The 57,671-nt window shown below is 70.1% G+C and carries 48 protein-coding genes and 1 pseudogene (1 of these 49 running past the window's edge); 35 read left to right on the top strand and 14 right to left on the bottom strand.

Annotation, left to right across the window (positions count from 1 at the left end; genetic code table 11):
- A protein-coding gene (locus ACZ3H8_RS16975; RefSeq protein WP_467403226.1) for an iron-containing redox enzyme family protein crosses the window boundary here: on the top strand, positions 1-409 show its 3' end. The gene continues 581 nt to the left of window position 1, outside the view; only the last 409 of its 990 coding nucleotides appear in the window; its start codon lies beyond the left edge, outside the window; its stop codon occupies positions 407-409.
- A gap of 2 nt (positions 410-411) precedes the next feature.
- Here the strand turns inward: ACZ3H8_RS16975 and ACZ3H8_RS16970 are convergent, their stop codons facing one another.
- Both ACZ3H8_RS16970 and ACZ3H8_RS16965 read right to left on the bottom strand, forming a co-directional pair.
- Complete coding sequence (locus ACZ3H8_RS16970) at positions 412-579, bottom strand: hypothetical protein (protein ID WP_467402413.1); 168 nt, start codon at positions 577-579, stop codon at positions 412-414.
- A 338-nt stretch (positions 580-917) separates the two neighbouring features.
- Complete coding sequence (locus tag ACZ3H8_RS16965) at positions 918-1,085, bottom strand: hypothetical protein (protein WP_467402410.1); 168 nt, start codon at positions 1,083-1,085, stop codon at positions 918-920.
- Positions 1,086-1,156: 71 nt separating this feature from the next.
- Here ACZ3H8_RS16965 and ACZ3H8_RS16960 point away from each other — a divergent pair, with 71 nt between their 5' ends.
- Positions 1,157-2,821, top strand: coding sequence for a serine hydrolase (locus ACZ3H8_RS16960; protein WP_467402409.1), 1,665 nt, complete (start codon positions 1,157-1,159; stop codon positions 2,819-2,821).
- Here ACZ3H8_RS16960 and ACZ3H8_RS16955 read toward each other — a convergent pair.
- The gene (locus ACZ3H8_RS16955) at positions 2,816-3,763 is read right to left on the bottom strand and encodes a nucleoside hydrolase (protein WP_467402407.1); all 948 of its coding nucleotides are present in this window, start codon (positions 3,761-3,763) and stop codon (positions 2,816-2,818) included. The two genes, ACZ3H8_RS16960 and ACZ3H8_RS16955, sit on opposite strands and share 6 nt — an antisense overlap.
- Positions 3,764-4,132: 369 nt before the next feature.
- Here ACZ3H8_RS16955 and ACZ3H8_RS16950 point away from each other — a divergent pair, with 369 nt between their 5' ends.
- Both ACZ3H8_RS16950 and ACZ3H8_RS16945 read left to right on the top strand, forming a co-directional pair.
- Positions 4,133-5,068: an NADP-dependent oxidoreductase gene (locus ACZ3H8_RS16950; protein ID WP_467402404.1), complete on the top strand. Its 936-nt coding sequence runs from the start codon at positions 4,133-4,135 to the stop codon at positions 5,066-5,068.
- A 60-nt stretch (positions 5,069-5,128) separates the two neighbouring features.
- A complete protein-coding gene (locus tag ACZ3H8_RS16945) occupies positions 5,129-6,160 on the top strand; it encodes an aldo/keto reductase (protein ID WP_467402402.1) in 1,032 nt (343 codons plus the stop codon).
- Positions 6,161-6,176: 16 nt separating this feature from the next.
- Here ACZ3H8_RS16945 and ACZ3H8_RS16940 read toward each other — a convergent pair whose 3' ends face one another.
- On the bottom strand, positions 6,177-6,404 hold the full coding sequence (locus tag ACZ3H8_RS16940) for a hypothetical protein (protein WP_307665078.1): 228 nt from the start codon (positions 6,402-6,404) through the stop codon (positions 6,177-6,179).
- A gap of 143 nt (positions 6,405-6,547) precedes the next feature.
- Between ACZ3H8_RS16940 and ACZ3H8_RS16935 the strand changes: the two genes are divergently transcribed.
- The 12 genes from ACZ3H8_RS16935 to fxsT all read left to right on the top strand — a co-directional run bounded on the left by ACZ3H8_RS16935 (position 6,548) and on the right by fxsT (position 22,830).
- On the top strand, positions 6,548-7,102 hold the full coding sequence (locus tag ACZ3H8_RS16935; protein ID WP_467402400.1) for a (2Fe-2S)-binding protein: 555 nt from the start codon (positions 6,548-6,550) through the stop codon (positions 7,100-7,102).
- Positions 7,099-9,474: a xanthine dehydrogenase family protein molybdopterin-binding subunit gene (locus tag ACZ3H8_RS16930; protein WP_467402398.1), complete on the top strand. Its 2,376-nt coding sequence runs from the start codon at positions 7,099-7,101 to the stop codon at positions 9,472-9,474. Before ACZ3H8_RS16935 ends, ACZ3H8_RS16930 begins: the two co-directional genes overlap by 4 nt.
- On the top strand, positions 9,471-10,334 hold the full coding sequence (locus ACZ3H8_RS16925; protein WP_356226089.1) for an FAD binding domain-containing protein: 864 nt from the start codon (positions 9,471-9,473) through the stop codon (positions 10,332-10,334). Before ACZ3H8_RS16930 ends, ACZ3H8_RS16925 begins: the two co-directional genes overlap by 4 nt.
- A gap of 5 nt (positions 10,335-10,339) precedes the next feature.
- Entirely contained in the window at positions 10,340-11,218 is an 879-nt protein-coding gene (locus ACZ3H8_RS16920; RefSeq protein ID WP_467402394.1) for an AAA family ATPase, read from the top strand.
- Between the two features lie 4 nt (positions 11,219-11,222).
- Positions 11,223-12,377, top strand: coding sequence for a vWA domain-containing protein (locus tag ACZ3H8_RS16915; protein ID WP_467402391.1), 1,155 nt, complete (start codon positions 11,223-11,225; stop codon positions 12,375-12,377).
- Complete coding sequence (locus tag ACZ3H8_RS16910) at positions 12,370-13,482, top strand: XdhC family protein (protein ID WP_467402389.1); 1,113 nt, start codon at positions 12,370-12,372, stop codon at positions 13,480-13,482. Before ACZ3H8_RS16915 ends, ACZ3H8_RS16910 begins: the two co-directional genes overlap by 8 nt.
- Before the next feature lie 10 nt (positions 13,483-13,492).
- On the top strand, positions 13,493-14,170 hold the full coding sequence (locus ACZ3H8_RS16905; RefSeq protein WP_467402387.1) for an SRPBCC family protein: 678 nt from the start codon (positions 13,493-13,495) through the stop codon (positions 14,168-14,170).
- A gap of 154 nt (positions 14,171-14,324) precedes the next feature.
- On the top strand, positions 14,325-14,504 hold the full coding sequence (locus ACZ3H8_RS16900) for a hypothetical protein (RefSeq protein WP_467402385.1): 180 nt from the start codon (positions 14,325-14,327) through the stop codon (positions 14,502-14,504).
- A gap of 57 nt (positions 14,505-14,561) precedes the next feature.
- Positions 14,562-16,823 (top strand): FxsB family cyclophane-forming radical SAM/SPASM peptide maturase, encoded by a 2,262-nt coding sequence (locus ACZ3H8_RS16895; protein WP_467402382.1) that lies wholly within the window; start codon positions 14,562-14,564, stop codon positions 16,821-16,823.
- A 127-nt stretch (positions 16,824-16,950) separates the two neighbouring features.
- Positions 16,951-17,622, top strand: coding sequence for a TIR-like protein FxsC (locus ACZ3H8_RS16890; protein WP_467402380.1), 672 nt, complete (start codon positions 16,951-16,953; stop codon positions 17,620-17,622).
- Position 17,623: 1 nt separating this feature from the next.
- Positions 17,624-18,850: an FxsC protein gene (gene fsxC / locus ACZ3H8_RS16885; RefSeq protein WP_467402377.1), complete on the top strand. Its 1,227-nt coding sequence runs from the start codon at positions 17,624-17,626 to the stop codon at positions 18,848-18,850.
- Positions 18,847-22,830 carry an FxSxx-COOH system tetratricopeptide repeat protein gene (gene fxsT, locus ACZ3H8_RS16880; RefSeq protein ID WP_467402376.1) on the top strand — a complete coding sequence of 1,328 codons (3,984 nt, stop codon included), beginning with the start codon at positions 18,847-18,849 and terminating at the stop codon, positions 22,828-22,830. Before fsxC ends, fxsT begins: the two co-directional genes overlap by 4 nt.
- Here fxsT and ACZ3H8_RS16875 read toward each other — a convergent pair.
- From ACZ3H8_RS16875 to ACZ3H8_RS16855, 5 genes are all read right to left on the bottom strand, one after another.
- A complete protein-coding gene (locus ACZ3H8_RS16875; RefSeq protein ID WP_467402374.1) occupies positions 22,742-23,755 on the bottom strand; it encodes an alpha/beta fold hydrolase in 1,014 nt (337 codons plus the stop codon). The two genes, fxsT and ACZ3H8_RS16875, sit on opposite strands and share 89 nt — an antisense overlap.
- A 279-nt stretch (positions 23,756-24,034) precedes the next feature.
- Entirely contained in the window at positions 24,035-24,430 is a 396-nt protein-coding gene (locus tag ACZ3H8_RS16870) for a hypothetical protein (protein ID WP_356226079.1), read from the bottom strand.
- A gap of 340 nt (positions 24,431-24,770) precedes the next feature.
- On the bottom strand, positions 24,771-25,694 hold the full coding sequence (locus tag ACZ3H8_RS16865; protein ID WP_467402371.1) for a MurR/RpiR family transcriptional regulator: 924 nt from the start codon (positions 25,692-25,694) through the stop codon (positions 24,771-24,773).
- Positions 25,695-25,743: 49 nt separating this feature from the next.
- On the bottom strand, positions 25,744-27,579 hold the full coding sequence (locus ACZ3H8_RS16860) for a glycoside hydrolase family 15 protein (RefSeq protein ID WP_467402370.1): 1,836 nt from the start codon (positions 27,577-27,579) through the stop codon (positions 25,744-25,746).
- Between the two features lie 236 nt (positions 27,580-27,815).
- Positions 27,816-28,853, bottom strand: a complete 1,038-nt coding sequence (locus ACZ3H8_RS16855) for an SDR family oxidoreductase (RefSeq protein WP_467402368.1) — start codon at positions 28,851-28,853, stop codon at positions 27,816-27,818.
- Between the two features lie 165 nt (positions 28,854-29,018).
- Between ACZ3H8_RS16855 and ACZ3H8_RS16850 the strand changes: the two genes are divergently transcribed.
- The 5 genes from ACZ3H8_RS16850 (at position 29,019) to ACZ3H8_RS16830 (ending at position 32,819) form a co-directional block, all read left to right on the top strand.
- Entirely contained in the window at positions 29,019-30,203 is a 1,185-nt protein-coding gene (locus tag ACZ3H8_RS16850) for a zinc-dependent alcohol dehydrogenase (RefSeq protein WP_467402365.1), read from the top strand.
- 23 nt (positions 30,204-30,226) lie between these two features.
- Complete coding sequence (locus ACZ3H8_RS16845) at positions 30,227-30,898, top strand: HAD family hydrolase (RefSeq protein ID WP_467402364.1); 672 nt, start codon at positions 30,227-30,229, stop codon at positions 30,896-30,898.
- A gap of 63 nt (positions 30,899-30,961) precedes the next feature.
- A complete protein-coding gene (locus tag ACZ3H8_RS16840; RefSeq protein ID WP_467402361.1) occupies positions 30,962-31,774 on the top strand; it encodes an SDR family NAD(P)-dependent oxidoreductase in 813 nt (270 codons plus the stop codon).
- A gap of 10 nt (positions 31,775-31,784) precedes the next feature.
- On the top strand, positions 31,785-32,438 hold the full coding sequence (locus ACZ3H8_RS16835; RefSeq protein ID WP_467402359.1) for a phosphoribosyltransferase: 654 nt from the start codon (positions 31,785-31,787) through the stop codon (positions 32,436-32,438).
- 42 nt (positions 32,439-32,480) lie between these two features.
- Complete coding sequence (locus ACZ3H8_RS16830) at positions 32,481-32,819, top strand: DUF3140 domain-containing protein (RefSeq protein WP_467402357.1); 339 nt, start codon at positions 32,481-32,483, stop codon at positions 32,817-32,819.
- An 11-nt stretch (positions 32,820-32,830) separates the two neighbouring features.
- Here ACZ3H8_RS16830 and ACZ3H8_RS16825 read toward each other — a convergent pair whose 3' ends face one another.
- Positions 32,831-33,268 carry a DoxX family protein gene (locus tag ACZ3H8_RS16825; protein WP_467402354.1) on the bottom strand — a complete coding sequence of 146 codons (438 nt, stop codon included), beginning with the start codon at positions 33,266-33,268 and terminating at the stop codon, positions 32,831-32,833.
- Between the two features lie 243 nt (positions 33,269-33,511).
- On the opposite strand from ACZ3H8_RS16825, the gene ACZ3H8_RS16820 reads away from it, so the two are divergent.
- Positions 33,512-35,959 (top strand): SpoIIE family protein phosphatase, encoded by a 2,448-nt coding sequence (locus ACZ3H8_RS16820; RefSeq protein ID WP_467403225.1) that lies wholly within the window; start codon positions 33,512-33,514, stop codon positions 35,957-35,959.
- Positions 35,956-38,376, top strand: a complete 2,421-nt coding sequence (locus ACZ3H8_RS16815) for a SpoIIE family protein phosphatase (protein ID WP_467402353.1) — start codon at positions 35,956-35,958, stop codon at positions 38,374-38,376. Before ACZ3H8_RS16820 ends, ACZ3H8_RS16815 begins: the two co-directional genes overlap by 4 nt.
- A 4-nt stretch (positions 38,377-38,380) precedes the next feature.
- On the opposite strand, the gene ACZ3H8_RS16810 is transcribed toward ACZ3H8_RS16815, so the two are convergent.
- The gene (locus ACZ3H8_RS16810) at positions 38,381-39,496 is read right to left on the bottom strand and encodes a sulfite oxidase (RefSeq protein WP_467402350.1); all 1,116 of its coding nucleotides are present in this window, start codon (positions 39,494-39,496) and stop codon (positions 38,381-38,383) included.
- 161 nt (positions 39,497-39,657) lie between these two features.
- Here ACZ3H8_RS16810 and ACZ3H8_RS16805 point away from each other — a divergent pair, with 161 nt between their 5' ends.
- From ACZ3H8_RS16805 to ACZ3H8_RS16785, 5 genes and pseudogenes are all read left to right on the top strand, one after another.
- Positions 39,658-40,134: an SPW repeat protein gene (locus ACZ3H8_RS16805; protein ID WP_467402348.1), complete on the top strand. Its 477-nt coding sequence runs from the start codon at positions 39,658-39,660 to the stop codon at positions 40,132-40,134.
- An 89-nt stretch (positions 40,135-40,223) separates the two neighbouring features.
- Positions 40,224-40,376 (top strand): annotated as a pseudogene (locus ACZ3H8_RS16800) (RNA polymerase subunit sigma-70); the annotation flags it as partial.
- A gap of 34 nt (positions 40,377-40,410) precedes the next feature.
- Positions 40,411-40,746 carry a dihydrofolate reductase family protein gene (locus ACZ3H8_RS16795; protein ID WP_467403222.1) on the top strand — a complete coding sequence of 112 codons (336 nt, stop codon included), beginning with the start codon at positions 40,411-40,413 and terminating at the stop codon, positions 40,744-40,746.
- A 95-nt stretch (positions 40,747-40,841) separates the two neighbouring features.
- Entirely contained in the window at positions 40,842-42,284 is a 1,443-nt protein-coding gene (locus ACZ3H8_RS16790; RefSeq protein ID WP_467403220.1) for an acyl-CoA synthetase, read from the top strand.
- On the top strand, positions 42,277-43,722 hold the full coding sequence (locus ACZ3H8_RS16785) for a carboxyl transferase domain-containing protein (RefSeq protein ID WP_467402346.1): 1,446 nt from the start codon (positions 42,277-42,279) through the stop codon (positions 43,720-43,722). Before ACZ3H8_RS16790 ends, ACZ3H8_RS16785 begins: the two co-directional genes overlap by 8 nt.
- On the opposite strand, the gene ACZ3H8_RS16780 is transcribed toward ACZ3H8_RS16785, so the two are convergent.
- The gene (locus tag ACZ3H8_RS16780) at positions 43,719-44,726 is read right to left on the bottom strand and encodes a LacI family DNA-binding transcriptional regulator (RefSeq protein ID WP_467403217.1); all 1,008 of its coding nucleotides are present in this window, start codon (positions 44,724-44,726) and stop codon (positions 43,719-43,721) included. The genes ACZ3H8_RS16785 and ACZ3H8_RS16780 overlap by 4 nt on opposite strands.
- Before the next feature lie 275 nt (positions 44,727-45,001).
- Here ACZ3H8_RS16780 and ACZ3H8_RS16775 point away from each other — a divergent pair, with 275 nt between their 5' ends.
- The 6 genes from ACZ3H8_RS16775 to ACZ3H8_RS16750 all read left to right on the top strand — a co-directional run bounded on the left by ACZ3H8_RS16775 (position 45,002) and on the right by ACZ3H8_RS16750 (position 54,751).
- Positions 45,002-46,288, top strand: coding sequence for an ABC transporter substrate-binding protein (locus ACZ3H8_RS16775; protein WP_467402344.1), 1,287 nt, complete (start codon positions 45,002-45,004; stop codon positions 46,286-46,288).
- A 12-nt stretch (positions 46,289-46,300) separates the two neighbouring features.
- A complete protein-coding gene (locus ACZ3H8_RS16770; RefSeq protein WP_467402343.1) occupies positions 46,301-47,281 on the top strand; it encodes a carbohydrate ABC transporter permease in 981 nt (326 codons plus the stop codon).
- A complete protein-coding gene (locus ACZ3H8_RS16765; protein ID WP_467402340.1) occupies positions 47,278-48,138 on the top strand; it encodes a carbohydrate ABC transporter permease in 861 nt (286 codons plus the stop codon). Before ACZ3H8_RS16770 ends, ACZ3H8_RS16765 begins: the two co-directional genes overlap by 4 nt.
- Before the next feature lie 65 nt (positions 48,139-48,203).
- Positions 48,204-49,460, top strand: coding sequence for a glycoside hydrolase 5 family protein (locus ACZ3H8_RS16760; protein WP_467402337.1), 1,257 nt, complete (start codon positions 48,204-48,206; stop codon positions 49,458-49,460).
- Positions 49,461-49,669: 209 nt separating this feature from the next.
- The gene (locus tag ACZ3H8_RS16755) at positions 49,670-51,691 is read left to right on the top strand and encodes an endo-beta-N-acetylglucosaminidase (RefSeq protein ID WP_467402335.1); all 2,022 of its coding nucleotides are present in this window, start codon (positions 49,670-49,672) and stop codon (positions 51,689-51,691) included.
- Positions 51,692-51,721: 30 nt separating this feature from the next.
- Complete coding sequence (locus ACZ3H8_RS16750) at positions 51,722-54,751, top strand: alpha-mannosidase (protein WP_467402334.1); 3,030 nt, start codon at positions 51,722-51,724, stop codon at positions 54,749-54,751.
- A 127-nt stretch (positions 54,752-54,878) separates the two neighbouring features.
- Here ACZ3H8_RS16750 and ACZ3H8_RS16745 read toward each other — a convergent pair whose 3' ends face one another.
- Together ACZ3H8_RS16745 and ACZ3H8_RS16740 are read right to left on the bottom strand one after the other, a co-directional pair.
- On the bottom strand, positions 54,879-55,658 hold the full coding sequence (locus ACZ3H8_RS16745) for a TIGR03943 family putative permease subunit (RefSeq protein ID WP_467402331.1): 780 nt from the start codon (positions 55,656-55,658) through the stop codon (positions 54,879-54,881).
- Positions 55,655-56,695 carry a permease gene (locus tag ACZ3H8_RS16740; RefSeq protein ID WP_467402329.1) on the bottom strand — a complete coding sequence of 347 codons (1,041 nt, stop codon included), beginning with the start codon at positions 56,693-56,695 and terminating at the stop codon, positions 55,655-55,657. Before ACZ3H8_RS16740 ends, ACZ3H8_RS16745 begins: the two co-directional genes overlap by 4 nt.
- A gap of 197 nt (positions 56,696-56,892) precedes the next feature.
- Between ACZ3H8_RS16740 and ACZ3H8_RS16735 the strand changes: the two genes are divergently transcribed.
- Positions 56,893-57,189, top strand: a complete 297-nt coding sequence (locus ACZ3H8_RS16735; RefSeq protein ID WP_467402326.1) for a hypothetical protein — start codon at positions 56,893-56,895, stop codon at positions 57,187-57,189.
- The last annotated feature ends 482 nt before the right edge of the window (positions 57,190-57,671 follow it).

Below are 57,671 nucleotides of genomic sequence, written 5' to 3'. Positions count from 1 at the left end.
CACGGCATACGGCCACTACCTGAATTCCGGTTCAGCACAGGCGCTTGCCACCGTGAACCTCATGTCGCTGTTCGGTCTGCACCGGGCCCTGCGCGGATCCCTGGTGGGACACTTCGCCGCCGTTGAAATCACCTCCTCTCCCGGATCGAGGCGACTGGCCGCGGCGATGAACCGCACCGGGGCCGGGCCCGCCGCGGAGTTCTTCTACAACGAACACGTCGAAGCCGACGCGGTGCACGAGCAGGTCGTGCGGCGCGAGGTCATTGCAGGCCTCCTGAAAGAGGAGCCCCAACTGGAGGCCGACATCGCATTCGGCATCGACGCGACGGAGCACCTCGAGAGCCGCCTCGCCGACTGTCTCCTCGCCGCCTGGCGCAGCGACACGTCGTCGCTGCACACCGACTCGTAGCGCTACCTGTACTCGTCGTCGTGCAGCTCGACGACACGGGCCTGCTCCGCGCGGTCGGCTTCATTCGCCGAGTCCGGGTCGGAATCGAAGAGGCGATCGTTGTGGTGAGGGGCGATGTCGGCGTCCGGCTCTGCTTCGAACGTCTCAGGGTCGGTGGGGTCGATGTGCATCGGTGTCTCCGCGAAGTGATGTCTCCAGGCGGTGGTTTGTGGCGACGGTATCGGTGCGTCGCAGGCGCACGCCGCAGGCGCGCGAGGAGCGCGCCGATGCCACCCTTCTTCCCCTGCCGAACCCGGCTTCACTGGATGCCCGATCAGCCGTGCGGTGGGGTGGAGATGTGGAACAGACGCGGCGTGTTGGCCGCCGGGGCGGCTGCGGGCGTTGCGGCGCTCACCGGGGCCCGCGCTGCCGAAGCGGACCGGCCGTCATCCGGGCGTCCCGGGAACTGATGGCCACCGCTGAGCAGTTCGGCGGCGCCGCGCCCCACCCGGCACGGACTCCACGTTCACTAGTCCGAACCCTTCGACTTCGCGGGACAGCTCGGCACTCCGCCGCTCTCGTCGGGCCGGGAGGTGACGCCGCGGATGCCGATGCGGTCGGGGCGGTACGCGATTGTCAGCCGGGTGCGCAGCCTGGCCGACGCCCAGCCCCTCACCGCGCACGGCCGGCTGCTCATCGTCCGCGTGCCCTGAAGCACCCGAACGCCTGCGGGCGACAACGTCCCACGGTGGGCGTTCAATGGAATGTATGCATGCTGCGAAGGGCGTACGACTACGCAGAAGCCGTTCGCTCGCCGTATCGGGCCTGGCCATGCTGCTGACCGCGGCGACGGCCCTGACATCCGGCGCCGCCGCGCCGAGCCCGTCACCCGCACCCTCTCCCTCGCCGTCCGCTCCGCAGGCACCCCCGCCCCAGCCCCCACCCCAGCTCACCAAGGCCGATGTGGACGGCGCCATCGGCAAGCTCGACGGTGTCGTAGAGAACGCGATGAAGCGAACCGGCGTGCCCGGCGCGGCCGTCGGCGTCGTCTATGGGGACCGGGTGGTCTACCTCAAGGGCTTCGGCGAGCGAAGGATCGGCCAGTCCGCGCAGGTTGGGCCCGACACCGTGTTCCAGCTGGCGTCGCTGTCGAAGCCGCTCGCATCCACCGTCGTCGCCGGGGCCGTCGGGCAAAAGGTCGTCAGCTGGGACGAACCGGTGGCCGGGCACCTCCCCGGCTTCGCCCTGAAGGACCCCTGGGTGACCAGCCATGTCACCATCGCGGATCTGTTCTCGCACCGCAGCGGCCTGCCCGACCACGCCGGCGATCTGCTGGAGGACCTCGGCTACGACCGTACGTACATCTTGAGCCATCTGAAGTACGAGCCGCTCGACCCGTTCCGCGCGAGCTACGCGTACACCAACTTCGGCCTCACCGCGGCCGCGGAGGCCGTCGCCCGCGCCAAGGGTGTCAGCTGGGAGAAACTCAGCGAGGACACCCTGTTCAAGCCGGCCGGAATGGACTCCACCAGCGCCCTCTTCGCCGACTACGAGAAGGCGTCGGACAAGGCCGTCACCCATGTGAAGACCGAAGACGGCAGCTGGCAGGCGAAGTTCGTACGGGACGCGGACGCGCAGTCGCCGGCCGGCGGCGTCAGCTCCACCGCCGGCGACATGACCCGGTGGCTGCGGCTCCAGTTGACGAACGGGAAGCTCGACGGCCGGCAGATCATCGATGCCGAAAGCCTGGAACACACCCACCTGCCCGAGACGCTGTCCCAGCCGCCGGCGGCCCCGGCCGGCCGCACCGGCTTCTACGGCCTGGGCTGGAACGTCAGTTACGACGACCACGGCAGGCTCCGCCTCAGCCACTCCGGCGCCTTCGCGCTCGGCGCCAACACCAATGTGACGATGCTGCCCGGCGAGAAGCTCGGCATCGTCGTCCTCACCAACGGCCAACCGGTCGGCATGGCCGACGCCGTCGCCCTCGACTTCTTCGACATCGCCCAGAACGGCAAGCCCACCGCCGACTGGCTGCCCTTGGTCGCCGGGATCTACGAGCAGCAGGAGCAGGCCGCCAAGTCCCCCACCAACTACGCCGATCCGCCCGCGAACCCCAAGGCAGCCCGCGCCGACAGCGCATACACCGGTACGTACGAGAGCGCCTACTACGGAAAGCTTGTGGTCACGGCGGACCAGGCGGGCCAGGACGGGCTCACCCTCCAACTCGGGCCGAAACCGATGCGGTTCCACCTCACCCACTACGACGGCGACACGTTCAGCTTTGCCACCACGGGGGAGAACGCGGTCGGTCTCACCGGTGTCACCTTCACCGTCGGCGACCGCGACACCGCGTCCAAGGTGCGCGTCGAATACCTCGATCAGAACGGCCTGGGCACCTTCACCCGCGCCGAGCCCGCTGCCCGATCATGAACGACCGTGGCCGCCCAGGGTGCGTACCGCGTCGACGATCAGGTCCCAGAAGGCGGGGACGTTCACGTCCATCCCCACATGCGCGTTCGCCGGGCGGCCGGTGACGTCGTCCAGGTCGACCACGGTGGCACCGCGGGTGTGGGTGCCGGTCAGTTCGACCGCGACCGACGCGGAGACCAGGCTGACCAGCTGTGGATCGATGATGTGCGCCACGGTCAGGGGGTCGTGCAGCGGCGGCGCCTCGAAGTCGAAGACCTCCCGGTACCTGGCGGCGAAGAAGGTCAGCAGCTCGGTGCAGAGCCGGCTGAGCGGGGTGCCGAGCGCGTCGATCCGCGCGATCACATCGGCCGTGGCCAGCACCTGGTGACTGGCGTTCAGCCCCATCATGGTGACCGGCAGACCGCTGGAGAACACGATGTCGGCGGCCTCCGGATCACAGACGATGTTGAACTCGGCGGCGGGCGTGGTGTTGCCCCGGCCGGTCGAACCGCCCATCAGCACGATGCGCTCGATGCGCTCGGCCAGCCGGGGATGGCCGAGCAGCAGCGCCGCCACGTTGGTCAGCGGTCCGGTCGGCACGAGCGTCACCGGCACCGGATGCGCGAGCAGGGTGTCCCGGATCAGGGTGACCCCGTCCCGCGGATCCAGTGGCACGGTGGGTTCCCCGAACCCCGGCCCGTCCAGGCCCGACTCCCCATGGATGCCTGCGGCCACCGACGCCCTCCCGTGCAGCGGCCGGTCCCGTCCGGCCCCGATCGGCACCCCCTCGACACCGGCGACGGTGCACACCCGCCGGGCGTTCAGCGTGGTCTTCTCCAGCGTCTGGTTGCCGGCGACCGTGGTGATCGCGAGCAGCTCGATCGCCGGATGTGCGGCGGCCAGCATGATGTTGAACGCGTCGTCATGCCCGGGGTCGCAGTCGAGGATCACAGGGACGGCCATGGGTCTCCTCCTGGTAGCCGGCAACCGTGAAGCAGTATGGACGAGCAGCAGCTGCCGTCGGCAACGAAGCACCGTAGCGCTCGCGCTCCCAGGAAGAACACGGCCGGCTTCCGCCGGCACCGGCCACACCGGGCCTCCACTTCCAGCTGGCCCACCGTGCCGATGACGAGGGGGCGGTGCTCCGTAACTTCCGGCGCACCGTGATCCACGCCCATCGATGACCTCAGAAGACCGTTCAGGCCCGGTCCCCGTTCGGCGGCTCGTACGGTCGGGCTCCTCGCTTGGGCAGGTCCGACCGCGTAGAAGAGAGGCGTGGGCTCACGCCGGGTGCCCTCGAGCCCCTACTCAGGTCACGTCAGGGAGTCCGCCGTGAAAGCCCTCGTCGCCACCGACTACGTGCCGCTGGACCAGATCACGGTCACCGACCACCCCACACCCACCCCGGAACCGGGCCAGGTGCTGATCGAGGTCGAGGCCGCGGCGCTCAACCCGCTCGACCTGGCGCTGATCACGGGCGCCATGAAGGACATCTACCCGGTCGACCATCCGCTGGTGATCGGCATGGACGCGGCAGGCACCGTGGCCGAGGTGGGGGAGGGCGTTTCCGGCTACGCGCCGGGTGATCCTGTGCTCGCCTTCGCCGGATTCGTGGGTGCCGTTGCCCAGTACACGGTGGCGTCGCCCGGCCCCCTGCTGGCCCGGCGGCCTCCGGGCCTGGACAGCCTGCACGCGGCGTGCATTCCCGAATCGGGCCTGACCGCGGTCTGCCTGCTGCGCGCCGTCCGGCTCGCGGCGGGCGAGAGCGTGCTCGTGATCGGAGCCACCGGGGGGATCGGGCTGTACGCCGTGCAGCTGGCCCACGCGCTCGGGTCCCGGGTGATCGCCACGGCGACCCCGGATGACGAGGAGTACCTGCGCGGCCTCGGCGCCGCAGACACCGTCGACTACAAGACCGCCGACGTGGTCGAGGAGACCCTGCGCCTGGTGCCCGGCGGCGTCGATGTCGTCGTCGACCTGGTCAACTCGGGCGACGGGCTCACGGGCACGGCGCGTGCGGCCCGGCCGGGCGGCCGGCTGGTGTCCCCGCTCTACGGGCCCGACGACCTGGGCGGCGACGTCTCCCCGGTCTACATCGGCTCGTTCCAGGCCGAGCCCGGTGATCTGGAAGACCTGGCAGCCCGGGCGGCGGACGGGCGCCTGCGGGTCGAGATCGGCGCACGCTACTCCTTGGAAGACGCCGGACAGGCCGGCGTCGACTTCGCCGGGAAGCACATCCGGGGCAAGGTCGTCATCGAGATCGCATAGCGGATGTGACGTGACGTCACGAATGCGCACCACACCCGACCTACGAAAGGCACAGCCCTCATGAAGCGCAGGACCCTCGGTGGCACCGGCATCTCGGTCAGCGAATACGCGCTCGGCGCGATGATGTTCGGCGCCTGGGGCAACGGCGACCACGACGAGTCGGTCCGTATGATCCACCGGGCTCTGGACGCGGGCATCAACTTCGTGGACACCGCTGACATCTACAGCCAGGGCGAATCGGAGGAGATCGTCGGCAAGGCGCTCAAGGGCCGCCGGGATGGCGTCGTGCTCGCCACAAAGGGCAGCAGCCCGATGGGCGAGGATCCCAACGAAAGGGGAAACTCACGGCGCTGGCTCACCCGCGCCGTCGAGAACAGCCTGCGGCGCCTGGGCACCGACCACATCGACCTCTACCAGGTCCACCGCCCCGACCGAGCCACCGACATCGACGAGACCCTGTCCGCCCTCTCCGACCTCGTACGCGCAGGCAAGGTGCGCGCCGTCGGCCACTCCACCTTCCCGGCGGAACAGATCGTCGAGGCCCAGTGGGCGGCCGAGCGGCGCGGCCACATCCGCTTCAGGACCGAGCAGCCGCCGTACTCGATCCTGGCCCGGGGCGTGGAGACCGCGGTGCTGCCGGCCGCCCAGCGCTACGGCATGGGCGTGCTGACCTGGGGCCCGCTCAGCGCGGGCTGGCTCTCCGGCAAGTACAGGAAGCCGTCGGACGTCGACCTGACGGCGGGCAGCGGGCGAGCCGTGCTCGAGCAGCACAAGTTCGACCCGTCGGTGCCGGGCAACGCCCGCAAGCTGGAGGCCGTCGGCGAGCTGAGGAATCTCGCCGACGAGGCGGGCCTGAGGCTCGCGCACCTGGCGATCGCGTTCGTACGGGCCCATCCGGCCGTCACTTCGGTGATCATCGGCCCGCGGACGCCCGCCCACCTCGAGGACCTGCTGGAAGGCGTGGGCGTCGAGCTGAGTGAGGACGTGCTGGACCGGATCGACGAGATCGTGCCTCCGGGCACGGACCTGAACCGGGGCGACTCCTACTACACACCGCCTGCGCTGGCCGACAAGTCCCTGCGCCGCCGCTGAAGGGGAACGGCGCTCGTCACGGCATGATCTCCAGCGGGTCGTACTGATGCGGCCGGTCGCCGACCCACTCGGTCCAGGTGGGGTCGTCGAGAAGGTCTGCGGCGTCCGGAAGTCCGGCCTGGCGGAGGAACTCCAGCAAATGCGCATCGGAGTGGGCGAGGCCCATGATCTGGTCCCGGACCGTGACCCGGCGGCCACCGGAGGCGGAGATCCGGTGCACGACGATCGGCGGGCGTCCCGACATGCCTCCAGCGTCCATCCAGATGGGCCCGGAGGCACCCGCGCCAGGCCCGACCGAGCGCTAGCGCGTCCCAGGGCCGCCACTTACAGTTGCACATATCAGACCAGAACGCCGTATTGATCTCGTTCGTGCATCTGGGAGGGCATATGACCCGCATCTCGCTCAAGGTGGACGGCACGGCGTACGAGGACGAGGTGGAACCCCGCCTGCTGCTCGTCCACTATCTGCGCGACCGGCTGGGCCTCACCGGCACCCCCGTCGGGTGCGACACGTCCAACTGCGGAACCTGCACCGTCGATCTGGACGGTGAGAGCGTCAAGAGCTGCACGGTGCTGGCCGTCCAGGCCGACGGGGGCGAGGTGACGACCATCCAGGGCCTGGCCTCCGACAGCGATTGGCATCCGTTGCAGACGGCGTTCCATCAGCAGCACGCCCTTCAGTGCGGCTACTGCACGCCGGGCATGATCATGGCCGCCCGGGACCTGCTCAAGGAGAACCCCGACCCCACGCCCGATGAGATCCGCCACGGCCTCGAAGGCAACCTCTGCCGGTGCACCGGCTACGAGAACATCGTGCGCGCCGTCCTCGCGGCCGCCGCAGAGGAGCGGCGCCGTCGCGCCCCCTCGCCCGGAGCCGTCACGACGACCGCGCCGGACCCGCTCAAGGCTCCGGCCACGGCCGGGCAGGAGGCGTCGACATGACCGAGCAGCTCGCCGAACGCGAGGTCGGCCGTTCCCGTACGCGCAAGGAGGACGCCCGGCTCGTCACCGGCCGGACCACCTGGACGGACAACATCGCCCTCCCGGGTCTGCTGCACATGGCGATCCTTCGCAGCCCCATGGCACACGCCACAATCGGCCACGTCGACGTGACACCCGCGCTGGAGCGGCCAGGGGTGATCGCCGCCTTCAGCGGCCGCGACCTGGCCGGCGAGATGGGCTCCATGCCCTGCGTATGGCCGGTGACCGAGGACATCGTCATGCCCGACCACCCGGCGGTGGCGGTCGACGAGGTGCGGTACGTCGGCGACCCGGTGGCCGTCGTGATCGCCCGCGACCGGTACGCCGCGGCCGACGCGCTGGAGGCCGTGGACGTCGACTACACGCCGCTGCCGCCCGTGCTCGACCTGGAGGACGCGCTGGCCGACGGCGCTCCTCTGGTGCACGCTGACAAGGGCACCAACCGCTGCTACACCTGGCCGCTCGCCGCGGGTGACTACGAAGCGGAGAAGGCCCGGGCCGACGTCGTGGTTCACCGCCGCTACACCCAGCAGCGCCTCATCCCGAACGCGATGGAGCCGAGGGCCGTGGTCGCCACGCCGCCCACAGCGTCCAACGAATACACCCTGTACTCATCGACGCAGGTCCCGCACGTCGCACGGGTGACGCTGTCGATGGTGACCAAAATCCCTGAGCACCAGCTGCGGGTAATAGCCCCGGACGTCGGCGGTGGCTTCGGCTCCAAGCTCCAGGTGTACGGCGAGGAAGCCCTCGCCCTCGTTCTGGCCAAGCGGCTCGGCCGGCCGGTCAAGTGGACCGAGTCCCGGTCGGAGGGCTATCAGGCCACTCACCACGGCCGCGGCCAGCTCCAGGACATCGAGCTCGCGGCGACCCGGGACGGCAAGCTGCTCGGCCTGCGCGTCGACCTGCTCGCCGACATGGGCGCCTACCTGATGCTGATCACACCCGGCATCCCGATCCTGGGCGCGTTCATGTACCCGGGGATCTACAAGATGAACGCGTACACGTTCAACTGCACCGGCGTCTTCACCACCAAGACCCCCACCGACGCCTACCGGGGCGCGGGCCGTCCGGAGGCGACGTTCGCGATCGAGCGGACCATGGACGAGCTGGCCGCGGAGCTCGGCCTCGACCCGATGGAGCTGCGCCGGCGCAACTGGATCGGCCACGACGAGTTCCCGTACACCTCGATCTCCGGTCTCACCTACGACAGCGGCAACTACGAAGCTGCCACCGACCGGGCGCTCGCCCTCTTCGGCTACCACGATCTGCGGGCCGAGCAGCGCGTGCGGAACGAGCGGAACGACCCGGTGCGGCTCGGCATCGGCATCTCCACCTACACCGAGATGTGCGGCATAGCGCCGAGCCGGATTCTGCGCGACCTCCGCTATGCCGCCGGTGGCTGGGAGGCGGCCACTATCCGCATGCTGCCAACCGGCAAGGTCGAAGTGGTCACCGGCACCAGCCCGCACGGGCAGGGGCACGCCACCTGCTGGAGCCAGATCGCGGCCGACGAGCTCGGCGTGCCGTTCGACGATGTCGAGGTGGTGCACGGCGACACCAGGGCGGTTCCGCAGGGCATGGACACATACGGCTCCCGTTCGCTCGTGGTCGGCGGGGTCGCCGTCCACCAGGCCGCGCAGAAGGTGGTCGCCAAGGCCCGCAAGGTCGCCGCGCACCTGCTGGAGGCGAACGAGGCCGACCTGGAATTCTCCGGCGGCACCTTCTCGGTGAAGGGTTCGCCCGAGGCGACGAAGACCATCCAGGAAGTGGCCTTCGAGACGTTCTCGTCGCACGACCTGCCCGACGGCATGGAACCGACGATCAACGCCGAGCACCTGGTCGACCCGGACAACTTCTCGTATCCGCACGGCACCCATCTGTGCGCCATCGAGGTCGACACCGAGACAGGCCGGGCCCGCATTCGCAGTTACGTCTGCGTCGACGACGTCGGCAAGGTGATCAACCCGATGATCGTCCAGGGCCAGATCCACGGCGGCCTGGCCCAGGGCATCGCCCAGGCGCTCTTCGAGGAGGCTGTGTACGACACCGAGGGCAACCTGGTCTCCGGCACCATGGCGGACTACCTGGTGCCCTCCGCACCCGACCTGCCCAGCTTTGTCACCGACCGCACCGAGACCCCGGCGACGTCCAACCCCCTGGGTGTCAAAGGCGTCGGCGAGGCCGGGACCATCGCGTCAACCCCGGCTGTGGTCAACGCGGTCGTGGACGCACTGCGGCCGCTCGGCGTGAGCGACGTGGCGATGCCGTGCACGCCGGAGCGGATCTGGCAGGCCGTCAAACAGGCCAGGGCCGAGGAGGCGACGTCGTGATTCCCGCTGCATTCGACTACGCGCGGCCGCAGACGGTCGACGAAGCGGTACGCGCGCTGGCGGACGGCGGCGACGAGGCGAAGGTCCTGGCCGGCGGTCAGAGCCTGATCCCCATCCTGCGTCTGCGGCTCGCCTTCCCCGAACTGCTGGTCGACGTCGGCCGGATCCCCGAACTGCGCGGGGTGCGCGAGGACGCCGCCGCCGGTTCGCTCGTGATCGGGGCCATGACCACACACCACGACGTCATCCACGACCCGTTGGTGCGCCGCCACGCAGGGCTGCTGGCCGCGGCTGCCGAGACGGTCGCCGACCCCGCCGTACGGCACCGCGGCACGCTCGGCGGCTCCCTCTCGCACGCCGACCCGGCGGGTGATCTGCCGGCGGTGCTGCTCGCCCTCGACGGCGAGCTGGTGGCCGCCGGGCCGCAGGGCCGGCGCACCATCCCGGCCGCTGAGTTCTTCACCGACTACCTCCAGACCGCGCTGCGGCCGGACGAACTGCTGGTCGAGGTCCGCGTACCGAAGACGGAGAACTGGGGATTCCATTACGAGAAGTTCAACCTGTCCGCCCAGGCCTGGGCGGTCGTCGGCGTGGCGGCGCTGGTGCGGCGCGACGACGGCCATCTCGCCGAGTCCCGTATCGGGCTGACCAACATGGGCACGACCCCCCTGCGGGCGAGCGCCACCGAAGAGGCGCTCGCCGGGGCGGACGCCGACCCGGCGGCGGTGGCACGGGCCGCCGAAGCGGCAGCGGAAGGCACCCGTCCGGCGTCCGACCTGTCGGCGTCGCGCGAGTACCGCGAACACCTCGCTCGGGTGCTCACCCGGCGAGCGGTACTGGCCGCGGCCGGGATGGAGTGACAGGTGTGACGGACGGGCCGGACGAGTTGCGAGCAGGACTGGAGAAGACCGGCTATCTCGTCGACGACGGTCTCGCCATCGCCTGCTTCCTGGCCCTGAAACTGCACCGGCCGATCTTCTGCGAGGGCGATGCGGGCGTGGGCAAGACGGCGCTCGCCTCCGCTCTCGCGCAGGTTCTCGACGCACCCCTGATCCGCCTCCAGTGCTACGAGGGCATCGACGCCTCCCAGGCCCTGTACGACTGGGACTTCCCGCGCCAGCTGCTGCATCTGCGTGCTGCCGAAGCGGCCGGGATCACCGACGCCGACCGGCTGGAGAGCGAGCTGTACAGCAGACGGTTCCTCATCGCGCGGCCGCTGCTGCAGGCGCTGGAGACCCAGCCGTCGGTGCTGCTCGTCGACGAAGTCGACCGCGCCGACGACGAGTTCGAGGCCTTTCTGCTCGAGCTGCTCTCCGAGTACACCGTCACCGTCCCCGAACTGGGCACCCTGCGGGCCCAGTCGCCGCCCGTCGTCGTACTCACCTCCAACCGCACCCGCGAGGTCCACGACGCGCTGAAGCGGCGCTGCCTGTACCACTGGTTCGACCACCCGGGCTTCGAACGCGAACTCGCGATCGTCCGAAGGCGCCAGCCCCAGGTGACCGAACGGCTCGCCGCACAGGTGACCGCCGTCGTGCAGACACTGCGCACGCAGGACCTGCTCAAGCCGCCCGGTGTGGCCGAGACCATCGACTGGGCCGAGGCCCTGGACGCGCTCGGCGCGACAGAACTCGACGCGGAGCTGGCCGTCGCGACGCTCGGCTCGGTGCTCAAATACCGCGAGGACGCGGAACGGGCCAGGTCTCTCGACCTGACCGCGGTCCTCGCCGCCCGGGGAGCGTGACGTCATGCCCGCGGCACCAGCGGTGGACGCGACGGCGGTCCTCGTCGGATTCGCCCGGGCACTGCGCGAGGCAGGCCTCCCCACGGGCCCCGACCGCGTGCAGACCTTCCTGCGCGCGCTCGACATCCTCGGGGCCGAGCGCCGCTCCGACGTCTACTGGACGGGCCGGCTCACCCTGTGCGGCAGTCAGGACGACCTGGAGCGGTACGAGCGCGTGTTCGCGGCGTACTTCGCGCAGCAACAGCGGCCCCCCGACCGGGTGCGCCGCGTCCCGGCTCCGGGGCCCGTGCTCCGCGTGGTGGCCGCCGAGTCCCGCGCGCCTCTCGACGCAGGGGAAGAAGGGGCCGGGGGGCCGCCCGCGGCCGCCCTTGCGAGCTCCGCGGAAGTGCTGCGCCACCGCGACATGGCCGAGTTGTCCGCGGCCGAGCGCGCGCATCTGCGCCGGCTGCTCGCGGCGTTCTCGCTGAGCGGCGAGCCGCGCCGCACTCCCCGGCTGCGACCGGCCCGGCGCGGCGGTGTCGATCCGCGGCGCACCGTAAGGGAGTTGCTGCGCCGCGGCGGAGAGCCGGCGCGGCTGCGCCACCGCGCCCCCGCGACCAAGCCGCGCCGCGTTGTGCTGCTGCTGGACGTGAGCGGTTCGATGGACCCGTACGCGGACGCCCTGCTGCGCTTCGCGCATGCAGCGGCGCACGGCTCGCCGTCCGGTACCTCTGCCCGTACGCGCACCGAGGTGTTCACCATCGGCACCCGGCTGACCTGCGTGACCCGCGAAATGGCGCACCGCGATCCGGACACCGCTCTGGCCGCTGTCGCGTCGGCGGTGCCCGACTGGAGCGGAGGCACCCGGCTCGGCGAGACGCTCCGCGGCTTCCTCGACCGGTGGGGGCAGCGGGGCACCGCCCGTGGAGCGGTGGTCGTCGTGCTGTCCGACGGGTGGGAGCGCTCGGACCCGGCGCTGCTCGCGGCCCAGATGCGGCGGCTGCACCGACTGGCCCACCGGGTGGTGTGGGCCAACCCGCGCAAGGCGCGCCCGGGATACGAGCCGCTGGCGGCCGGAATGGCCGCGGCGCTGCCCCACGTGGACGCGTTCGTCGAGGGGCACAGCCTGGGCGCCCTGGAGCGCCTGGCGGCAGTGGTGAGAGGTGCGGCCGGTGCGTGAGATCCTCCCGGCGCTGAGCCGCTGGTACGCCTCCGGAAGCCCGTTCGGGCTTGCCACCGTCGTCGCGGTCAGCCGCAGTGCGCCGCGCGGCCCCGGGGCGGCGATGGCGGTGGGCCCGGACGACCAGGTCGTGGGCAGCGTCTCCGGCGGCTGCGTGGAGGGCGCGGTGTTCGACCTCGCCAAGGACGTCGTCGAGACCGGTCGGGCGCAGCTGCAGACCTTCGGCTACAGCGACGAGGACGCCTTCGCCGTCGGGCTCACCTGCGGCGGCGAGATCACCCTCCTCGTACGCTCCGTCTCGGCCGTGTCCGACGGCTCGTTCGGCGAGGTCGCCGCGTCGGTCGCCGAGCACCGCCCGGTCGTGGTGGCGACCGTGATCGACGGCCCCGCCCCGCGCGGCGCCGTACTGGCCGTCTGGCCGGACGCGGTTTCCGGCTCGCTCGGATCGGCCGGCCTCGACGCCGCGGTCACCGCCGACGCGCGCGGCGAGCTGGCGCAGGGGGCGACGGGCCGACGTCACTACGGCCCGCACGGCGAACGGCGCGAGGACGACGTCACCGTGTTCCTCCAGTCCTTCGCCCCGCCGCCGCGGATGCTTGTGTTCGGCGCGATCGACTTCGCCGCCGCGGTGGCCCGGATCGGCGCGTTCCTCGGCTACCGGGTCACCGTGTGCGACGCGCGCCCGGTCTTCGCCGACCCCCGCCGCTTCCCGGACGGGATCGAGGTGGTGGTCGACTGGCCGCACCGGTATCTGGGGGGCACCGAAGTCGACGACAAGACCGCGATCTGCGTGCTCACCCACGACCCGAAGTTCGACGTGCCGCTGCTCGAAGTGGCCCTGAGCACCCCGGCCGCCTACATCGGTGTGATGGGCAGCCGCCGTACGCACGAGGACCGGTTGGCGCGCCTGCGGGCCAACGGAGTCGACGCAGCCGAGCTGGAGCGGCTGCGCTCGCCCATCGGCCTCGACCTCGGCGCCCGTACTCCCGAGGAGGTGGCGGTCTCGATCGCGGCGGAGATCGTCGCGTTGCGCTGGGGCGGCAGTGGCAGCCCGCTGGCACAAACAGCCGGAGCGATCCACCGTGCCCGTCTGAAGCCGGTGTGAGGAGAAGACCATGGAGCTGCAACACCAGTTCACAGTCCCTGTCCCGGTCGGCGAGGCGTGGCGGGTGCTGCTCGACATCGAGCGGATCGCCCCCTGCATGCCGGGCGCCACCGTGGAGGGCTTCGACGGCGAGCACATCATGGGCAGGGTGAAGGTGAAGGTCGGCCCGATCACCGTGACCTACTTCGGCACCGCCACCTTCGAGGAGATGAACGAGTCGGCGCACCGGATCGTCCTGACCGCGCACGGCAAGGAAGTTCGCGGGCAAGGCACCGCGCGAGCCACCGTCACCGGAACACTGGCCGAAGGGGACGGTGGTACTTCGGTCACGGTCGTCACCGATCTGACGATCACCGGACGGCCCGCCCAGTTCGGCCGCGGCGTCATGGCCGATGTGGGCGACAAGCTCGTCGGCCAGTTCGCCGACTGTGTGTCACGGCAGTTGGCGAGCGGGGAGCCGTCTGTGAGCGCGCCCGCCGGCGCCGGGGAGGGCGCAGCCACCAGCCCCGACCGCGCCGAGGCCGGCAGCGCCGAGCCTGCCGCGTTCGGCCGCACCGGCTGGTACGAGGCCGAACCGATCGACCTCCTGCGCACTGCGGGTGTCCCGGTCGCCAAGCGCGCGGCGGTAGTCCTTGTGGTGGCCGCACTCGCCGCGCTGACGGTCATCCTCATCCGCAGAAAACGGTGACAGGCTCGGCGAGGGGATCGTCGAGTTCCTGGATGCGGACGAGACGCGGCGCAGGCGCTCCGCCCGAGTTGGCCGGTGGGTGTCTTGTCGTTACGTAATCACGGCGTGACGATAAGGAGGCCGCCCGGAGCCGCACACCCGAGGAGACCCCCCTATGGCCAGCGACGAGCAGCCGCCCGCGATCATCTTCGGCGCCATCGAGGACCACAGCGGCACCCCGCTGGGACAGGTGTCGGAGGCGGCTCAGAACGCCGTGCTGGCGCGGGTGGGCTCGGCGCACGGAGAGACGGTGTCCGCATTCCAGTCCTCCGGGTCCGCCCAGACCTCGCCTTGATCGACGGACGGGGGGAACGCTCAGGTGACGGCGGGGACGAGGCCATTCCGTCAGTTTGTGGTCAAAGTGCACAGCAGGTGCGACCTGGCCTGCGACCACTGCTACGTCTACCGGCACGCGGACCAGAGTTGGCGCGGCCGCCCGGTCACCATGCCGGATGAGATCTTCCGGCTCACCGTCGGCCGGATCGCCGAACACGCTGCCGTGCACGGCCTGTCCCGCGTGCATGTGGTGCTCCACGGCGGTGAGCCGCTGCTGGCCGGCCGTGAGCGGCTGCGCGGCTTCGCCCGCGAACTGCGAGGCGCGCTGCGCGGGGTGAGCGGTCTCGACCTGCGCATGCAGACCAACGGGCTGCGGCTGAACGACGAGTTCTGCGCCATGCTGGCCGACGAGGGCATCGTCACCGGCATTTCGCTCGACGGCGACCGCATCTCCAACGACCGGCACCGGATCAGGGCCGATGGATCCGGCAGTTACGACGACGTGGTGCGAGCTGTCCGGAGACTTGGAGCGCCCGCCCACCGGCGTGCCTTCGGCGGCCTGCTGTGCACGGTCGATGTGGAGAACGATCCGGTTGCGGTGTACCGGACCCTGGTCGAACTCGACCCGCCGGGCATCGACTTCCTGCTGCCGCACGCCACTTGGGACCGGCCACCGCCGCGCCCGCGGGGAGAGACGGACTACGCGGACTGGCTGATCGCTGTCCATGAGAGGTGGACGGCCGACGGGAAGCCCGTACGGATCCGGATGTTCGAGTCGATCACCAGGCTCGCCAAGGGCGGCCTCAGCCTTACCGAGGCGCTGGGTCTGGGCAGTTCGGACCTGCTCGTCGTAGAGACCGACGGCGCCATCGAACAGGCGGACTGGCTGAAGACCGTCGCCCACGGCGCTCCGGAAACAGGCTTCCATGTTGCGCGCGACCGCTTCGACGAAGCCGCCGACCACCCCGGCATCCGGGCCCAGCGACAGGGCCTGGGCGGACTGTCGGCCCAGTGCCGCGCGTGCCCGGTGGCGGAAGTGTGCGGCGGCGGACTGTACGGCCACCGCTTCCGGACCCCGGCCTCGACAACGGCCGACGCTTTCGACAACCCCTCGGTGTACTGCGCCGATCTGCTGAAACTGATCCAGTACGTGGAACGCGCCGATGACACCGTCCCCTCGCACGGCCTGCGCCGGACGCACTTCGACGAGCTGGCCGGCGGCCATGGCTCAGCGGCTGCCGTCCGTGAGTTGGCCCAGGCGCAGAGCAGCCTGCGGCTGGCGCTTCTCGCGGCCGCTCACCGGGCGGCTCCGCACCCGTCGGCGGCCTGGGAGTCGATTTCCGCACTGTCTCCCGCCGCCCTGGACGCGGTGCTGGCCGACCCCTATCTGCGGGTCTGGGCGCTGGAGATCTGTGAGGGGGCGGATCCCGACCCGGGGCGGCCCGCCGAGATCGCCCTGGCCGCCGCTGTCCGGACGGGGGAGCGGCTGAGTCTGACGGTGCCGCTGCGCGAAGGGGGCTTACAACTGCCGGGACTGGGGCGGCTCTTGGTGAACGGTGGTGCTCATGAGCTGACGGTCTGCGCAGAGGACGGCGAGATCACGGTCGAGGGCCGTCCGCTGACCGCCCTGCCGGACACCCTTGTCTGGGAGCCGCTGCGATTCCTGGAGGCGGACGGGGTGCGCGTGGCGCTGGAGGACACCGATCCCTACCGGACCCGCTACCAGTCCGCGGTCCTGCCCCGGCTCGGCGCCGCCGAATTCCACAGCTGGCAGGAGGCGTTCGGCAGCGCCTGGCAGATCATCCTGGCCGAATACCCCCACTACGCCGACGGGCTCGCCGCCGGACTGCGCGCGGTGACCCCGCTCGCATCCCCGGCGGTGAGCGAGACGTCCCGGCATGCGTTCGGCGCGGTCGGCATCGTACTGCCGCCCTCCGCCGATGACCTGGCCCTCCTGCTGATCCACGAGTTCCAGCACGTCAAGCTCGGTGCGCTGCAGGACATGTACGACCTGGTCGACGTGGAGCGCGGCCTGCACCGGGTCGCCTGGCGCGCGGACCTTCGGCCGCCCGACGCCGTGCTGCAGGGTGTCTACGCCCATCTCGCGGTGGCCGACGTCTGGCGGATCCGCGCCCGGCGCACGGCGCCCGGATCAGAGCCCGGATCAGCGCCTGGATCAGGCACCGACGACGCCGCCCGGTGGACGTCGTACTGGCGTGACGCGGTGCTGGCCGCGCTGGACACGCTGGACGACGCCGGTGCGGCCACCGGTGTGGGCGAGCGTCTGCTGGCGGGCATTCGCGCGACGGCACAGGCACTCGACCGGACGGCGCAATGATCCGTTGCCTTCAACCCCTAGTACCGGCAGGGGACTTCGCGCTCCAATGGATGCTCGGGCACCGGCCGCGCCGCCGGGGGCACCCTGTCGGCGGGCGGCCGGCAGTGATCACGGGGGAGGCGAGGCCATGAGCCATCCGTTCTCCTCCTCACCGCCGTCCGCGAGCCCCACGAGCCCCATGGATCAGGACCCGTACTTCTTTCTCAGCTACGCGCGTGTCCCCTCGACGGAGGAAGAACGGCGTGGAGAGCACCCGGACCAGGATCTGGTCGACTTCCACCGGGAGTTGTGCCGCCACGTCATGCAACTGACCGACCACGACGGCACCCAGCCGCCCGGCTTCCTGGACCGGCGGATGGGCATCGGCGCCGACTGGGAGAGAAACCTCAAGCAGGCGCTGGCGACCTGTCAGGTCTTTGTACCCGTCTACACCAAGAGGTACTTCTCCCGGGAATGGTGCGGCAAGGAGTGGGACGCCTTCGCACGGCGGCAGGCGGAGCAGCACCGGACCCGGCCCTACACGGTCAATGCGATCGTCCCTGTTCTCTGGCTGAGTCCCGCACACCTGGATCTGCCGCCGGTCGCCGAGGCGGTCCAGTACACGCACCCGGACCTCGGACCGCCCTACCTGAAGATGGGCCTCTACGGACTGCGCGAGGCGGGGTACTCGCTGCAGTACCGCAGGGCCGTCTGGGGAATCGCCCAGACGATCGTCAAAGTCGCCCAGCAGGCGCGCCTCGAGCCGTGCGACATAGGGCTGTTCGACGACCTCCGGAACGTATTCGAGGAGGGACCGTAGGATGCCGCTCTTCTTCTTGAGTTACGCACGGATCCCGGGCGACCGGCGCACCGGGCACAACCCCGACAGGCTCGTCTTCGACTTCTACGAGAAGCTGCGGGACAGGGTCGCGACGCACGCCGGAGTGCCGAAGGCGAAGGCCGGTTTCGTCGAGCAGCCGGGCACCCCGGGAGATGAGTCCGTACGGGCGCTGACCGGCTGTCGGGTGTTCGTCCCGCTGTATTCGAAGCGGTACTTCACCGACTCGCTGTGCGGCCGTCAGTGGACCGCCGTCACGAACCGGACCGCGCCGGGGACCGCTCCCCGGATCGTGCCCGTGCTGTGGACGCCCTATCCGGCCGCCTCGGTGCCTACGGCGGTCCAGGACACCCCTGCGGTTCCGGAAGGAACGGGCGACGCGGAGGAGGCCTACGCGGCCATGGGGCTGCACCAGCTGCTGGACCTGGAGGAGGGCCAGGCCCTCCAGGTCACCGAATGGCTCGCGCAGCGCATCGCCACCGCCGCGGCTGCCGGGACCTGGGCGCCGGGCCCCCTCGATCCGGCCGGACTGGCCCGGCTGCCGGACGCGTTCGCGGCGACGCCGCCCAGCCCGCCGCTGCGGATCACCGTGCTGGCCCCGTCCGAGGAGCGGCTGCCGCTCGGCCGCGAGGCCGCGCGCTACGGCCCGCGTCCGCTCGACTGGCGGCCGTACGGCCCGGTGGCGGGCGGTCCGGTCGCCGAGCAGGTCACGGAGCTGGCCCGCAATCTGGGCTTCGACCCCGAGGTGGTGTCGTTCGACAAGACCCTCGTCGAACTGCGGGGCACGGACACACCGGCCGCGCCCTGGATCCTCGTTGTGGACCCCTGGGCGCTGCACGATGCCAAGGTCGCCCGCCAGGCCCGCGCCTTCGACGAGGCATACCGGCCCTGGACAGCTGTGCTGACCGCCCTCGCGGACGACGACCCGCAGACCAAGGAACATTCCGAACGGCTACGCGGACTTCTGGAATCCGCTTTCCCCCGCTATTTGAGGGAGGGAAGAATGGGACAGCAGTTCGCTGTGCGGGGCCTTGTCACGGCCGACGCATTTGCCTTGTGGTTCGGTGAGTTGGCGGAGTCCGCCTACATGCGTTATCTGAGGTACATTCAGCCGCAATCGTCCCCGCGGAGCACAATGGCGGGGAGACTGCCGGGGGTCGGTGCCGACGGACTCGGCACCGACGAGGGCGGCGCGGAGGCCAGGCCATGACCGGCGAGGACGCGGGCAGGATCATCACGTTCTACTCGTACAAGGGCGGTACGGGACGGACGATGGCACTCGCCAACACCGCCTGGATCCTCGCGTCGTCCGGGAAACGGGTGCTGGTGGTCGACTGGGACCTCGACGCCCCTGGCCTCGACCGTTTCCTGCATCCCTTTCTCGACCAGGACAAGCTCCTCACCACACCGGGTGTGCTCGACCTCGTCAGCCGTTTCAGCCAGGCACTGCTGGAGCAGCAGCGGCTCGCCGAGGTGCAGTACCCGGGCTGGGACACCCACGAGCGGGCCGCGGTCGTCGACGAGGCATGGGTCGCCGAACGGGCCCGCTTCAACCACTGTGTCATTCCGGTCATTTGGGCATTCCCCGAGAACGGCAGGCTCGATTACCTCCCGGCGGGCACCAAGAACAAGGGCTATCTGAGCGCTTTCTCGCAGTTCGACTGGAAGCCGTTCATGGACGGCCCGCTGGCGACGGAATTCATCGAGTCCCTCAAGTGTGAGTTCGTCCAGAATTACGACTACGTTCTCATCGACAGCCGGACCGGCCTGAGTGATATCTCCGACATCTGCACCGTCAATCTGCCGCACACGCTGGTCTCCTGCTTCACCCCCAGCAGCCAGAGCATCGACGGAGCGGCCGCGGTCGCCGAGCGCATCGACGCGATGTACAGCTTCCGGAACATCCGCATCCTGCCCGTACCGATGCGAGTCGAGGACACCAACGGCCAGGCCGACCGGCTCGACGCCGCCCGTGGCCAGATCCGGCTGCGATTCGGCAGGATCCTCGGCAGGCACAGCACCATCGCCCCGCACGACTACTGGGGCAAGGTCGAGATCCCCTACCGGCCCTCGTATTCGTACGAGGAACTGCTGGCTCCCTTCCGCGACACCCCCGGCAATCCCTCCACGTTGCTCGCCGCCTACGAACGGCTCACCGCGGTCGTCTCCGACGGCGAGGTGACCTCGATGCCGCGTATGGAGGAGGGGCTGCGCCAGCGCTATCTCGACCAGTACACCCGCCGTCGGCCCCTCGACGTGTCCGACGTGTACATCAGCTATGTCCCGCAGGACCGCACCTGGGCCGACTGGATCCGTGCCGTGCTCGAAGCCGCCGAATTCCGGGTGCACTTGGCCCAGGAGGGCACCGACGAGGGCGCCCGGCTCAAGGCCGAGACCGAACGCGGCGTGGAGTCCACCTCCCACACCCTCGCCGTGCTGTCCGGCGCTTATCTCCGCTCCTCCCGTTTCAGGACGACATGGGAGACGGTCTTCTCGCCGGACAAGCTCGGCAACCGCCGGCACCTGGTGCCCGTACGGATCGAGGATGTGCCGGTGAGCGCACCCTTCACCGAGCGACTCGCCGACCTCACCCGCTGCGACACCGAGGAGGCCGCCAGGGAGATCCTGCTGCGGGCCTTCGACGCAGCTCCCCTGCCGCAGCCCCGCGCCCACTTCACCGGCCCGGACCGGCTGGCTCCGCGCTATCCGGGCGCCGAGCCGCCCGTCTGGTCGGTTCCGTTGCGCACAACCTCCTTCACCGGCCGCACCGAACTCCTTGAGACCATCAGAGAGCGGCTGCGGACTGGGAATCAAGCCATCCTCCTCAGAGGCATGGGCGGAGTCGGAAAGACGCTCCTCGCGCAGGAATTCGCCCACCGTTACAAGGGCGACTACGACGTCGTGTGGCACATTCAGGCCGAGCAGCCCGACCTCGCCGTCGGGCAGTACGCGGCGATGGCCCGGTCGCTCCGTCTGCCCGAGCGGAAGAACCTCACCGAGACGGCGCGAGCGGTACGGGAAGCCCTCGACCTGGGGGAGCCGTACCACCGTTGGCTGCTGATCCTCGACAACGCGGACGAGGCGGGGAACCTGCCCGACATCCTCAAGAGCGGGCGTTCGGGACACGTCCTGATCACCAGCCAGCGCTCCGAAGGCTGGGGCCGCTACGCCGAGACCGTCGAGATCGGCGTCTTCAGCCGCCCCGAGAGCGTCAGCCACCTGCGCCGCAGGCTCCCGGACTGGGGCCCGGAGGAGGCCAACCTGGTCGCCGAAGCCCTGGGCGACCTGCCCATCGCTGTCGAGCAGGCCGCGGCAGGCATCAAGCAGACCGGCCTGAGCGCCCGCGAGTACATCAGGCTGCTCCAGGTGCCGACGGCCGGTGCCGAAGACCGCGGCCACGGCGACCAGATCGCCGATCTCACCAACGCGACCGGCGGCACCTGGGACTTCGCCATCGACCGACTCAAGGAGAACTACCCACCCGCGGTACGGCTGCTCCAATTGTGCTCGTACTTCAGCCCCGAGCCCATCTCCATGGACCTGCTGGAAGGCGTCGAGATCGCCCGAACCCTGGGCGGCAGCCGGACTGTGTCCCGCGCCTACCAGGAGCTGAGCCGTTTCGCCCTCATCCGCGTCGACCGCAAGGCCAGAAGCGTCCAGGTACACCGGCTGGTCCAGCTCTCCATGCGCAACAGCATGACCGAGCAGGAGCAGCGGGAAGCACGTGAAACGGTCTACCGCGCGCTGGTCGCGGCCCGGCCGGGGAAGGACGACCCGGAGGACCCCAACACCTGGGACCAGTACCGGATCCTCTGGCCGCACCTCGGCACGCCCTGGGCAATGACCACGCCCGACGACGGTGTGCGAGAGCTTCTCGTCGACCGAGTCCGCCAGCTGCGCCGCCGCGGGGAATTCGCACAGGCCATGGAGCGCTGCCAGAAGTGCGTGGCCAAGTGGAGCGCGGCGGGAGACACCGACGAGCGCTGGATGCTGCACATGAAGTTCCAGATCGGCAACATCCTGCGGGCACAGGGTAAGTACGACGAGTCGCTGGCCCTGGACGAGGAAGTTCTGGAGCGGCAGCTCGCCGTCCTCGGCGACAAGGACGACCAGCACGTCCTCATGACGACCAGTAGCATCGCCGCCGATCTGCGGGGTCTCGGCCGCTTCGACGAAGCGCTGGCGTATGACCGGGAGACCCATCAGAGATACAGCGCCGTCTACGGCGATGACCACCCGCGCACGCTGACCGCGGCCAACAACCTCGCGGTCTCCCTGTCGGTTTCCGGCGACTACTACGCGGCACGCGATCTGGACCGCAAAACCTTCGAGACCCGCGAGGAGATCCTCCTCCCCGACCACCCCCTGACCATCGAGTCGGCCGTCAACCTTGGGCGTGATCTGCGGGAGTGCGGCGACTACGCGGGCTCCGTCAGCCTGCTCAAGCAGGCTCATGACCGCTGCCTGCGCAACCTCGAACTCACCGAGGGCGCGCCCACCGTCCTCAACACCGTCAAGGGGCTGGCCGGTTCGCTGCGCCGTGCGGGACGGCCGGGCGAGGCGGAGCAGTTCACCCGCAACGTCCTGAAGTACACGCCGGAGGGCGAGGGCGGGGATTCGCCGGAGCGGTTGCTGCTGAAGATGAGCCTGGCCAGCGATTTCATGGCGCTGGACCGGACGGCTGAGGCTCTGGAGCTGGGGCGCGCGGTGCTGGACGACCTCCGGCGCAGCCTCGGCGAGGACCACCCGCACACGGTCGCCTGCTCAGCGAATTACGCGGTGCATCTGCTGGGCGCCGGTAAGGCCGCCGAAGCCCAGGCTCTCGCGGACCAGGCGGTGGCCGCGTTCACCGAACTCCTCGGGGAGAACCACCCGCACGTCCTTGTCTGCCGGGTCAACCTCGCCAACGCGCAGGCGGAGCAGGGAAGTCGCAAGGAGGCCCGCAGGACGTACGAAGCGGTCTTCGACCAGCTGCGAGAAGTCCTGCAGTCCAGCCACCCCGCCGGTCTGGTGTGCGCGGGCAACCTTGCCGTACTGCTGCGGGAACTCGGTGAGCCGAGTGCGGCCGAGGCGAGGCGCGACGAGGCCCTGGCCGAGATGATCAAACGGCTCGGCGCCGACCATCCGAAGACGGTGGCTCTTCGGTCTTGGCAGCGCAGTGGTCTGGAGCTGGAGCCGCACCCGATCTGAGCGCAGCTGCGCTGTCGCGGACCCAGGCCAGGATCCGCGGCAGCGCCGGCAGCGCCGCGAAGTGGGCGGCCGAGGGCTGCAGTACGGCGGTCGCTCCGGGAATCCGGTCCGCCAGCCAGCGGAAGTGGCTGACGGGGGAGAAGACGTCCTGCTCGCCGTGCCAGAGCAGGACCGGTACGCCTTCGATGTCCTCAGGCCTGAAGCCCCACGGCTCGCGGAAGGACACAAGATCGTCCACCCAGCCCGCCGGCTCCGGCGGATCCTCCAGCTCCGCTTCCCGTCCGGTCAACTCACCAACAGCGGAAAGGTAGTTGAGCAGAAGCAGGTCACGGATCCCGGCATCCTCGACAACCAGACGGTCCACATCGGGCATCTCCCCCATCAGAGAGCTGAGGAGGGAGGACGGGTTTCTTCGGATGGCGTCGGCGTTGCGCGCGAGAAGTGCGCCCACCTGGGTGAGATCCGGCGAGTGCCGGGCCATCATGCTGTACGTCATCACATTGGAATCGGCCATGCCGACCAGCCAGTCCAGGCCTTCGGCGTCCGGCGGCGCCACAGTGACCACCGCGGCGGTGCTCGCCACCCGGTCGGGGTTCAGTGCCGCACACGCCAGTGCGTGCGGCCCCCCGCCGGAGCGGCCGACCACCGAATACTGCTCAAGATCCAGCGCGTCGGCGATGGCGGCGACATCCTTCGCGCCGTGGGCGACTCTCCGGCCGGGGTGGCGGTCCGAATCCCCGTACCCCGGGCGGTCGTAGGCGATCAGGCGGATCCCGAGTTTGTGCAGGTCAAAGGTCCGGGGGCGGGGCCCAAGCCGACTGCCGGGCGTGCCGTGCAGCAGGAATACCGGGTACCCCTTGGGGTCCCCCCACTCCTCGTATGCCAGCTTCCCGTCGCGGTCGGGGGCTTGCACCAAACCTGACACCCGTTGCCTCCCGTTGCCAGCGGCTCTCAGCCCGGAACGGCGCCCCCGCCCAGCATGGTGGACGGGGGCGCCGTTGGTAGCGCGCAAATCAGCCGATTTGCCTGACCCTGGGGGGTCGGAGAAGTACGATCCGTGCCCGGCAGGCTGTCGGCCGTAATGAAGGTAGCCGACCCGCCTGAGCCGCGCGCGGTGAACCCCCGTGGAGCCGCGGGTTGCCGGGGTGGGGCAGGGGAGTGGAGGTTGACGCGCTCCTGGGCGTGTGACCGCCTGCACTGAACGCTAGGCGTGTGACCGCCTGCGCTGGACATCCGTGCCCGCCAGGAGGGCTTCGGTGATGAGCCGGACGCCGCGGGCGAGCCGGTTGAGCTGCTCCAGCTCGATGGCGTACAGCCTGATGGTGCTCTCGATGATCGCGTCGGACACTCCGAGGGTGGGCAGCTCCGCTCTGCTGGTCTGCAGCGCGACCCGCACGGCCCGGATCTCGTGCTGCAGCTGGAGCTGCGCATGGCGCGCGAGAAGGATGTGGTGGCGGGTGAGCGTCGAGTAGCCGGCGTAGCGGGCCGGCAGGAGGTCTCGCAGCCAGCGTGCCGCCGTGCGCTCCCAGTCGTGGCTGCCGGGGGCCTTGACCTGACAAGGCCAGTCCGGGCTGAGCGGTGTGTAGATCTGGGAGGACATCGTCGTCCCTTCCGGATGCGATGCGTGCGGGCTCTGAGGGTGGAGGTTTTTGGCGGCCCCGGCCCAGGGGTTGACCAGGGCCGCCACGGGTGTCCGCGAGAAGCGGAGCGCCCGGGTGGAACACCATGGGGCGACGTGAGGAGGGAGCGTCGTCCCTGGGTGTTCGGTCATGTGGCCTGCGGAATTTCCTTCGGGAAGGGCTGAAACTTGCTCGCGGCTTCGGGGCGCACCGGCGGTCACCAGGTGCAGTAAATATATATACCGTTGAGTAAGCAAGAGTATGAAAAATTTCATGCACGGGTTGTGATGCCGCGGCTGAACCGGTGCGCGCCGGTCCGCGTCAGTCCTCGAGGAAGAAGTTGTGCTGTTCCGCGGCCTGCTCGTACCCCTCGAGCCGCACCTGCGTACGCCCCGGATCCGCGTCGGCCATGGCCTGCAGGACGGCTGCGGACAGCACCCCCGGCGCCGAATACGAGTCGAAGACGAGCCGGGATCCGGTGCCCGCGGTGAGCGCCACATCGGCTTCGTCCACCAGCGGCCCGAGTGTCAGGTCGGTGATCAGCGCGACGCGCAGCCCCGTCCTGCGGGCGGCCCGCATCGCCGCCAGGGTCTCATTGGCGTGCCTCGGCATCGCGAAGGCGAGCACCCATGTCCCGCCCGCCTCCCGCGACTGGAGCAGCGCGTCGTAGGCGACGCTGCCCCCGCGGGTCACCAGGCGCACATCGGGGTGGATCCGCCTCGCCGCGTAGGCGAAGTACTCCGCCAGGGACACCGAGATCCGCAGGCCCAGAATCGTCAGCGGCGTCGACCGGGCAAGTTCGCGGCCGACGTCCAGGATCTGGTTGGGGTCGGCGAGCAGGCGCCGCAGGCTCTCCAGGTTCTCGATCTCGGCGTCGACAGCGGCCTGCAGCTCATTGCGGCGGATCTCTTCGCGCGTGTCCGGGTGACGGGCGACCGCGCTGAGCGCGATGGGCTGGAGCGCCTCGCGGAGCGCGGGGAAGCCGCTGAAACCCAAGGACGAGGCGAAGCGGGTCACCGACGGCTGGCTCACCCCCACGCGCTCCGCGAGCTCCGTGATCGACAGGAACGCCGCTTCGGTGAGGTGGTCGACCAGGTACTGGGCGATGCGCCGCTGGGCGGGCGACAGCCGGTGGCCGCCGAACAGTGCGAGGACCCTGTCCGTGGGGGCCGCCTCGGTGTCCGGAGACTGCTGTCCCGGCGTGATCGCAGCCGCCTGCGCTCGTGCCTGCTGCCCTGATGGCACCGGTGTGCCTCCTTCTCGTCCCACGCGTGAAACATAGCTCACGAGTCGGCTACGGCTCCCGGGCTTCGGCCTTGTCGAGTGCTTCGTCCAGCGCCATCGCCGCCGTGATGAGCGACAGGTGGGTGAACGCCTGGGGGAAGTTGCCCAGTTGCTCTCCCGTCGGGCCGATCTCCTCGGCGAAGAGCCCCACATGGTTGGCGTAGGTGAGCATTTTCTCGAAGGCGTAGCGTGCCTCGTCGCCGCGGCCCGCACGGGCGAGCGCATGTACGTAGTGGAAGGTGCACAGGGTGAACGTGCCCTCGGAGCCCCGCAGTCCGTCGGGGGACGCGGACGGGTCGTAGCGGTAGACGAGGCTGTCGGAGACCAGCTCGCGGTCCATGGCGTCGAGAGTGGCGAGCCAGCGCGGGTCCTTCGGCGCGACGAACCCGACGAGGGGCATGAGCAGCAGTGAGGCGTCCAGGACGTCGGAGTCGTAGTGCTGGACGAATGCCCGGCGCTTCTTGCTCCAGCCGCGCTCCATCACCTGGAGGAAGATCGCGTCGCGGGTGGCGGTCCAGCGCTCCAGGTCGGCGGGGCGCGCGTACTCCCGGGCCAGACGGACGCCGCGGTCGAAGGCCACCCAGGACATCAGCCGGCTGTAGGTGAAGTCCTTGCGGCCGCCGCGGGTCTCCCAGATGCCCTCGTCGGGCTGGTCCCAGTTGTCGGCCAGCCAGTCCAGGACACGGGCGATCGCCTGCCAGCCCTCGAAGCCGCCGGTCTCCGCGATGCCGCCGGACTGCGTCAGGGCGAACGCCGCCTCGCCGTAGATGTCGAGCTGGAGCTGATCGGCCGCGCCGTTCCCGATGCGTACCGGGAAGGATTTGAGGTAGCCCTCCAGGTGGTCGAGGACCTCCTCGCTCAGGTGCGGGTCCCCGTCCACCCGGTACATGATCTGCAGCGGCTCGCCGGAGCCGGTCGCGCCCGCGGCCAGTCGCCCGCCGAGCCAGAGGCGGAAGGCGTTCGCCTCCTCGGTGAAACCCAGGTCGATCAGCGCCCCCAGGGACAGCGAGGCGTCCCGGATCCACGTGTAGCGGTAGTCCCAGTTTCGCTCGCCGCCGACCTGCTCGGGCAGTCCGGCGGTGGCGGCGGCGATCGGGGCGCCCGTGGGGGCGTAGGTGAGCAGCTTGAGCGTGATGGCCGAGCGGTTCACGGTCTGCCGCCAGCGGCCGCGGTACCGGGAGGTACGCAGCCACCTGTGCCAGAACTGTACGGTCGACCGCCAGGTGGACTCCGCCACGGCGCGGCCGAGCGGCTCGGGTGGCTCCCCGCCGTTGGCGCAGGTGGTCAGCACGACCGCGGCGGTCTCTCCCGCCTGGAGCGTGACGGTGCTCTGGACATCGTTGCCGTTGTCGGTCCACAGCGGTGCGCTGCTCTGCAGGTGCAGGTCGATGCCGGGGCCGGTGAATACGGCGCTGTCGCCCGACTCGGTCAGCTTGAGCGCGTGCGTGGCGCGGCCGTAGTCGAAGCGAGGGCTGCACTCCACGGTGAAGCGCACGCTGCCGCGTACGACGCGCATCACCCGGAACATACGGTGCCGGTCCGTCGCGGTTTCGGGGGAGTCCAGCGGCATGAAGTCCACGACCTCGCCCACCCCCTCGGCGGTGAGGAAGCGGGTGACGAGAACCGCGGTGTCGGGGAGGTACAACTGGGTGACGCGGGCGTCCGGGTGGTCGGCGGTGATCCTGAAACTGCCGCCACGCTCGTTGTCGAGGAGGGCGGCGAAGATGCTGGGCGAGTCGAATCGCGGGGCGCAGAACCAGTCGATCGCTCCGTCGGATGCCACCAGGGCGACGGTCTGCAGGTCCCCGATCATCCCGTGGTCTGCGATGGGCGGGTAGTGGCGCATTGCGGTTCTCCCTCGTCAGGAGCCGGTGGCTCCGCCTGCGTCAGTACGCCCTGGACAGCACCATCGTGCGATGGCCGGGGTGACCCCGCACGTCAACGCGTCCGAGGGTGTCGGCGGTTTCGCGTGCGGGCGGTCCCCGCATAGTTAAAGTTTGAACGAATGGTGGAGGGTGAGGAGGCCGCATCATGGCCGATGCGGCCTGAGTCGCGGGGGACGAGCGACCTTTGAGGTCCGGTTCAATGCGCCTTGTGGCCCGCGAGCGGAGCCGTGGGTTCGCCACTGCCCTGGCGAACTCCACGCAGGAATTCCGCGATTGCCTCGAGCGACGTGTGTGACGGCTTCCAGCCCAGCTCGTCATGCGCACGAGAGGGGTCGAGGAGGGGCAGCCGCAGTACCGCGTCGAACAGGTGCGGTGACGCCGGGGCCACATGCAGCCCCCAGGCAGTGGCCAGCACGGCCCGTACCGCTTGCCGCGGTACGCGCACCACGCGAGCGTCGAGGAGTTCGCCCAACGACCCTGCGTCGACCACCGGTCCGGCGGCCAGATTGAACGCTCCGCGCACATCGCGCAGCACAGCCTGGCGGTAGGCCTCCGCGGCGTCGTCGGTGTGCAGCGCCTGGAAGCGCAGGCCCTTCAAGTCCGGTACGTACGGCAGTAGTTCGGGTCGCAACAGCGGCCCGGGCAGGAAGCGGCCGGCGAAGATGCGGCGCTGTTCGCTGGCCGCGCTCTCCTTGAACAGGAAGCAGGGCCGCATCCGCACGACGCGGACCTCGGGATGGTCCCGCTCGTAGGTGTCCAGAACTCGTTCGAGGTAGGCCTTCTCGCGGCAGTACGCGGCGTCAGGCCAGCCATGGGTCGGCCACGACTCGTCGACGCCGCGGCCCTCCTTCGGCCCGGGTGAGTACGCGCCGACCGATGAGGCGTGGATCAGCGCGGGCACACCGGCGGACGCGGCCGCGTTGAACACCTCGAGCGAGCCGAGGACGTTCGTCTCCCAGGTGACCACCGGGTCGTGGGTGGGCTGGAACCGCCAGGCGAGATGGATAACCGCGTCCGCCCCGGCGAAGTGCTGCCCGAGCAGATGTGTGTCCTCCAGCCGGGCCAGATTCACGGTGGCCCACTCGGTCTTCGGGACACTCAGCTCGGGGATCCTGCGGGCGAGGCCCAGGACGGAGCCGACCTGCGGATGATCCGCCAGGGCCCGCACCACGCTGGTGCCGACATTGCCGGTGGCCCCGGTGACCACCACCCGCAGTTCTGTGTTCGGGCTCATGGCTTGCTCCGTGACCTTGATCCAGTGCTCGGAGCGTTCGGGTGTCCAGATCCGCAGGGATGAAACGGGGACCGGCACGTCGTCGTGGTGCGCAGCCCACGTGTAACGAGACGCCCTCGGGGGACCCGAAGTGCGCCGGAACCATCACCGTGACAGGAGGACGGCATGCGCGCGCTGACATGGCAGGGAAAGCGGGACGTGCGGGTGGACACCGTGCCCGACCCTCACATCAAGGATCCGGGAGACATCATCGTGCGGGTGACATCCACCGGCATCTGCGGATCGGACCTGCATCTGTACGAGGTGATGGGCCCGTATCTGGACCCCGGAGACATCCTCGGGCACGAACCCATGGGCATCGTCGAGGAGACAGGTCCGGAGGTGACCTCCCTCGCCCCCGGCGACCGGGTCGTCATCCCCTTCAATATTTCGTGCGGGCACTGCTTCATGTGCGAGCAGGGCCTGCAGTCGCAGTGCGAGACCACGCAGGTCCGCGAGCGGGGCACGGGGGCCGCGCTGTTCGGCTACAGCAAGCTGTACGGCCAGGTGCCGGGCGGGCAGGCCGAGTACATGAGGGTCCCCTTCGGGAACAGCCTTCCGATCAAGGTGCCGGACGGGCCTCCCGACGAGCGTTTCGTATATCTGTCCGACGTGCTGCCCACCGCGTGGCAGGCGGTCGAGTACGCCGACATCCCGCCCGGCGGGTCGGTCACCGTACTGGGCCTCGGGCCGATCGGTGAGATGGCCGCCCGCGTCGCCCTGCACCGCGGCGCCCGCCTGGTCCTGGGCGTCGACCTGGTGCCGACCCGGCTGGCGAGGGCCGCACACCATGGGATCACGGCGATGGACCTGCGCAGGTACGGAAAGGGGCTCGGCGACGCCATCCGCGATCTGACCGACGGACGGGGGACCGACGCCGTGATCGACGCCGTCGGGATGGAGGCGCACGGCGCGCCCGTCGTGAAGGCCGCCCAGTGGATCACCGGCCTGCTGCCGGACGCCGTCGCCGAACGGTTCATGGAACACGCCGGTGTGGACCGCCTGAGCGCGCTCTACACGGCGATCGACGTCGTACGGCGCGGCGGCACGATTTCGCTGTCCGGCGTGTACGGCGGCGCGGCCGACCCGCTGCCGCTGCTGACCCTGTTCGACAAGCAGATCCAGCTCCGGATGGGTCAGGCCAACGTCAAGCGCTGGGTGGACGACATCCTGCCGCTGCTCGACGACAAGGACGTGCTCGGCGTGGAGGGCTTCGCGACGCACAGGATGCCGCTCGAGAACGGACCGAAGGCGTACGAGATGTTCCAGGCGAAGCGGGACGGCATGATCAAGACACTGCTGAAGCCATAGGGCGCACGGAGAGCGAGGACGACATGGCGCGCGCGGCACTGTTCGACGTCGACGGCACCCTCGTCGACACGAACCATCTGCATGTGACGACCTGGTGGGAGGCGTTCCGCCAGGCGGGGCACCGGGTATCGACCCACGCCATCCACCGGGCGATCGGCCTCGGCTCCGACGATCTGATCGCGCATCTGCTGGGCGACGGCAGGGACCGCGACCAGGACGCGCAGATCAGCGCCACACACAAGGCTCTCTACGGCACGTACGCCGAGCGCCTGGCACCGCTGGACGGGGCACGCGACCTGCTGCACACCTTGGCGAACCGCGGCTGGCGGATCGTCCTCGCCACCTCCGCGGGAGGGGGGGAACTGGCCGCTCTGCGCCGCGCTGTCGACGCGGACGATGTCATCGAGGGCACGGCGAGCGCGGACGACGTCTCCGAGGGCAAACCGGCGCCCGATCCGGTGCAGCGCGCCCTGGAGCTTGCCGGAGCCTCTGCGGGTGAAGCGGTGTTCGTCGGCGACACGGTGTGGGACATGGCGGCGGCGGCGAATGCGGGCGTCCGCGCCGTAGCCCTGCTGTCGGGAGGAATCGCGCGCGCCGACCTGGAGGGCGCCGGAGCGGCAGTCGTCTACCGTGACCCCGCAGATCTGCTCTCGCACCTCGACAGCAGCCTGCTCGCCCAGCTGGAACGCACCTGACCCGCGCGGTCGGCGAGTCGGCCGGAGCACGTTTGCGTACGTCGTGACGGGTACCCGGTGTGCATGAACGAGACCAGGCCACTGGCCGTCGTCACAGGTGCATCGAGCGGCATCGGTTTCGAATTGGCCAAGCAATTCGCGGAGCACGGATTCGACCTCGTACTGACGGCGGAGGACGGCGAACTGCACCTCGCGGCGGACGAGGTCCGGGCGAGCGGAGCAGGCGTGGGAATCCAGACGGTCCAGGCCGATCTGGCCACCCAGGGCGGCGTGGAGCAGCTGTACCGGGTCGTCTCGGCCACGGGCCGGCCGGTCGCGGCCGCCGCGCTCAACGCGGGTGTCGGCCAGGGCGGGGCGTTCGTCGAGACGGACCTCGCGGCCGAGCTCCGGATCATCGACCTCAACATCACCTCGACCGTGCAGCTCGCGAAGCGTCTGCTGCCGGACATGGTCGCCCGGGGCGAGGGCAGGCTGCTCTTCACCTCCTCCATCGCCTCGACCGTGCCCGGCTCCTACCAGGCCGTGTACAACGCCTCGAAGTCCTTCATCCAGTCGTTCGCGCAGGCCTTGCAGAACGAGCTCAAGGACACGGGTGTGACGATCACTTCACTCATGCCGGGGCCGACAGACACGGAGTTCTTCCACCGGGCAGGGATGGAGGACACAAAGGTCGGCCGGCGGCCGAAGGACGATCCCGAGCTGGTGGCGCGGCAGGGTTTCGAGGCGCTCATGGCCGGGAGGAAGAAGCTCGTCGCGGGTTCTGCCAGGACCAAGGTCCAGGGGCTCGCCAGCAGGGTGCTCCCTGACAGCGTGAAGGCGGTTGCGCACCGGAGGATGGCGGAACCGGGTTCACGCACCTCGGACGCCGGCCGCTAGGAGGGACGCCATGCGATTCGACAATCGGCGGCACGCCGGCCAGGAGCTTGGCGTCAGGCTCCTGGAATGGGCGGCGGACGGTGACCTCACTGACGTCGTCGTGCTCGCTCTGCCTCGTGGCGGCGTGCCCGTCGCCGCGGAGGTCGCCCGTGCCCTGCACGTACCCATGGACGTCCTCGTGGTCCGCAAAATCGGTGCCCCGGGCGCACCGGAAGTCGGCATCGGGGCGATCGTCGGCGAGGATCCGCCCGTCTTCGACCGCCTGGCGCTGGAAGTCCTGGGGCTGGACGAGTCGGAGTTCGCGGCGGAGGTGGCCATGGAACGGCTCGAACTGCACCGTCGCGACGAGCTCTACCGTGGCGGGCGGCCCGAACCTCAGGTGCAGGGCCGAAGCGTCATCCTGGTCGACGACGGCCTCGCCACGGGCATCACCGCGCGCGCCGCGCTGCGCCATCTGCGCCGCCAGAACCCCGGACGGCTGGTTCTGGCCGTACCGGTCTGCGCTGCGCGCAGCGTCGTGGAACTGCAGGCGGAGGCCGACGACCTCATGTGCCTGCACCAGCCGCACAACTTCGAGTCGGTGGGGCAGTGGTACGCGGACTTCGGCCAGGTCTCCGACCGAGAGGTGCTCGACACCCTGCGCGGCCTCTCCTCCACGGTCTGAGACCGTCGTCCGAAGAGGCCACGCAATCCCCCGGGAGGACTCATGGCCGACATCGACACCCTTGAACTCGACGCGCTCTGGGCGGAGTTCCACCGTGTGGTCAACATGACCTCGCAGGAGCTGAGCGCCTGGCTGACGACGTACGACGCGGACAAGAGCGCACAGCCGCTGCCGGAACACGCAGGCAGCCCCACCGGGCTGCATGTGCTCGGCATTCTGCACAAGCGCCGCGCCGACCTCACGAACGACGACATCAGCGTCATGTACGAGGTGGTGGATGCCGTCGGCGACCAGCGGGACGGCGATCCGCGGGACGGCGATCCGAGCCTGCGCCACCGCCTGATGTCGATCGGGCACGACCCGCTCAAACCCACCGCGTAGAAAGGGGGGCGTCAGCTGATGTCGAAGAGCGGGCCCGTGAGCGTGAGCCCGAGATCGTGGCCCACGAACGAGAAGAAGGCCAGCAGCATGAGCGCCGCACCGGCAAGCGACAGGTCCTTGAAGAAGCTGACCATCTCCACCGTCTTGGCCTGTTCGTCGGTCTCCTTCCAGAAGGGATGCATCTGGAGCGCCGTCGGGACCAGGAAGACGACCAGCAGCAGCGCGCCCAGGTCCGCCCAGACCCCGAACGCCACCATCAGCCCGCCGGCCAGGAGAACGAGTCCGCTGGCCACGGTCGCGGGCACGGCGGCGGGGACGCCACGCGAGGCGGCGTAACCGGCCATGGCCTTCGTCTTGGTGAGGTGGCCCACCGCCGAGTTGAGGAACAGGACGCAGAAGAGAAGGCGGCCGATGAGCACGAGGACATCCACTGCTACCTCCAGGCTCACTCGCAGGAAATTTTAAGGGAAAACTTCCTGTGTGTGATTTTACTCGGCCGATGGGCGAAATGTTCCATTCGGCAGACCGGAGGCCGTCGGTGCGGGCGGGGCAATGAGATGCGCCGCACTGCCGCCGGGGAGCATGCTGGCTGTGTGAACTGGTACGGGGCGGCCGGGCACGCACCGCTGAGTGAGAGCGGGCCGCCGCCCGGGCAACCGAACACCACCGGCCGAGTTCCGGACGAACTGGCCATGGTGCTCGCACAGGCCGCCGTCAGCGGAATCGAATCGGTCGGCGGGTACGCAGGCGGCATCTATCTGCGCTCCCGGACGCAGGGGCTGCTCCGCCTCGCCGTGCTCGCCGGGTTGCCTGCCCGGCTCTTCCGCCCCTGGTGGCGCATGCATGTGAACAGGCCGTTTCCGGTGGCCGAGGCCCACCGATCGGGCCAGGCCGTCCATCTCGCCGACGCCGAGGAAGCCATGCGCCGCTTCCCGCAGCTGATGGCGGGCATGCCGTACCCCTTCGGCTCCCTGTACGAGCCGGTCGTCAGCGGCCGCGAGAAGTACGGGGTGCTCGTGGTGCTGCGCCGGGCCACCCCCGGATACCCGGTCAGCCGGAGCGACCGCCGCCGGCTGAATGTCGCCGCAAGGCGCCTCGGCGGTGCCCTCGCGGAGCTGGGCGCTGACGGAACGCTCGTCGAGTGGGGCGGTGAACCGGTCTCCGTCCAGCTGCCCGCGGCCACCACGCCGCCGGTGCGGATCGGTCACTTCGACTGGGACCTCGACAGCGGCTCCATATCCGCCGACGAGGAACTGTGCGCGATCCTCGGCAGCGACCCCGCGGCCTTCCCCGGCACCATCGAGGCGCTTGCGGAGCGGCTGGCGCCGGAGGACGTGTACGGACTGTGGACGATCGCCCGGCAGGCGGTGGAGTCCGGCCGGGCGGTGGCGCGCAGGATGCGGCTACGAGGACCCGACGGCCGACCTCACCTGCTGGAAATCTCGGGCCGCGCGCTCCCGCCGGGCGAAGGCCTCGGCAGTCACCTGACCGGCTTCCTCGTGGACCTCGGTATCGGGCCGATCGCCGCCGAAGCCACCGACCGGCTCCCGCGATGCATCTTCTCGCTCGACCGCCTCGGGCGGATCATCCACATCAACCACAGCGCGGAGACCCTGCTCGGCCACGCCCGGTCCGAGCTGGCCGGGCGCGTCCTGTGGGAGGCACTGCCGTGGTTCGGGCACCCCGGCTACGAGGACCACTTCCGCGCCGCACTGATCTCCCACGAACCCGTCCACTTCATGGCCCAGAGTGCGTCCAAGGAGTGGATGTCCGTCTGGCTCTACCCCGGCCACGACGGAGTGACCCTCACTGTCGCCGCTGAGGACCAACCCGCGGACTCGCCAGAGTCCGTCACTCTGCCGGGCACGGGGCTCGGCTCCTCCGCCGACAGCGCCTCCGCGCTGTACCGCCCGGTCGCCCTGGCCATCGCGCTGACCGAGGCCGTCACCGCCCGTCAGGTGTCCGCCGTGGTCACGGAGGAGCTGCTGCCCGCGTTCGGCGGCCGCCAGCTGGCGATCTACCTCCTGAACGAGCGACATCTCTACCTCGCCTGGGAGACCGGTTTCCCGCAGGGCTTCCTCGACCGATTCGACGGCGTCGGGCTCGACGCCCGGCTGCCCGGCGTGGAGACCCTCACCTCCGGCCGCCCCATGTTCTTCGAGTCCATGGAACGCCTGGCCGCCGCCTACCCCGGCATACCCATGGACGCTAACGTCGGCGCCAGGGCCTTCCTGCCGCTGATCGCCTCCGGACGTCCCGTCGGCTCCTGCATCCTCGGCTTCGACCAGCCGCGCGGCTTCAGCCCCGAAGAGCGCACAGTCCTCACCGCGCTGGCCGGACTCATCGCACAGGCCCTCCAGCGCGCCCAGCGCTACGACACCGAGGCCGCCCTCGCCCGCGGCCTGCAGGCCGCCCTGCTGCCGCACCGGCTGCCCGTACTCGAACACGTCGACACCGTCGGGCGGTACCTCCCCGGCACCCAGGGCATGGAGGTCGGAGGCGACTGGTACGACGTCATCGAGACCGGCCGGGGTGTTGCCCTGGTCATCGGCGACGTACAGGGACACGGCGTCTCCGCCGCCGCCACCATGGGCCAACTGCGCAGCGCCGTACGCGCCTTCGCGCTCAACGTGCACGATCCGCAGCAGGTGATGGCCGGCACCAACCGGCTGCTCATCGACCTCGATCCCGGCCAGTTCGCCAGCTGCTGCTACATCGTCCTCGACCCGGCGACGGGCGCGACGCAGGCCGTGCGGGCCGGGCACCCGCAGCCCCTGCTGCGACACGTCGACGGTCGCACCGAGGTCCTGGACCTTCCCGGCGGCGTCGTGCTCGGCGTCGACGTCGACGCGTCGTACCCCGTCACCGAACTGCAGCTCGCGCGGGGCGAGGTCCTGGCGCTGTTCACCGACGGGCTGGTGGAGCAGCCGGGAAGCGACATCGACCTCGGCATCGACCAGCTGCGCAGCACACTCGCCGAAGCCGGCTCGTCCCCTCTCGCCGAGACGGCCGACCGCCTCATCCGCGAGGCTCGGCACGCCACCGACCGGCCCGACGACATCGCACTGCTGCTCGCCGCCCGCTGGACCGAGGCCTCGTCGGCGCACGGGGCCGGGGCCGGAGCGAGGCGAGCGCCATGAGCACGCTGAACGCAGCCGAGAATCGCGGCTTCCGCGGCCCCCTCGACGTCACGAGAGCGGCCACGGCCGTACTGGACGCCCACGGCACCGTCGTCGGCTGGAGCCCCACGGCCCAGGAGTTGCTGGGCTATCCGTCGCACGAAGTGCTCGGGCACCCGATCGGCGCCCTGGTGGTGCACCCCGCGGGCGGGCATCGCACGGCCACGGACCTCCCGGGCGCCCCGTTCTCCCGCCGACAGGTGCTGCCCATGCGGCACCGGGACGGCCGTACCCTCCGCGTGGCCACCGCAGTGCTTCCGCTGTCCCACGCGGGAGCCGGGCCCGCCCGGGTGCTGAGCCTGGCCGACGCGGACGAGACGGAACAGTGGGAGGCCCTGCAGGCGATGCTCCGCGGCCTGGCCACTCAGTCACCGGTCGGCCTGGCCATCTACGACACGCAGTTGCGGGTGGTGTGGACGAACTTCGCCCTGCTCCAGGAGATGGGCACCTCGCAGTACGCGGGCATGGGCCCGGACGACATGGTGACCCATGGCGAGGTCCTCTCTTCGCGGTATCCGGCGACGCTGGAGGAGGTCATGCGGCGGGTGCTCGTCACCGGCGAGCCCGTCATCGAACTCCACTACCGAGGCCGCCCGCCCGTCGACCCGGACCACGACCATGTCTGGTCGTGCTCCTACTACCGGCTGCAGGACGCCGGGTCCTCCTCGCTGGGCGTGTGCGAGGAGACGGTGGACATCACCGCCCGCTATCTCGCGCAGCAGCGACTGGACCTTCTCGTCCGAGCGGGCGGACAGGTGGGCACCACCTTGGACATGGCCCGCACGGCGCAGGAGCTCTCCGCTGTCATCGTTCCGCAGTTCGCCGACGCGGTCACGGTCGACCTCCTGGAGGAAGTCCTGGGCGGCGAGCAGCCCACGCCGGGCAGCGAGCCGACGAGCAGCGTGGTCCGGGTGTGGAGAGCGCCGGGACAGGAGGCGACGGGCCCGAACGAAGCCCGGCCCGCCCAGCGGATCGACTTCCCGCCGGACTCGCCCCAGGCCCGCAGCCTCTCCTCGGGGCGGTCCGTACTGGAACGCCGGCTGGTCACGCCCGGCAGTGACGGGCGAGAGCCCGGGAGCTCGCGGCTGGTCGTGCCCCTGCGTGCCGAGGGCGCCACGCTGGGAGTGGTCACCTTTGCGCGGGACAGCCACCCCGACCCGTTCGACACCGGTGAGCTGGCGGTCGCCGACGAGCTGGTCGCCCGGGCCGCCGTATGCATCGACAACGCCCGCCGCTACACCCGTGAGCACGCCGCCGCCCTCATGCTTCAGCGCAGTCTGCTACCGCAGACTCTGCCGCGGCTCACCGCCGTCGAGATGGCGTACCGCTATCTGCCCGCTGACAGCAGGGCCGGAGTCGGCGGCGACTGGTTCGATGTCATCCCCCTGTCGGGCGCGCGGGTCGGTCTGGTCGTGGGCGATGTGGTCGGCCACGGTCTGCGCGCCGCAGCCACCATGGGCCGGCTGCGCACGAGCGTACGGGTGCTTGCCCGGCTCGACCTCGCGCCGGAGGAACTCCTCGCGCGCCTGGACGACCTGATCGGCCAGACCGCCGACGAGCAGGACGCCGCGCTCACCGAGAGCGACAGCGGGACGGACCATGACGGGCTTGGGGTGACGTGCCTGTACGCCGTGTACGACCCGGTGTCCGGACTCTGCAGAATGGCGCGCGCCGGCCATATCCTCCCTGGCGTCGTCGACCCGGCAACCGGCTCGGTCAACTTCCCCGACCTGCCTGCGGGCCCGCCCCTCGGCCTCGGAGGCCTGCCCTTCGAGAGCGCGGAACTGATACTGCCGGAAGGCAGCCTTGTCGCCATGTTCACCGACGGCCTTGTCCGGGTCCGCGGCCGGGACGTCGACGCCGAATTCGACAGGCTCCGCGCCGTCCTTACCGAGCACCGGCGCCCGCTGGAGGAACTGTGCGACCACGCGGTGGGGCCGTTGCAGCCCGGTTCCGTGGACGACGACGCCGCGCTGCTGCTCGTTCGCACGCGCACGCTGGACCGCCACCAGGTGGCCGCGTGGGAGCTGGCGGCCGATCCGGAGGAGGTCGGCAGGGCACGGGCCGCGGTCGCCGAGCAGGTCGGCGAATGGGGCCTTGACGACCTGGTCTTCACCACCGAGCTGGTGGTGAGCGAGCTCGTCACCAACGCCATGCGGTACGCATCCGGCCCGATTCAGCTGCGGCTCATCCGCGAGCAGACGCTGATCTGCGAGGTCTCGGACACCGGACACACCTCACCGCATCTGCGCCACGCCGGCAGCGACGACGAAGGCGGCCGGGGTCTCTTCCTCATCGCGCAGATGACCTTGCGGTGGGGCACGCGGCACACATCCGCGGGCAAGACGATCTGGGCCGAGCAGGCGCTGCCGTCGTGAAGATCTAGGTCTCCAGACACAGTACGGGGATCCGCTGGACCAGGTTGTTGGCGAAGCCGCCGCGGTTCCATGGCTGGGTGAGGGGCTGAGTGTGGCCATCGGCGTCGGTGGCGCGGGCGCTGAGCACATGGCTGCCCGGCGTGGCGGCCCAGGAGGACTGCCAGCGCCGCCAGGCCCATCGGCGGCCGTCCGCCGGGGCGAGTTCGGCCTCGCTCCAGGAACTGGTTCCGTCGGTGCTCACCTCCACCCTCGTCACCGGGGCGTGCCCGGACCACGCCCGGCCCTCCAGTGGCACCTCACCGGCGCGTACGACACGGGCCCGGGACATGAAGTCGGGGAACCCGGGCGGGATCATCAGGGCTCGTGGCGCGATCCGGGTGACCGGCTCGCCGGGGTCGTCGGCCTGCTGCCGGTAGCGGTAGGCAACCGTCTGCTGGAAGCCGGTGAACGGGGTGTCGGTGAGGGCGATGTCGCGCAGCCACTTCACATGTGCCATGCCGTACCAGCCGGGGACGATCAGCCGCAGCGGACTGCCGTGCTGCGGCGGCAGGGGCCGCCAGTTCATCGCGTACGCCACCAGCACCTCCGGATCGTCGCCCATGGCCAGTGGCAACGGCAGACTGCGCCGGTAGTCCTGCTCGACACCGCGCTCGACGCCATGGTCGGCTCCGGTGAAGACGGCCTCGACGGCAGTCGCGTCCGCCCCGGCCTCGGCGAGCAGCGTGCGCAGCGGCACCCCGGTCCACTCGGCGGTTCCGACCGCCTCGACCAGCCAGGGCTGGCTCACCGGGCGCGGCGAGAGCCGGGCCCGGCCGTTCCCCGCGCATTCCATCGTCACGCGCTGGGTGGCTGCCGGGAACGACCGCAGCGTCGCCATGTCCAGCGTCAGCGGAGTGCGCACCCGGCCGCTGACGGTCAGCTCCCACCCATCGGCGTCGGCCGCGGGGATGTCGTAGTGGACCAGGACGTAGTGCAGTCCGGCCGGGGTGAGGTCGTAGCGCATGGCCTCCAGCGGCAGCCCGTGATTGCGGGCCGCGAGGGCCAGTTCGTCCAGGCCGATGCCCTCGTCGGGTGCGGCGACGCGCCCTGGTGCGCTGATGTCACCGATGCGTCCCTCCATGACCCCATGGTGCTCTTCTCGCCAGTTCCGGGCACCCCGCGGAGCAGCCGGAGAAACACCGGCCAAAGGTGCTTGGTCCCACCGGTTGACTGGAATGCCCGAGCAAGCGTTATATCGGAGTTAAAGGGCAGATAAAGGCTTCTGAATGGAGGCGGCCCGCAATGACCACCCATCCGAGCATCGAGCAACACCCCGATCTGGCCGAGATGCGCTCCCGGTTCGAACGGGCGACCACCACTCCCCGTGCCCAGGCGATCGAGACACTGGCCCTGCTGACCGGCCTGTACCTGGCCGCATCGCCGTGGATAGCCGGGTTCAACGGCCTCACCACGCTGGCCGTGTGCAACCTGATCACCGGCGCCGCCTATGTCCTGTGCATGGGCGGGTTCGGCTCGGCATACGAGCGGACGCACGCCATGGCCTGGTGCGCGATAGCCATCGGAGCATGGACGATCATCTCTCCGTGGGTCGTCGTCGGTAACGTCGACACGACTCGGACCATCGTCAACAACATCATCGTCGGCGTTGTGGCCCTGCTGCTCGGCCTGGCCATGGCCGCCATGGACGTCCGCGCACCCGGTCGCCTCCGAGCCCGCGCAGGCTCTCGCGGCGACGCGGGCATCGCCCCGATGCGCTGACGCGCACGCACGGAAGGCACTGATCACATCGACTCGTTCCGGATCACCGGCTGAGAGGCGGTGGGGTGCGGATTGCGCACCCCACCGTGATGATGGTCGCGACGGATGACGTGGACGTGCTCCCGGAGCCGGAACTGCTGGCAACGGCCCGCCGGGGTGACCCGGCGGCGTTCGAGGAGCTGGTCGACGACCACCGGCGCGAGCTGTACGCCCACTGCTACCGGATGCTCGGCTCGGTGCAGGACGCCGAGGACGGGTTGCACGAGTCGCTGCGCGCTGCCTGGCGGGCCTGTCCGGCTTCGAGGGCCGCAGTTCGCTGCGGACCTGGCTCTACCGCATCAGCACCAACGCCTGCCTGCGGCTTGCCGCCCGTCGCCCCGAGGCCCTGGCCGGGACATCCTCGTCTTCGGCAGCCGCACCCTCTGGAACGATCTCCTCGCCGCCGGCCTCGTCGACGAACTCCACCTGATGATCGGTTCTGTCGTCGTCGGCGGCGGGACGCCGGCCTTTGGCGCCGGACCGGTGCCCACACTCCGGCTGCTGTCCACGCACACCTGGGGCGGCACCGACAACGTGCTCGTCCGGTACGCACCCGGCGACCGGGCTTCGTAGCCGGTTTTCACCCAGCGGACGGCGTACGGAGGGATCATCGTGATGCCGGGCTTCGGACGACCGGTCAGACTCGACGACAACAAGGAGTACGACGCGTGTCCCCTCTCTTCCCTGCCCTCGCCGCCCGGTCGCCGCTGCCCGCCCTCCGGTTCGGCGACCGGTCCCTGACCCACGCCGAACTGGCCGCGGCGGCAGGCGCGCTGGCCGCCCGGATCAGCGATGCGCACAGGGTCGCGGTCTGGGCGACGCCCACCCTGGAGACGGCGGTGGGCGTCGTGGCCGCGCTGCTGGCGGGTGTGCCCGCCGTACCGCTCAACCCGAAGACGGGCGAGCGCGAGCTGGCCCACATCGTCGGGGACAGCGCGCCGTCACTCGTACTGGCGAAGCCCGGCGCCGAACTGCCTCCGGCGCTCCGCGCCTTGCAGCGTACGGACATCGAGACCACCGCAGCGCCAGCGCCGCTGCCGCCCGAGCCGTCCGCCGATGCGCCCGCTCTCATCGTCTACACCTCGGGCACCACCGGGCCGCCCAAGGGCGCCGTGCTGCCGCGCCGCGCGATCTCCTCCACCCTGGACGCCCTTGAGGACGCCTGGCAGTGGACCTCCGACGACGTCCTCGTCCACGGCCTTCCGCTCTTCCACGTCCATGGGCTGATCCTCGGCATCCTCGGCCCGCTGCGCCGCGGCGGCTCGGTGCGGCATCTGGGACGGTTCAGCACGGACGGCGTGGCGCGCGAGCTGGAGTCGGGCGCGACGATGCTGTTCGGCGTGCCGACGATGTATCACCGGATCGCCGAGGCACTTCCCGGCGATCCGCGGCTCGCGAAGGCCCTGGCCGGGGCCCGGCTGCTGGTCTCCGGCTCGGCCGCGCTGCCCGTGCACGACCACGAGCGGATCGCGGGAGCGACCGGCCGCGGGGTCATCGAGCGGTACGGCATGACCGAGACACTCATGCTGTGCTCGTCCCGGTGGACACCCCCGGACCCCCGGCCCTCTGTGCGCGCCGACGGCGAACCGCGTCCCGGCACGGTCGGCCTGCCCCTCAAGGGAGTTGAGCTCCGGCTGGTCGACGAGAGCGACGGCATCGGCGAGATCCAGGTGCGCGGGCCGAACCTCTTCACGGAGTATCTGAACCGGCCGGACGCGACCGCGGCGGCCTTCGACGGCGGCTGGTTCCGCACGGGGGACATGGCGAGCCTCGACGCCGACGGGTATGTCCGGATCGTCGGCCGCAAGGCCACCGACCTCATCAAGAGCGGCGGCTACAAGATCGGTGCGGGCGAGATCGAGAACGCCCTGCTCGACCACCCCGGCGTACGGGAGGCGGCGGTGACCGGGGAGCCGGACGCCGACCTGGGCGAGCGGATCGTCGCCTGGATCGTGCCCGCCGACCCGTCCGCGCCACCCGCGCCGAATGAGCTGTCCGAGCATGTCGCAGCTCAGCTCGCCCCGCACAAGCGCCCTCGTGACGTGCGCTTTCTCGACGCCCTGCCGCGCAACGACATGGGCAAGGTCATGAAGCGGGCCCTCCATGGCTGACCACCTCACGGCTCGTGATGCCGTCGCCCGGGTGACTTCCGCCTTCACCGAACTGCCCGTCCCCGAGGGAATGTCCGCCCCCGACGGCCCCATCGCCTGGCAGGGATACGACGAGCAGCGCGCCCGCGCCGCGAAACGCACCGGGGAGCAGGAGTCGGTCGTCTGCGGCACCGGCCTGGTCGGGGCCACCGAAGCGGTGCTGATCTCCTTCGAGTTCGGCTTCCTGGGCGGATCGCTGGGCGAGCTGACGGGCGACCGGCTGGAGGCGGCGCACATGCATGCGCGAGAGCGACGGCTGCCCGTCGTCTCGCTGATCGCTACCGGCGGCAGCCGGATGCAGGAGGGGATGCGCGCGCTGGCCCAACTCCAGCGCGTGGCACGGCAGTCCGCACTGACCCGCGCCGCCGGGCTGGCGCAGGTCGCGGTGGTGCGCGACCCGACGACGGGCGGCGGCTGGGCGACGCTGGGCGCGGGCGCGGACGTGATCCTTGCGCTGCCCGGCGCCCAGATCGGCTTCGCCGGCTCGCGCGTACGCCCGCCGGAGGCGGATCCGCGCGCGTACACCGCGGAGGCGCAATGGGCGGCGGGCCATGTCGACGCGGTGGTGCGGCAGGAGGAGCTGCCCGGGATGCTGGAACGGTGGCTGAGGCTGCTGGCCGGCGGTTCCTCGGCGCCGCTGATGGGCGGTTCCTCAACGCCGCTGCCCGCAGGGTCCGATGCCGCGGCGCGGCCGGCGGCCGCAGGCCACGCCGCCGGGCCCAGCCACTTCCTCCAACCCGCGCCGCCGCCCCGTGCCCTCGGCCGTGCCGGACTCCCCGCCACCGGCTGGGACGCAGTGCTCCAGGCCCGTTCCCCCGGCCGGCCCCGCGCCGCCGCCTATCTCGACGCGTACTTCGAGACCCGCGAGTCGATCAACGGCGACCGCTGCGGAGGTGTCGACCCCGGGATGCTCTGCGGCTTCGGCCTGTGCGAGGGCCGGACCATCGCGTACGCCGCCCAGCGCGGCACCCCCACACTCCCGGCCGGCTACCGCACCGCGGCCCGGTTGATCCGCCTCGCCGACCGGCTGTCCGTCCCGGTGCTCACCCTGATCGACACACCGGGCGCCGCCAATGACGCCGACGCGGAACGCACGGGAGCGGGCGCCGCCATCGCGGACCTGTTCGGCGCCGTGGCCACCGCCCGCGTGCCGGTCACCAGCCTGCTGATCGGCGAGGGCGGCTCCGGCGGCGCACTCGCGCTCGCCGCACCCCGCAACACCTGGGTCACGCCGGACAGTTACTTCTCCGTCATCGCTCCGGAATTGGCCGCCGCGATCCTCAAACGCGGGCCCGATGCGACTCGCGCGACGGCCGACCAACTTCGCCTGCGCCCGCAGGACCTCGTGGAACTGGGCATCGCACGTGGCATCGTGCCCCCGGCGGCCCCGGCGAGTTAGCCGTTACCCGTCGGTGCTGTGCTCTCGCGCTCGATGAGCTGGGGGAGCGGTACCTGTACGGCCCGGGCGGCGCCGCCGTCGAGCAGCGCGGTCAGCTCCTGCGCGGCGATCCGCCCGAAGGCGATCGTGTCCCGGGAGAGCGCGGTCAGCCAGGGGTGGACCATCCGGCACAGGACCGAGTCCTCCCACGAGACGATCGACACATCGCCGGGGACGGACAGGCCGAGGCCCGCCGTCACGGTCGCTCCGGCCGCGGCCATCACATCGTTGTCGTAGATGAGCGCCGTGGGCGCCGAGTCACCCGCCAGCACCCGGCGGGTGACCGCGGCGCCCTCCGTGTCGGAGTAGTCCGTGGTGACCGAGTGGACCTCGGTCAGCCCGCGCCGGCCGGCCTCGGCGCGCAGGGAGCGGATGCGCCGGTCGGTGTGGGCGAGTGAGGGCAGACCGGCGATGTGCACGATGCGCCGGTGGCCCAGGTCGTAGAGCCGGCCGACGATGGACGCCATCGCCCCGGTGTCGTCGGCGCGCACTTGAGAGAGATTGGGATGCTCGTCGGGCAGCCCGCCGATGACGACGCCGGGGAGCCCCAGTTCCGCCAGGAGCTCAGGGCGCGGGTCGTCGGTGCGGGGGTCCACCACGAGGACTCCGTCGACCCGGTGCTCGGCCCACCAGCGCCGGTAGACGGCGCATTCGGCCGACACATCGTCCACCACCTGGAAGAGCAGGCCCAGTTGACGCTCTGCCAGGACTTCCTGGATGCCCGAGATCAGCTGCAGGAAGAACGAGTCCACGCCCAGGGTGGTGGCCGGCCGCGCCACCACCAGGCCGACCGTCGCCGCGCCTTCGCCGGACAGTGCGCGGGCGGCCGTGCTCGGCCGCCAGCCCAGTTGCTCGGCGACCCGGCGGATCCGGTCGCGGGTGATCTCCGAGACGCCCGGGCGGTCGTTGAGCGCGAAGGACACGGCGCTCTCCGACACACCGGCGCGCTGGGCGATGTCCTTCATTGTCGGGCGGCGCGCCGGGGCGCGCCTGGCCGGCGAGCTGTCCTTGCCGGAGGGGGTATTCGCTGCCACCCGTGCCCCTTTTCGCTGTGTACTAATGCGCTTGAGCACCTTCACTCTAAAGCGCTTTAGCTGATCACGGCAAGTGACTGTCGGTATGCCTCTGAGCTGGACTAATGCTCATAGCCGCGCATTAGTTGACGCGAATGTCTTGACTTCCCCGGCGGTTCGCTTGCAAGGTCTGCTGGCGTAACCAGGTCCGACTGAAGGAGTCCACCGTGCGCATCCCCCGCAGGGCACTCGCCGCTGCCGTCGTCGTCGCCACCGCCCTGCCGCTCAGCGCCTGCGGCGGCGGATCCGAAGGCGGCTCGTCCGACGCCTCCGGCAAGGTCGAAGGGAAGATCACCTTCCAGACCTGGAATCTGCAGGCCAACTTCAAGGACTACTTCAACGGCCTGATCGCGGACTTCGAGAAGAAGTACCCGGGCACCGACGTGAAGTGGGTCGACCGGCCGGCCGAGGGCTACGCCGACAAGATCAGCGCCGATGCCGCGGGCGGCACCCTGCCCGACGTGGTCAACGTCTCCCCGGACCTGGTGGCGCCGCTCGCCAAGGCCGGACTCGCGCTCGACCTCGACAGAGCGGCGGCGCAGCACAAGAAGGAGTATCTGCCAGGTGCATGGGCGAGCCATCAGATACCGGGCATGGAGGGCACATACGCCTTCCCCTGGTACCTCAACACCGGCCCGCTCTTCTACAACAAGCGGCTCTTCAAGGAGGCCGGGCTCAACGCGGAGAAGCCTCCGGCGACGTACGACGAAGTCTTCGACTCTGGGCTGAAGCTCGCCGAGAAGAGCAAGGGCAAGATCGCGACCCTGGCGAACGTGCCCACCATCGAGGACTTCGGCCGCTACGGCGTCCAGCTGACGAACAAGGAAGGCACCGGCTTCGCCTTCAACGATGCCAAGGGCGTCGAACTCCTCACCCGCTACAAGGAGTTGTACGACGCCAAGGCGCTCGACGGGCAGGCGCTGACCGCGACCCCCGAGTCCGCCGGCAAGAAGTTCCTCACCGAGGCCGTCGCGATGAACCCGGGCAGCGCGCTGGACCTCGGCAACTTCAAGAAGCAGGCGCCTAGCCTCTACAAGAACATCGGCATCACGGACCAGATCAGCAGCACCGGCAAGGCCAATATGTATGTCATGGGCGTGATGGTGAACTCCCGGTCCCAGCAGAAGCCCGCCGCCGTCGCCTTCGCCCACTTCGTGACCGACGCGACCCGCCAGATGGAGTTCGCGAAGAAGGTCGCCATCTTCCCGAGCACCGCGGGCTCCCTCGACGATCCGTACTTCACCAAGGAGGACGGAACTGACGAGACGCGTGTCCGTATCGCCGCCGCCAAGTCGCTGAAGACCGCGGTCAATTACACGCCTGTGCTGTTCAGCGACCAGATGAAGACCGAGCTGCGCAATGAGGTGGCCAAGGCGTTGCAGGGCAAGGAGAGCCCCAAGGAAGCGCTTGACAACGCTGTCAAGGCCTGTGACCGGCTGCTGCAGCAGAGCTGAGCCGAGTCCGCGATGAAGACCCCCACGACGTCCACCGTCTCCACGGCGATCTCGTCGGACCTCACCACGGCGGGCCCGGCGGCCTCGAGCCCCGGCTCCGACGGTCGCCGGCCCGCCCGTGGGATCAGGCGCCATCTGCCGTCCAGCCCCTGGCTGTTCGCCGCGCCCGGCATCCTGATCGTCGGCGCCTTCAGTCTGTATCCGTTCTTCAGCACCTTGGTCAACGCTTTCACGGACCGGCGGACCCTGGTCCCCGGTGAGTACGTGGGCTTCGCCAACTTCGAGGAACTGATCCACGACGAAATGTTCTGGATCGGGCTGCGCAACAGCACCCTGTACGTCCTCGGTGTCGTCCCCGCCCTGGTGATCCTGCCGCTGCTGCTCGCGCTGCTCGTCCAGCGCCACATCCCCGGCATCACCTTCTTCCGCTCGGCCTTCTACACCCCGGTCGTGGCCTCCATCGTCGTGGTCGGCCTGATCTGGGTGTGGATGCTCGACGACCGAGGGCTGATCAACTCGCTGCTGGACGCGGTGGGTGCCGGCAAAGTCGGTTTCCTCAGCGACCAGTGGCTGCTGCTGTGCAGCGCGATGGCGGTCACGGTCTGGAAGGGCCTCGGCTACTACATGATCATTTATCTGGCCGCGCTGGCCAATGTCCCGCGCGAGCTGCACGAGGCCGCCGCGGTCGACGGAGCCGGCCCCGTACGCCGCTTCTTCACCGTCACCGTCCCCGCCGTCCGCTCCACCATGGTCCTCGTCGGGGCGCTCTCCTCGGTAGCCGCCTTCAAAGTGTTCTCCGAGGTCTACCTGATGGCGGGACCCAGCGGCGGTCCCGCGGGCCAGGACACCACGCTCGTGATGCTCGTCCAGCGCGTCGGCACCGGACTGACCGGCCGCGTCGGATACGCCTCCGCCATCTCCGTCGTCGTCTTCGTCGTCACCGTCGCGCTGATGCTGCTGGTGCTCCGCGCCGACCGCAAGGAGGACGCGTGAAGACCGTCACGATCAACGACGGCCACGGCAGGCGCATCCCCGGCTGGCAGCTCGTACTGCGATACGTAGTCCTGCTCGCCGTTCTGGCGCTGACCGTCGGGCCCTTCCTGTGGCAGCTGTCCACCTCGCTCAAGGGCCCGCACGAGGACATCTTCAGCTCCCCGCCGAAGTTCCTGCCGGGCGATCCGACACTCGGCAATTACACACGCGTCGCCGACACCATCCCGGTCTGGGACTACGCGCTGAACTCCCTCAAGGTCGCCTCCGCCAATGTGCTGACCAATTGCGTCGGCGCCTCGCTGGCCGGCTACGCCCTGGCCCGGATGCGCTACCGCGGCCGCCGGGCCGCCACCCTGGCGTTCATCCTCGCGATGCTCGTACCCGTGGAGGGCATCATCATCGCCCAGTTCACGACCATGCGGGACCTCGGCCTGAACAACACTCTGATCGCCGTGCTGCTGCCCGGCTGCATCGCCGCGATGAACGTGCTGCTGATGCGCAACGCCTTCCTCAACCTCCCCTACGAGGTGGAGGAGGCGGCCTTCGTCGACGGCGCCAATGCCTGGCAGCGGTTCGTCAGGATCGCCCTGCCCTCGGTCAGGGGCACCCTCGCCGTGGTCGCGATCTTCGCCTTCATGGGCGCCTGGGACGACTTCCTGTGGCCCCTGATCGTGCTGAGCGACCCGGAGAGCTTCACCCTGACCATCGGCCTCAACTATCTGCACGGCACCTTCGCCAACGACGAACGCCTCGTCGCCGCCGGCACGATCATCGCCGTACTCCCACTGATCATCCTCTTCGCCTGCCTGCAGCGCTTCTTCTTCCGCGGCGTCGGCGAGGGCGCGGTCAAGGGCTGACCCGGCCCGCACCCCACCGACCCCTCGCACCGCACCGCTCCAGAGAACCAGGACACCCCTTCCGTATGAGCTCTCCCGGTCCGCGCTTCGGCGCCAACTACACGCCCAGCCAGGGCTGGTTCCACCACTGGCTGGACTTCGAAATCGACGCCGTACGCGCCGACCTGGACTCGATCGCCGGCCTCGGCCTCGACCACATCCGGGTTTTCCCGCTCTGGCCGCTTTTCCAGCCCAACCGCACCCTGATCCGCCCGCGCGCCGTCGAACAGCTCGTGCAGCTCGCCGACGCGGCAGCCGAGCGCGGCCTCGACGTCAATGTGGACGGTCTGCAAGGGCACTTGTCGAGCTTCGACTTTCTGCCGGCCTGGACGCGGACCTGGCACCGGCGCAATATCTTCACCGACCCGGATGTCGTCGAGGGGCAGGTGGAGTATCTGCGTACGCTCGCGGCCGCTCTCGCCGACCGGCCGAACTTCATCGGAATGACCATCGGCAATGAGGTCAACCAGTTCGCGAGCGGCCCCCACCCCGACCCGGACCGCATCACCCCTGAGCAGGCGGGCAGTTGGCTGCGGCGGCTGCTCGACGTCTGCGAGGAGGGTGCACCCGGCAGGCTCCATCTGCACGCCGAGTACGACGCCGCCTGGTACCAGGACGACCAGCCTTTCACCCCCGCGCACGCGGCACGCATCGGCGCGGCAACCGCGGTGCACTCCTGGGTTTTCAACGGCACCGCCCAGCTCCACGGGCGTACCGCAACGGCGACCGAGCACCACGCCGCCTACCTCATCGAACTGTCGAAGGCCTGGGCGCTCGATCCGCACCGGCCGGTGTGGCTGCAGGAGGTCGGCGCGCCCGCGCCGCTCGTCCCGGCCGAGCACGCCGCCGCCTTCACCGAGGCGACCGTGGCGAACGCGCTGGACTGCCAGGACGTCTGGGGCGTGACCTGGTGGTGCTCCCACGACGTGTCGCGCTCGCTCGCCGACTTCCCCGAACTCGAGTACAGCCTCGGCCTGTTGACCAACGACCGGCAGGTGAAACCGGCCGGCCGCTCGATCGCGCGCATCGTCGGGCAATGGCGCGGGAAGGAACACCGTCCCGAGCCCCGCACCATTGCCCTCGTCGTCGACACCGGCGACGACGAGACGGCGCCACAGCGATCCACCTGTGCCCCCGGCGGCGAGTTCTTCGAGGCCTTCGCCCGGCTTACGGCGGTGGGCGTCCGGCCCACCGCCGTCCTCGCGAGCCGTGCCGAGGACAAGGAGCATCTCGCTGCACGAGGCATCACCGAAGTAGTCACCCCGGACCAGGTCGGCGCATGAGCTTTCCCCACCCCGCCCCTTCCCGAACCGGGGGCAGGCCCCCAGACCCCGTACGCCCTTCGGGCGTTGTCCTCAATCACCGGACGGGCTTGAATTTCCGCCCGTCCGGCGGACGTTCAAGCCCCGTGGGGATCCCCCCCGGACGAAGTCCGGGGGAGATTGAGGCGCGGGGTCTGGGGCGGAGCCCCGGTCAAGAAACGGAGCACACCATGACCCCCCACCTCAGCCGACGCGCCTTCCTCACCGCATCCGCGGCGGCAGCCGTGACTTCGGCCCTCCTGCAGGGCACCGCGTCTGCCGCGACAAAGGCGGCCACCGGCGCGCCGTACGCCTCCTACTGGTACCCCGACTCGTTCCCCTCCGGCACGCCGGGACCGGGCATCACCTGGCGCAGCCTCAAGGCCTGGCGCGCCGAGGACGACACGGACCTTGCGTGCAACAGGTCGGCCGTGCCGCTCGCCAAGCGGTTCACGCCGACGCCGGTCAACGCCACCGCCCGCAGCGGGCAGGCCCGCATCCAGTCCCTCGTCTCCTTTGGGCCCACCTCCAGCAACCCCTCCCAGGGCGCGGCCACCGCCGACTACTACGCCCTGACCCACTGGTCGTACCTCGATGAGCTGGTCTTCTGGGGCGGTTCGGCGGGGGAGGGACTGATCCTCGCCCCCAACGCGCCGATCGTGGACGCCGCGCACCGCCACGGTGTGCCCGTCCTCGGCAGCGTCTTCCTGCCGCCCGTCGCCTATGGCGGCGATCTGCGCTGGACCCGCGATCTGGTCCAGAAGGACTCCTTCGGCAGATTCCCGCTTGCCGAACGGCTCGCCGCGCTCGCTTCGGCATACGGCTTCGACGGCTGGTTCATCAACGCGGAGACCGGGGGCGGCAACAGCGCGCTCGCGGCCGACATGGTCGGCTTCGTGAAGGAGCTGAGGTCTCTGGGCACGCCGAAGGGGCTGCGCGTCTGCTGGTACGACTCGATGACCGTGAACGGCTCGGTGAGCTGGCAGGGCGCGCTGAACGACCGTAACAAGGCGTTCTTCCAGGCCGCCGACTCCATGTTCATCGACTTCCGCTGGTCGCGGTCCAGCCTGGCCTCGTCGGGGCGGGCCGCTCAGCAACTCGGCCGCAGCCGCTACGAGTTGTGGGCAGGCGTCGACGTCGAGGCGAACGGCTGGAACAGGTCGGTGGACTGGGACGCCATCATCCCCGAGAACACCGCTGACATCGTTTCGCTGGGCTTCTACCGGCCCGAATGGACCCGCAACCACCTGCCCGCGGGCCGCACACCGGGCCAGTTCCACGCCGCCGATGACCGGTTCTGGAGCGGGCAGTCGCTCGACCCGGCGCGGCCCACCCCGGGCGACACCTGGCGGGCTCCGGCACTCGCCGTCGCCGACCGCTCGACTGTGGACACCGTGCCGTTCGCGACCGTGTTCAACACCGGCCACGGGCTGCGCTGGTACGAGGGCGGCAAGGTGACGTCGGACGCGCAGTGGAACCATCTCGGCGTCCAGGACCGGATGCCGTCACGCCGTTGGGTCGTACGCACCCAAGGCCAACGCCCGTCGGTCGCCTTCGACTTCACCGATGCGTGGCACGGCGGCAGCAGTATCCTCGTCGACGGCTCGATCGACGCGCCCACCACACTGGACCTGTACGCGAGCCGGCTGCCGCTCACTGCGGACACGGTCGTCGAGCTCACTCACCGCGCCGACTCAGGCCGGGTCACCGTGGAACTGGCCGTCGCCGTGGCCGAGCCCTCGGGGCCCGGTGTGCCCCCGCCGTACAGCTATCTCCCCGTGGGCACTGTGGGACCGGGCAGTGGCTGGACCACCTCGACCGTGCGGCTGACCGGCCTGTCCGGGACCATCCGCGCGCTCGGCCTCCGGCTCACCGCGAGCAGCGGACCCGTGCGGTGGCGGCTCGGCGCCCTGGCCGTCCGCGACAAGACCGCACAGAGCCCCGCCGCCCCGGCCGAGCTGCGGATCACCGCCGCCACGGGCGGCGACCTGCGGTTCACCTGGCAGGGCGCACCCGGGGCCGTACGGCATTACACACTGCACCGGCTCCTGCCGAACGGGACACGGCGCTTCCTCGGCGCAACCTGCCAGCGCGCCTACTTCGTTCCCGGCCTCACCCCCGAACAGGGTGAGCCGTCGGTGCGGTTCGAAGTGCGCGCAGTCGGGGAGCTCTACACCGCATCCACCCCCGCGACCGCCGTCCACCCCTGGTAACCACCACCGAAACCCACGGAGCAGCCCCACATGCATGACGACCGCAGCCTCGTCGAAGCCCGCCTGAGGCGCGTCCTCGACGAGCGCATCCGCCCTGCCGTGTACCCCGAATCCGTACCGCTGGAGGTGGCCGTCTGGAACGCGCCGGGCGAGCCCGTCCCGGTCGCCGAAGGCCTCGCTGCCTCGCCCGGGCCGATCGTGGTCGGCGACATGTGGGGCGCTCCGTGGGGCACCAGCTGGTTCCGGGTCACCGGGTACGTACCGGCAAAGTGGGCCGGGAAGACGGTGGAAGCCATCCTCGACCTCGGCTTCGACGAGAACATGCCCGGCTTCCAGTGCGAGGGCCTCGTCTACCGCCCCGACGGCTCCCCGGTGAAGGGGCTCAACCCGCGCAATCAGTGGGTGCGCATCGGCGCGCCCGTCGAGGGCGGCGAGGAGGTGCGGCTGCACATCGAGGCGGCTTCGAACCCGGTGATCCTCGACTACCACCCCTTCCTGCCGACACAATTCGGCGACAAGGAGACCGCGGGCACGGACCCGCAGTACCGGCTGACCCGCATGGATCTCGCCGTCTTCGACGAGACGGTGTGGCAGCTCGTGCTCGACCTGGAGGTGCTGGGCGAGCTGATGCATGAGCTGCCTGTGGACGGCGCCCGCCGCTGGGACATCCTGCGCGCCGTCGGAAATGCGCTCGACGCGATCGATCTGCAGGATGTGAACGGCACTGCTGCCGCCGCCCGCGAGCAGCTCGCCGGCGTCCTGGCGACCCCCGCCGCGCCGACCGCGCACCGCATCAGCGCGGTGGGCCACGCCCACATCGACTCCGCCTGGCTGTGGCCGCTGCGCGAGACGGTGCGCAAAGTCGCCCGTACGACGTCCAACATGACCGCCCTGCTGGAGGACGAGCCGGACTTCATCTACACCATGTCGCAGGCGCAGCAGTTCGCCTGGATCAAGGAGCACCGGCCCGAGGTCTATGCGAAGGTCAAGAAGGCGGTGGCGGAAGGGCGGTTCGTGCCCGCCGGCGGCATGTGGGTCGAGTCCGACACCAATATGCCGGGCTCGGAGGCGATGGCCCGGCAGTTCGTGCACGGCAAGCGTTTCTTCCTGGACGAGTTCGGCATCGAGAACGACGAGGCATGGCTGCCGGACACCTTCGGGTTCGCCGCCGGGCTGCCGCAGATCATCAAGGCCGCGGGCTCCAAGTGGCTGCTCACACAGAAGATCTCCTGGAGCCGGACCAACTCGTTCCCGCACCACACCTTCCAGTGGGAAGGCATCGACGGCACCCGCATCTTCACCCACTTCCCGCCCGTCGACACCTACAACTGCTCGATGAAGGGGAGCGAGATCGCCCACGCGGCGAAGAACTTCAAGGACAAGGGCGTCGCCAAGCACTCCCTCGCCCCCACCGGCTGGGGCGACGGGGGCGGCGGCACCACCCGCGAGATGGTCGCCAAGGCTGCCCGGCTGCGCAGCCTCGACGGATCGGCGACCGTCGAATGGGAGAAGCCCGCCGACTTCTTCACCAAGGCAGCGGCGGAGTACGCGAACCCGCCGGTCTGGGTCGGCGAACTCTACCTGGAGCTGCACCGCGCGACCCTCACCAGCCAGGCGAAGACCAAACAGGGCAACCGCAGGAGCGAGTCCCTGCTGCGTGAGGCCGAGCTGTGGGCCGCGACCGCTGCCGTACGGGCCGGGTTCCCTTACCCCTACGAGCAGTTGGACCGGATCTGGAAGACGGTGCTGCTGCACCAGTTCCACGACATCCTGCCCGGCTCGTCCATCGCCTGGGTGCACCGGGAGGCGGCGAAGACGTACGCTGCCGTCGCCGACGAGCTGACCGGCATCATCGACGCCGCGCAGCGTGCTCTCGCGGGTGATGCGGCGGCCGGCACTCAGCTGGTCTTCAACGCCGCGCCGCACGAGCGGCACGGCGTCGCGGCGGGCGGCGCCGCGGTTGCCACCGTCGGCGGCACGGCCCAGCTGTCGCCGCGGGAGGGCGGCGGTTTCGTCCTCGACAACGGCCTCCTCCAGGTCGAGATCGACGCACGTGGCCTGGTGGTTTCCGCGTACGACATTGGCGCGGAGCGCGAGACGGTCGCCCCCGGGCAGGCGGCGAACCTGCTGCAGATCCACCCCGACTTGCCGAACATGTGGGACGCATGGGACGTGGATGAGTTCTACCGGAACACCGTCACCGATCTGACCGGTGCCGACGAGGTCACCGCGGTCGGAGGCTCGGCCTCCGTGCGCGTCGTCCGCAGTTTCGGCGACTCGAAGGTCACCCAGCTGCTGACCCTGGACGCCGGCGCCAAGCGTCTCGACATCGACACCGAGGTCGACTGGCACGAGACCGAGAAGTTCCTCAAAGCGGCCTTCCCGTTCGACATCCACGCCGAGCGGTACGCGTCGGAGACCCAGTTCGGCCACTTCCACCGGTCCACGCACACCAACACCAGCTGGGAGGCCGCCAAGTTCGAGGCATGCAACCACCGCTTCGTACACATGGAGGAGCCCGGCTGGGGCGTGGCGCTGGTCAATGACTCGACGTACGGCCATGACGTCACCCGTACCGTCCGGGCATCGGACTCCGGTACGACGACCACGCTCCGCGTCTCGCTGCTGCGGGCCCCGCGCTTCCCCGACCCGGAGACCGACCAGGGCGTGCACCGATTCCGCCATGCCCTGGTGCCGGGCGCGGTGATCGGTGACGCGGTCCGTGAGGGCTTCCGGATCAATGTGCCGGAGCGCCGGGTTGCCGGTGACGCCGTGGTGGCGCCGCTGGTGGCGGTCGACAACGACGCGGTTGTCGTCAGCGTGGTGAAGCTTGCGGACGATGCGAGCGGCGATGTCGTCGTACGCCTCTACGAGTCGGAGGGCGGCCGGGCACGGGCCCTGCTGAGCATCGGCTTCGAGATTGCTGACGTCACCGCGACCGACCTGCTGGAGAGGCCGCTCGCCGACGTACCGGAGCCGGAACTGGCGGGCGGCGCGGTGAAGTTGACGCTGCGCCCCTTCGAGCTTGTGACGCTGCGCCTGGCGCGCGCCGGGTCATGACCCCTGATCCCCGTTGCCCCCGGCCCCCGGCCCCCGGGGGCCGGGGGCAACGGGGATCAACAGCCGTCAGGCGGGTGCCAGGGGCGTTCGACGCCACGTCATCCAGTGGCTCAGGCGGGCGACGCCGTCAGTGCGGCGGGGCCGTGCCGGAAGCCGGGGCCCGGTCCAGATAAGGGTTGGGAGGCTGCGGGATCCGCTGAAGGGAGGTCACGTCGAGGGCGAGGCCCGCGGAGGCCGTGCCCAGCGTGCCGGCCGGGTGCCAGGTGCCGGTCACCTTCACCCAGGCGTCGGCAGGAGGCGCCTTCACGCCGTACATGGTGACCGTCAGGGACTGGGAGTCCGCGGCACAACAGGCCACCAGCAGCCGGGTCAGATCCCATGTGCCGTTCTTGGCGGGTGTGACGAACCCTGCCAGAAGTACGCTGCGCCCCTTGAGGCTCTGCCTGTCGTCCTGCTGCGCCCGGGCGATGAACTCCGTCAGCGAGAGCGGCGCCGGACCGCGCGACGGCAGGGGTTCGAAGCGTGAATAGTCCTCGACGGCCTTGGCGTTGTCGCGCGCGGCGGTGTACGAGCCCAGTGCCGGCGGTGCGAAGAACAGCAGGGCGAGCGTGGGCAGGAGCAACAGCCAGGCGATGCGCGGACCGTGGCTGTGATCGTGCCCGTGCCCGTCATGCACGAGCGTGGCTTCGCCGAGGTGCGCGTCGACCGGGCGGCGCCTCTCGGTGAAGGGGAATCCGTCGCGTACTGCACCGGTCAGGCCGAGACTCACCAGTGCGATGCCGGAGACGATGAGGAAGGGCTGCAGGCCTTCCTTGACGTAGCGCAGACAGATGTCGCTGAACAGGGAGACGCGCAGCACCCCGGCCCCCGTGAGCAGGAGCAGCGCTGCCTGGGCGGTCCGCTTCACAGCAGCCACCACCCGGTGAGTGCGCTGCACACGACTGCCGTCACCGCCGTGGCCGTTGAGAACCGTACGGCGAAGGCCCGGCCGAAAGTTCCCGCCTGCAGAGCGATCAACTTGAGGTCGACCATGGGGCCCACCACCATGAACGCCAGTCGGGCGGTGGGGGAGAAGCCGGTCAGTGAGGCGGCGACGAAGGCGTCCGCCTCCGAGCAGACGGCCAGGACGACGGCCAGGCCGGCGAGGAAGAGCACGGACAGCCAGGCCGACCCGGAGAAGGTCTCCAGTACCGAGCGCGGCACGGTGACGTTGAATGTCGCAGCCGCCATGGCGCCGAGCACCAGGAACCCGCCGGCGTGCATGAAGTCATGCTGGAAGCCCAGCCGGAACTCCTCCCATCGGCTGTGCCCGTCCGTGTGGCCGGTATGCCGGGCCGGCATCCGCAGCCAGTCCGAGCGCCCGAGCTTCAGCCACAGCCAGCCCATGGCGGCGGACGTGGCCAACGAGGCGATCAGCCGGGCGGCGACCATCTCCGGACTGCCGGGGAACGCCACGGCCGTGGAGGCCAGCACGATCGGATTGACGGCGGGCGCTGAGAGGAGGAAAGCGAAGGCGGCAGCCGGTGTGACACCGCGTCGGATCAGGCTCCCCGCGACCGGCACCGACGCGCATTCGCAGCCGGGCAGCACGACGCCGGCCGCGCTCGCCACCGGTACCGCGAGCGCAGGGTTGCGCGGCAGCATCCGACTGAACGCTTGAGCCGGTACGAACGCGTTGACGGCGCCGGAGATCACAGTGCCCAGCAAGAGGAACGGCAGAGCCTGCACGGCGATGGCCACGCAGATCGTCTGCCACGCCCGGAAGCCGGGGTGCGTCAGCCACTGGTCGGCGCCGAACAGTCGGCCGAACGCGACAAGAAGAAGCAGGCAGAGCGCGCCGACGACGACAGCAGAGGGTCCAAGGCGGTGATGTGCGCGGTGGCGGATCGGGGCAATGATCAGTTCGCTCTGCGGCCGGTCCGTCAGTTCCTTCGTATTGTGCATGTCTGCTCCGGTTACGTGACAGAGCATCACGATAAGTAGTAAATCGTTCGAGGCTGAGCACGTTGAGACGCGAACATACGACCGGGTGATCCCTGGCGTGTTAGCCGCCGCGGTACGCCTCGCTGGAGAGGAGAATTGAGCCAGTGGCGCAAAACGTACGAGCGCTGCTGTGCTCCGAAAGGCAACCGGGGAATCTCATGACTACTGCACACGCCCCCCATCCCAACCACGTGCACCAGCACAATGAGGGATGCGGCCATGTCGCGTTCCCGCACGGGGACCATGTGGACTACGCCCACGACGGACACCTCCACCGGGTCCACGACGACCATGTGGACGAGTGCGAGGCCGGCGGGCACACCACTCACGGCGACCACACGCACCAGCACGGCGAGGGATGTGGACACGTGGCTGTGCCCCATGGGGACCACATCGACTATGTGCACGACGGTCACAGGCATGCCGACCACGAAGGGCACTGGGACGACCACTGAAAGAGCGCTCGATGCGGGTGGCCCCTGACACCTCAGGGGCCACCCGCACGTGCGTGCGCGGTGCGCGCGGGAGTGGGATCGGGCTCCGTCGGATGCGTGCGCGTGAAGCACACCTCTCGGACGCTGCCGGGGCAAGTATCGCTCACGCGGGCGAATGGTGCCGGATGGGACGCAAGAGCCTGAGGTGAGACATAGCATGTCTTCCAACGACGTGGTCTCCCTGTCCTGGCCCTATGCCCGGAGACGGTCGCCGAGGCGAATGCGCAGTCCTCGTGGGCCGTGGCCTGTCGGCGGCGAGAAGGACCACACCGTGCTGTGGGCGATCGGCCAGCGCCTCGTGCAAGAAGCAGCAGCGCAACGCTCCGTCTGACCGAACCCGACCGGATTGCAGCCGAGAGGAACAGGACTCATGGGCAGCTTCACCACCACCGACGGCACCGACATCCACTACAAGGACTGGGGCAGCGGACAACCCGTCATCT

The organism is Streptomyces sp. NPDC002868 (genome assembly GCF_055563295.1).
This window is presented reverse-complemented; position numbering and strand designations above follow the sequence as displayed.

What these genes read in the sequence shown, in the direction of transcription:
- ACZ3H8_RS16970 (WP_467402413.1), bottom strand. Translation starts at nt 579, where the DNA reads ATGCACATCGACCCCACCGACCCTGAGACGTTCGAAGCAGAGCCGGAC.
- ACZ3H8_RS16965 (WP_467402410.1), bottom strand. Translation starts at nt 1,085, where the DNA reads ATGAGCAGCCGGCCGTGCGCGGTGAGGGGCTGGGCGTCGGCCAGGCTG.
- ACZ3H8_RS16960 (WP_467402409.1), top strand. Translation starts at nt 1,157, where the DNA reads ATGCATGCTGCGAAGGGCGTACGACTACGCAGAAGCCGTTCGCTCGCC.
- ACZ3H8_RS16955 (WP_467402407.1), bottom strand. Translation starts at nt 3,763, where the DNA reads ATGGCCGTCCCTGTGATCCTCGACTGCGACCCCGGGCATGACGACGCG.
- ACZ3H8_RS16945 (WP_467402402.1), top strand. Translation starts at nt 5,129, where the DNA reads ATGAAGCGCAGGACCCTCGGTGGCACCGGCATCTCGGTCAGCGAATAC.
- ACZ3H8_RS16940 (WP_307665078.1), bottom strand. Translation starts at nt 6,404, where the DNA reads ATGTCGGGACGCCCGCCGATCGTCGTGCACCGGATCTCCGCCTCCGGT.
- ACZ3H8_RS16935 (WP_467402400.1), top strand. Translation starts at nt 6,548, where the DNA reads ATGACCCGCATCTCGCTCAAGGTGGACGGCACGGCGTACGAGGACGAG.
- ACZ3H8_RS16930 (WP_467402398.1), top strand. Translation starts at nt 7,099, where the DNA reads ATGACCGAGCAGCTCGCCGAACGCGAGGTCGGCCGTTCCCGTACGCGC.
- ACZ3H8_RS16915 (WP_467402391.1), top strand. Translation starts at nt 11,223, where the DNA reads ATGCCCGCGGCACCAGCGGTGGACGCGACGGCGGTCCTCGTCGGATTC.
- ACZ3H8_RS16905 (WP_467402387.1), top strand. Translation starts at nt 13,493, where the DNA reads ATGGAGCTGCAACACCAGTTCACAGTCCCTGTCCCGGTCGGCGAGGCG.
- ACZ3H8_RS16900 (WP_467402385.1), top strand. Translation starts at nt 14,325, where the DNA reads ATGGCCAGCGACGAGCAGCCGCCCGCGATCATCTTCGGCGCCATCGAG.
- ACZ3H8_RS16890 (WP_467402380.1), top strand. Translation starts at nt 16,951, where the DNA reads ATGAGCCATCCGTTCTCCTCCTCACCGCCGTCCGCGAGCCCCACGAGC.
- fsxC (WP_467402377.1), top strand. Translation starts at nt 17,624, where the DNA reads ATGCCGCTCTTCTTCTTGAGTTACGCACGGATCCCGGGCGACCGGCGC.
- fxsT (WP_467402376.1), top strand. Translation starts at nt 18,847, where the DNA reads ATGACCGGCGAGGACGCGGGCAGGATCATCACGTTCTACTCGTACAAG.
- ACZ3H8_RS16870 (WP_356226079.1), bottom strand. Translation starts at nt 24,430, where the DNA reads ATGTCCTCCCAGATCTACACACCGCTCAGCCCGGACTGGCCTTGTCAG.
- ACZ3H8_RS16860 (WP_467402370.1), bottom strand. Translation starts at nt 27,579, where the DNA reads ATGCGCCACTACCCGCCCATCGCAGACCACGGGATGATCGGGGACCTG.
- ACZ3H8_RS16855 (WP_467402368.1), bottom strand. Translation starts at nt 28,853, where the DNA reads ATGAGCCCGAACACAGAACTGCGGGTGGTGGTCACCGGGGCCACCGGC.
- ACZ3H8_RS16850 (WP_467402365.1), top strand. Translation starts at nt 29,019, where the DNA reads ATGCGCGCGCTGACATGGCAGGGAAAGCGGGACGTGCGGGTGGACACC.
- ACZ3H8_RS16845 (WP_467402364.1), top strand. Translation starts at nt 30,227, where the DNA reads ATGGCGCGCGCGGCACTGTTCGACGTCGACGGCACCCTCGTCGACACG.
- ACZ3H8_RS16840 (WP_467402361.1), top strand. Translation starts at nt 30,962, where the DNA reads ATGAACGAGACCAGGCCACTGGCCGTCGTCACAGGTGCATCGAGCGGC.
- ACZ3H8_RS16835 (WP_467402359.1), top strand. Translation starts at nt 31,785, where the DNA reads ATGCGATTCGACAATCGGCGGCACGCCGGCCAGGAGCTTGGCGTCAGG.
- ACZ3H8_RS16830 (WP_467402357.1), top strand. Translation starts at nt 32,481, where the DNA reads ATGGCCGACATCGACACCCTTGAACTCGACGCGCTCTGGGCGGAGTTC.
- ACZ3H8_RS16820 (WP_467403225.1), top strand. Translation starts at nt 33,512, where the DNA reads ATGGTGCTCGCACAGGCCGCCGTCAGCGGAATCGAATCGGTCGGCGGG.
- ACZ3H8_RS16815 (WP_467402353.1), top strand. Translation starts at nt 35,956, where the DNA reads ATGAGCACGCTGAACGCAGCCGAGAATCGCGGCTTCCGCGGCCCCCTC.
- ACZ3H8_RS16810 (WP_467402350.1), bottom strand. Translation starts at nt 39,496, where the DNA reads ATGGAGGGACGCATCGGTGACATCAGCGCACCAGGGCGCGTCGCCGCA.
- ACZ3H8_RS16805 (WP_467402348.1), top strand. Translation starts at nt 39,658, where the DNA reads ATGACCACCCATCCGAGCATCGAGCAACACCCCGATCTGGCCGAGATG.
- ACZ3H8_RS16785 (WP_467402346.1), top strand. Translation starts at nt 42,277, where the DNA reads ATGGCTGACCACCTCACGGCTCGTGATGCCGTCGCCCGGGTGACTTCC.
- ACZ3H8_RS16780 (WP_467403217.1), bottom strand. Translation starts at nt 44,726, where the DNA reads ATGAAGGACATCGCCCAGCGCGCCGGTGTGTCGGAGAGCGCCGTGTCC.
- ACZ3H8_RS16770 (WP_467402343.1), top strand. Translation starts at nt 46,301, where the DNA reads ATGAAGACCCCCACGACGTCCACCGTCTCCACGGCGATCTCGTCGGAC.
- ACZ3H8_RS16760 (WP_467402337.1), top strand. Translation starts at nt 48,204, where the DNA reads ATGAGCTCTCCCGGTCCGCGCTTCGGCGCCAACTACACGCCCAGCCAG.
- ACZ3H8_RS16755 (WP_467402335.1), top strand. Translation starts at nt 49,670, where the DNA reads ATGACCCCCCACCTCAGCCGACGCGCCTTCCTCACCGCATCCGCGGCG.
- ACZ3H8_RS16750 (WP_467402334.1), top strand. Translation starts at nt 51,722, where the DNA reads ATGCATGACGACCGCAGCCTCGTCGAAGCCCGCCTGAGGCGCGTCCTC.
- ACZ3H8_RS16740 (WP_467402329.1), bottom strand. Translation starts at nt 56,695, where the DNA reads ATGCACAATACGAAGGAACTGACGGACCGGCCGCAGAGCGAACTGATC.
- ACZ3H8_RS16735 (WP_467402326.1), top strand. Translation starts at nt 56,893, where the DNA reads ATGACTACTGCACACGCCCCCCATCCCAACCACGTGCACCAGCACAAT.